The following is a 57,671-nucleotide window of genomic DNA, read 5'->3' as shown; positions in this document are numbered from 1 at the left end:
ACCAAAATACAGTTGAGCTGTCCGTGGGAGTGCTGATTTTCTTAGATTTCGTAGCGAACGAGCCGGATAATCCCCCCAAACGGCTGAAGGAAACAGTAAATAAGCCATAGCGAAATGGCTATAGCTGAATCACTCTGGCTTAGTCACAATCTTCATGCACTGAGCGATCGCCCAATCCACCGCTGAATTGGCTCCACCTATGCACAATCCCTACACGATGGTTATCCAATGGTCTGCTTTACAACAAAGCTACGTCGTCTTTTTGCCTGATTTTGCAGGCGTTGTTCACCAACCCTGTGCCACAGGTCGCACCTTTGCAGAGGCAGCCCACCAGGGACAACAAGCCCTCCACGTCTTGATTGAGCACCTCGAAGACTGTGGGTTAGCCTTGCCTATCCCCCAAAATTATTCCTATCCCCTGCAAGTTGCCTAAGCGATCGCCCACAAAATTGCCTAAAATAGGGGACTGACCTCTAACCAGGAAACCTCTTCAGCAATGGCGCGTCGTTATCACATCACCACCTTTGGTTGCCAAATGAACAAAGCCGACTCCGAACGCATGGCCGGCGTTCTGGAAACCATGGGCTTTGAAGCAGTCGAGGAACCCGATGAAGCCGATGTGATTCTCTACAACACCTGTACGATTCGCGATAACGCTGAACAGAAAGTCTATTCCTACCTTGGCAGGCAGGCCAAACGCAAACAGGAACAGCCCAATCTCACCCTGATTGTGGCGGGTTGCGTGGCCCAGCAGGAGGGCGAACAACTCCTACGACGAGTCCCAGAGTTGGATCTAGTCATGGGGCCGCAGTATGCCAACCAGCTCGACAGTCTGCTGGAGCAGGTGTTTAACGGTAGCCAGGTGGTGGCCACCGAGCCTGTGCACATTATGGAAGACATCACCAAGCCCCGACGGGATAGTGTGGTCACGGCTTGGGTGAATGTGATTTACGGCTGTAACGAGCGCTGTACCTACTGCGTTGTGCCCGGTGTGCGCGGGGTGGAACAATCCCGTACCCCCGAAGCCATCCGCGCTGAAATGGAAGAACTGGGGCGTCAAGGTTATAAAGAAGTGACCCTCCTGGGACAAAATATTGATGCCTACGGTCGCGATCTCCCCGGCAGCAAACCCGATGGGCAGCACCTGCACACCTTGACCGACTTGCTCTACTTCGTCCATGATGTGCCCGGCATCGATCGCATCCGCTTTGCCACTAGCCACCCCCGCTACTTCACGGAACGGTTGATTAAAGCCTGCGCTGAGTTACCCAAGGTCTGTGAACACTTCCACATTCCCTTCCAGTCGGGGGATAACGATGTGCTCAAAGCCATGTCCCGTGGCTACACCCAGGAAAAATATCGCCGCATTATTGATACCATCCGCAGCTACATGCCCGATGCCGCCATCAGTGCCGACGCGATCGTCGGGTTTCCCGGAGAAACGGAGGAGCAGTTCCAAAATACGCTGAAACTCGTGGATGACATCGGCTTTGACCTGTTGAACACCGCCGCCTATTCCCCCCGCCCCGGCACCCCCGCAGCCCTGTGGGACAACCAACTGAGCGAAGAGGTCAAGGCCGATCGCCTGCAACGGTTGAACCATCTTGTCTCTCAAAAGGCCGCCGAGCGATCGCAACGTTATTTCGATCGGGTGGAAGAAGTGCTCGTCGAGGATCAAAATCCTAAGGACCCAACCCAGGTCATGGGCCGCACCCGAGGTAACCGGCTTGCCTTCTTTAAGGGGGATATTCAAACCCTCAAGGGGCAAATCGTTCCGGTCAAAATTACAGAAGTGCGTCCTTTTAGTCTAACAGGAGAAATTTTGCAGCCGAGCTGTGTTTAACCTATTCGGGAATGCTGGATATACAATCGAGCCATCTGCAATTGCGTGATTGTTCAAGCAACTATTGTCAACTATGCGCTAATCTTTTTGAATGCGATCGCGATCACAACTATAGTGTGATCGCGATCGTTTTTCAGGTGGCTGATTCGCTCTACTCATGGCGATTTATCCCTGGTAAGATAGGCTAGACAATCGCATCTTCCCCAGTTATTGTTGTTATGATCTAATGGTAATAACACTAGGGTCATTGTTAGGGTCATTTTGTACCTATTCTGATCGAAAAATTTGATCGAAAAATAGGTCATTAACTGGAGAATAGAAATTGAAATAATTAACCGATTGCTGATTCCTTCCTGTTAGGCAGTAATTTTTAAAAAATTTCCCGTTTTTTCACCTTGTTTATCTAGCTAATTTGCTGATCTAAGTTACCGAGCTAAGTTGTTGAACCAATCCACCTAACGAATCCGCTGAACTCGAATCCGCTGAACTCAAAAGAGCGACGGTCATTGCTTACGGAAGTTTAATTTCTTGTTGTTCAATTGTTTATTTTAGAAATTTTTGTGGAACTCTATCCTTAAGTTAAGCATTTTAAGTCACTTTTAAGTAAATCCCTTTTTAAGTAGGTCACTGTCTAAGTAACTCGCTTTTTAAGTGTTGAATCCTGTTAGGGGATTGCTGAAACGACCTATGCGCTCAACCCATACAGCCTAAGTTCCAAGCGGGTACCCCAGTCATGGCAGTTACCCAATCATGGGGGTTTAAACCATGTTCTCCGATCGTTTCAGCTCATTTTAGTCGCTAGGGAAGTCAAATTGCCTATTTTCAGTGATGAGAGCGTGATTAGAGATTGCTTGACAAAATGATTTTATTACTGCTTTAAATTCAATAAGTCTTTTTTGGGAAGCATTCTGCCATCTTCAGAAGTTCAGGGATTGATTTTTCTCACGATCGGGTCATGTAACGCAATTCTTCTACTCTGCCTGATTCCCTTGTTGATCTTCCATCGTTGCTCACTCACTGCCGTAGATGAGGCTATATGTCAGAGGTTTTAGTTTCTGATTCCTGTGCAACACCATTGTTCTCAGTGGCCAAAGGAGGCCAAAATTGTTGTAATCAGGGAGAAATCAACCAATTATTGGCAACGCTGTTAGAAATGGTTACACCTGCGATCGTGATCAAGGATACGCACACCTTGAAATGTTTGGCTGTCAACCAAATAGCGGCAACCCTGTTTGGCGGCGATCGCAGCGATCGGGCAGACTTAGTCGGACAAAAAACCATTGATTGGCTTCCCGTTGAACAAGCAGAAATTTTGAATGAGTACGATCGCACAGCCCTAGGCCAAAACAAGGCCGTGGCGTTCACCCAGCTGGTTACACCTCAAGCGACGGGCCTTTCTCAGTTGCTCAACTGCACCACCATTCCAATTTGCAACGACTCCGGTACTCCGGTCTACTTGTTGACTACTTGCACAATTACCTCCTCCAGCGCCAACATTTTGCCCGAGCAGGTTTTGCCCGAGTACATTTTGCCTGAGCAGGTTTTGCCGGAGTACATTTTGCCCGAATACTTAGCCGCAGAAGAGAGTCAACCTTTGGACAGGCAGCTGAGCCCCGAAGTCCAACTCAAACATGCCACGATCGAGCTGGAACATCTGCGAGAACAGCTCAATCGCCTCCAAGTCCAAATGCTGCAAAGCGAAAAGATGGCCAGTTTAGGACAATTAGTGGCGGGGATTGCCCACGAAATCAATAATCCAGTCAACTTTATCTACGGCAACCTGAAGTACACCAGCGAATATGCCCAAGACTTGCTGCGGGTGATTCAGCACTATAGAGCCAGCTATCCCAACCCCACTCCAGAACTGGCCGCCTTCATGGAAGAAGTCGATCTGGCTTACTTAATGGAAGATTTACCCCAAATCCTGTCGTCTATGAAGGTGGGAGCCGATCGCATTCGAGAAATTGTTCTATCCCTCCGGAACTTCTCGCGATTAGATGATACGGAATTACAAGAAATTGATCTGCACCAGGGACTCGACAACACGCTGGTCATTCTACAAAACCGGCTCAAATCAAAGGCCGATCGCCCAGAAATTTTAGTCACGAAGCACTACGGTGTATTACCCTCCGTGCAGTGCTACGCAGGACAGCTGAATCAAGTCTTCATGAACATTCTCAGCAACGCGATCGATGCCCTGGAAGATGCCTATAACCATGGCAAATGTCCACAACCTGCCATTCAGCTCCACACCGAGTTAGCCAACGATCGCGCCATTATTCAATTCAGCGACAATGGCCTGGGCATTCCAGAACACATTCAAGCCCATTTATTCGATCCCTTCTTCACCACCAAGCCTGTGGGCCAAGGAACGGGCCTGGGACTTTCCATCAGTTATCAGATTGTGACTGAGAAACATCAGGGCACCCTAGACTGCATTTCCACCCTCGGTCAAGGGACAACATTCCGGATCACCATTCCCCTGGAACTGGCGCTCAACCCGCATTCCTCAACCCCCATTGATGACTGCCCCCAATAGATTCGTACAGCCATCACCCATAGAGTAAGGGTAATGCTATCCAATTGATCCATTTGATTCATGACTACGGCAGATCCGATCCCCCGAGTCTTCCTCCCCTAGGACAAGCAAAGCTACAGCAGGGGGAATTGAACTCAATTTTTTCAAACTCCTCCTTTATTTCGGCGTAGGCTCTCCCTAGGAGAGCGGGGGATTTCAGGGGATCGGATGGTTTGCAAGGCTTACAATCAACTGGCAATCAACTGGCAATCAACTGGCAATTAACCGGCAATTAACTAGCCATCAACTGGTAATCAACCGAATGCTCAAGCGCGATCGTGGCGATTTCAGTCGATCTAAGGTGATCTTAAGTTGATCTAAGGCGATCTAAGCCGTAGCACTCACTGCTTCCTGGGCTGCCCCTTGGGGACGTAACTGAATGAGTTCTACCTTGTACCCATCCGGATCCTCAACAAAGGCAATGACCGTTGAACCATGCTTCATAGGCCCCGGCTCCCGCGTCACCTTGCCCCCCCGAGAGCGAATTTCTTCACAGGTTTGATAGATATCATCCACCCCGATCGCAATGTGGCCGTAAGCATCACCCAGGTCATACTGTTCCCGTCCCCAGTTGTAGGTCAGCTCAATCACCGTGTGATCCGCTTCATCCCCGTAGCCGATAAACGCTAGGGTAAACTCGCCACCGGGATAATCTTTTTGTCGCAGTAGCTTCATCCCCAACACTTCGCAGTAGAACTTGAGCGATCGCTCTAGATTGCCGACCCGCAGCATTGTGTGCAATAACCGCATAGCTGTTTCCTACCATTCCAAATGACATCTGCTTTATTGTAACGAGCGGCCTCTGCTTCCACGTCCAGCAGCTTCTTGGGCTTCTCCTGGGATCACTGCCATCGGTTAACTGTCAACCACGAACAAACCCCCCTTGCCCCGCTCGCTATACTTGCACCCTGCGTCCCTTCACCCCCAAGAGCGAACCATCCCCCAACAGCACTCTTTTCCAACTGGCCATTAGGTCGTATCCTAAGCGATGGTTCATAGAGAATTCCCTAACCCACCGAAAAGCTGAGTTCAGAGGTTTACCAGACATGTTTGATGCGTCAGATACCGCGATCGAGATGATTTCTGCGCGTGAGATCCTTGACTCCCGAGGCCGTCCCACCATTGAAGCCGAAGTCCAACTCATCAACGGGGCAAAAGGGCTAGCGCAGGTACCCAGCGGCGCTTCCACCGGTACATTTGAAGCCCACGAGCTACGTGATGAAGACCCAAATCGTTATGGCGGCAAGGGGGTTCTCAAAGCCGTCGAAAACGTTAAAACTATCATTACTCCTGAATTAATTGGCGTTGATGCCCTGAATCAAGAACTCGTCGATCGCCTCATGATCGGCCTTGACTCAGACTCCAACAAGAAAAACGTTGGTGCCAACGCCATTCTTGCCGTTTCCCTAGCCACGGCCAAAGCCGCTGCGGAGGGTCTCGGACTGCCCCTCTACCGCTACCTCGGCGGCCCTTTGGCTAATCTGCTGCCCGTCCCCTTGATGAATGTTATCAACGGCGGTGCCCACGCAGATAACAACGTAGACTTCCAGGAATTCATGATTGTCCCCGTTGGAGCCGATAGCTTCCGGGAAGCACTGCGGTGGGGGGCTGAAGTGTTCCATGCCCTCAGCAAAGTGTTGAAAGATCAAGGCTCGCTGACCGGGGTGGGCGATGAAGGGGGATTTGCGCCCAACCTCGCCTCTAACCAAGCAGCCCTAGATCTGTTGATGATTGCGATCGAAAAGGCCGGTTACAAGCCCGGTGAGCAAGTGGCGATCGCCCTGGATGTAGCTTCCAGTGAGTTCTACAAAGATGGTCAATACCACTTCGATGGCAAAGCCCACACGCCGGGGGAAACCATCGATTACCTGGCTAAGCTGACTACGGAATATCCCATCGTCTCGATCGAAGATGGCTTGCAAGAAGAAGACTGGGAAAACTGGCAAGCACTGACCGAGAAAATTGGCAGTCGGGTGCAACTGGTGGGGGATGACCTGTTCGTAACCAACGTCGAGCGTTTGCAAAAAGGCATCGACCAAAAAGCGGGCAATTCCATTCTGATTAAGCTCAACCAAATCGGCTCGCTCACGGAAACCCTGCAAGCGATCGACCTAGGGGCACGCAATGGCTTCCGATCGATCATCAGTCACCGTTCTGGGGAAACCGAAGACACCACGATCGCGGATCTCGCAGTGGCTACCCGTGCGGGACAGATCAAAACTGGATCCCTGAGCCGGAGTGAGCGCGTTGCCAAGTACAACCGCCTGCTACGCATCGAAGATGAGTTAGGAGATCTGGCTGTTTATGCAGGAACCACAAACATGGTTCCCAAGTGGAGCAAGTAATCTCAGAACGCCAATTAATTTGGGTCTGAATGCATCACAGGGGAGTTTATCCTCCCTTGCCTTGCCTCAACCCACCTGCTGCGGTCAGAATTTGCACTGGCCGCTTTTTTATGCATTTCCGACCTTGTATTGTTTGTGCGATCGTTCGCTGCTGCTGGTTTTGTCTCAAAAATCGTTACGCACAAGAATCGTTACGCGCAAGAAAGAATCCTGATCTAGGTGGAAAATTGAGTACCATTGAAAAGCTGCAAGATAAGCACTTCGAAAATCTACCGATTCCTGTGACCCTATGGCTGTACTCAACGATCGACACATCAAAATTCTACGGGTCATTGATGCAGGCAACATCACGGGGGAGGACATTGCCGCTGCCGTTGGGTCATCCATGCAGTTGCTCAGCTACTACCTCAACACCCTGTCCGACGATGGTTACCTGAAAATCGCCAAAGTCTACGACAATTTCACCCGTGAATTTCAAATTGTTCGGGCTTACCTCACCTCTGAAGGCAAACAGGCCCTAGCCCAAGCGAATGCCAATTCTGCCGGCGCTTCAGGCATTGCCCCATCTACCCCATCCACGACAGAGGCGGCCCATCCCACCGTACATCCTACGGCGCATCCCACAGCGGCGACTCCTGCTCATACTGCGACGATCGCGCCCGATGCCCCATCCGGCAACGATCCCACCGTTCATTCCAGCGGTTTAGAGAGTGGCTTAAATTACAACACGCCTGACTACAACACCCCTGATTACAACACCCCTGATTACAACACCCTCGCGCAACACATCGTTGCCCTGACCCAGGTTTTGGAAGCATTGCCCCCCAACCGCCGAGACCTGGTCACCGTTTACTTGGAAGACCTCGCGATCGAAGTGAATCAGCCGGATAAACGCCGTAGCAATCGCTTGAAGGCTTACTTCCTGGCAATTTTGAACACGGTTGTCCCCATTCTGAAACATTTACCGGAGTCTGAGCAGTTTACCCACCTGACCCAGGCGATCGCCCAGCAATTACAATTGCCGATCAAATTTCCAGACTAGGTCGCCCAGCAATTCCCGGCAATTGGTTTTTAGAAATTAATCGATGGCTAGAAGTTCAGCAAAGTTCAGCAGGTAGGAATTACAGGGCTGACTTGAGTTCATCCAACTTCCGTCGCACTTCCTGAATATCCTGCCACATCAGCCATTTGGGACTTCCCTGGGCCCGTGATGGATTACGTAACAGATAGGAGGGGTGAAAAACGGGCATACAGGATCGCCCTTCCCAGTCCCGCCAAGTCCCACGAATCTGCGTGATTTTGACGTTTTTCTCGTTCAGCAGTCCTTCGATCGCGGAGGCTCCTGCCATCATAATAATTTTCGGATCCACAAGCCGAATTTGTTCCATCAAATAGGGGCGACAGGCGTTCATTTCATCCCGTGTAGGCTTACGATTGCCCGGTGGCCGACATTTCACAATGTTGCAGATAAAAACATCGTCCTCCGTCAGCCGCACCGATTCCAAAATCTTGTCGAGCAATTGCCCTGCTTTGCCAACAAAAGGCTGTCCCGTCAGATCTTCATTTTCCCCTGGTCCTTCGCCAATAATCATCAATAGGGCATTGGGATTGCCTCGGCTAATCACCGCATTCGTCCGAGTTGCGCCCAATTCGCAGCGATGGCACTCAGAACAATGGGCTTTGATTTCGGCCATGGAGCCATAGGTACCTACTGGAATCTGCACCCGCGCACTGGTCGGAATTTGGCTGGGATCAAACGATGGGGGAACCGAGGTCACCGGGAGAGAACTGGGGACGACCTGTGACGACTGGCTAGCTGATGGCTGAGCGGAGGATTCCGACGTTTCAGAACTTTCCGGCGCTGGGGTACCGCTCCAATCAAACAAGCTGAATTGTTGATCCGCCATGGACTCAGATTTAGGATCAGGCATAGGACACACAGGTTGAACCAACGTTGAACAAATTGGGGCTGCAAAATTAGCTGATCAATTCTAGCGGTTTTAGGAAATCCTCACTAGCCCAAACCGCAAATTTGCTGTGAACTAAAATTGATCAATGACCTAGGTTGGAAATCCGCTGTATACAGAAGTCGTCATACAGAAGTCATCACACAGAAGTCATCATACAGAAGTCGTCAGCAGGATTAAAGGTCGTTAGTTCGATTGTCGATCGCAATGATTGAAGCCCTAATATTACAAATCCGGTATCCCAATGCACCAGATTTCAATCCCCGCAATCAATCCTAGTTTAAAAATTGCATCTTTGAAAATTGCATCCAGGTTAAGCAACTGGTTGTGGATACCGGCGATCGCTGGATTTGTTCTTGTACTATTTCAATTTGGTCATCGGTCTCCACTCATTTGGGTCTTGGCTAATTTTCTACTATTTCAAGTCATGATTTTCTTGATGACCATCCCCCATGAGTTAGGCCATGCCATGACTGCGCATTTGGTAGGAATGCAGGTCAGTAAAATTGTGATTGGAACCGGCAAAACCCGCTGGACATTTCAGTTTCTAGGTTTTCCTTGGGAAATTAAAACGATCTTGACTGGGGGAATTACGCTTCTTTCTAACAAATCGATTCCCTTTTATCGATCGCGACTTTTTCTGGTCATTCTAGCAGGGCCGTTAGCCAATGCCGTAATGATTTTCAGCTTGATGCAATTTCCACAGACGATCGTGCTGAAAAATATTAGTAATACTCTACTCTTTCCAGGACTCATATTTTATATCGCTAACGCTGTGATTGTTGTTGGCAATTTATTTCCAACCTATTCCAATATTGACGGTGTTAAGGTTCCCACAGATGGCATGCAACTCCTCAGCATTCCATTTCTATCCCAGGCGGACGTGAAGAAGCAGGTCGCCTTAGCCCATGTCATGGATGGCCAAGCATGGGAACGCCGAGGGCAGTATAATCCAGCGATCGATTGCTTTACCCAAGCCCTGACCCATGATCCCCATTGCGTCCACGCTTACCAGAGCTTAGGGTTGGCTTATCACAACCAGGGTGATTATCCCACAGCAATTCAGCACTATAATCAAGCGATCGATCTTGACCCTCAAAATGCTATTTTTTATTTTCTCCGGGGGGTGACCTATACATTTTGGCGGAGAACTGAACCCCAATATTGCCATCACGCCCTGGAAGACTTTAACCAAGCCATTCGGATTAATTCGAATATCGATACTTTCTACTTCTTGCGGGCAGCTCTCAATAGCTATGTGGGCCAGATTGAGCAAGCGATCGACGATTTCACCCAGGTTATTCACCTCAATCCCAGCACCAATGCCTATTACAATCGTGGAGCTATATACTACCAATCCCAAAATTACTCCGCTGCCTTAGAAGATTTCGATCGTGCTATTAAGCTGGATCAGCAAAACTTATCGGCTTATTATGGAAGGGCTAATGCGAAATATGATCTCCACGATACTACTGGTGCATTGCGAGACTTTCAACAAACCAATTCTCTCAGCAGATCTGCTAGCATTAATCAACAGGATGAGCATGGTTTTTACTTCAAAGGTTTGGCCCTCAGTCGGCTGGGCGATCGGGCTAGTGCTCTGCAAGAGTTACAAACCTCAGAACGACTGTGTCTTGAGCAGGGCAATACCCAGCTATTGCAAGTCATCAAAGCATCCATAGACTTTTAGAAGCGGTAAAAACTTAGAAGCAGTAGAAACTTAGAAACGGTAGAAACATTGTCAAGTTGAGAACGAGCAAGCTAATACGTTCTAGGTCAGTTCTAGGTCAATTCTAGGTCAACAGAACTGTTGTAGCAGTCGAGCGATCGCGTACCCCCTAGCCTGCGGCACCAATGTAGGACTCTGCTCTAGGGCATCACTCGCCATGCGTTGGATGATGGTCGGAAAATCACGATCCGCCTGAAAAGCCAACAATGGTAGGACGATCGGAGTCAGCCATTTTTGTTTAGGTACCAATTCCCACCACACCCTCACCTGAGAGCCATGCCGGGTTGGAAAGACTTCCCATCCCCCCTGCATCGTTTTTGCTGGAAAGGGAAAATCTGGTTCTTCTGATAAAAACCGAACCTTAAAGCCACGACCATCATTAAACTCAGTACATTGCTCCGACCACCTTTTGCCTGTGTGATCTTCACACATCCGCACTGCCCCAATTCCAGGCGATCGCCCATCTAAAATCACAGAATTCTTTAGAGAAGGCATATAGTTTTTGATGGCTCCAAGCCTACTCACAACTTGCCACATTACATCGGCTGGAGCATTGGTTTCAACCAGGATGCAATGTCGATATTGCGCCTTGCCCTGAACTTGGTGTGCCTTGGCGATCGCCCAAACCTGCCAAAGGCCCAACATCAAAACAACCCCAGCCACGGCCATGACCCAGATCTGTCCTGATCGAGAAAGAACATCCGGAAACAGGCCCAGAAGCATCACACTACCCAACACCCAGAGGAAATCCGCCCCACTGGCATAGAGAGCCCGCCAAGTTGCCATCCGACGGCCAGTAGATTGGTGTAGCAAATCAACCGCAAAAACCGTTAATCCAACACCAACTGCGAGGAACATAGGCGAAACTTGCACCCCGAGCCAATAACTGACCCACGACGGACATAAAAATATGAGTGCAGCACAACTCAGGGAAAAAAGAGCATTTGCTGCAAGCGCAAACCGTAAAAATACTGTGGTAGTCATGTAGATTTCCTTCTGCTGCTAAGCTGTGAACCCAAGATTGGACTGTGATTGCCAACCAATCTCAAGCAGATAACATCTTCTGAACGGCATCTGCGTAGACCTTTTTCGGCTTTAACCCTACAATTCGTTCAACTACGATGGATTGTTTAAAGACCACCACTGTAGGTGCACTCCGTACACCCAATTCCATGGCAAATTCAGGATCCTCTGTCATATCAATCGTGACCAAATGCAGCTTGCCAGCATAATCAGTAACAAGCTTTTCTAACACTGGGGCTAAGGTTTCGCAAGAAGGACAATGGGGAGCCACAAATTTCACCAAAATCGGATTTTCGGATACCTGTTGCAATTGGGTCAGGTCGTTGAGTCCTTTACCCAAAATTGTGCTGGTTGACAAAGCTTCTGACATAATGACTTCTCGTGAAAGAATTGAGTGAATGGATAGCAAGTCAATGGATGGAATGGGAAACGATGCCGCAGATAAAGCCGCAAGAGGGTCGTGTTCAGCGATCCTCTAACCTCCCATAAACCAGCGAGTGCCCGTGAACAGGTAATAGGCTCCTGTCATCATCAACGCCACACTGCCAAAGCGAATAATGGCCTCGGAATGCTTGAGTAACTGATTACTTTGTTTTGCCAGCCCGGTAAACAGACTTGCCAGGAAAATCAGCATGGTGTAACCCAGGGCATAACTTACCATGGTCAACGTTCCTAAAATCTGAGAACCCGTTGCAGCCGCAGCAGCGAGCACTGCAAATAAGACTGGACTAGCGCAGGGAGAACTCACTAAAGCAAAGGTCAAACCTACCCCATAGGGCCCCGCATGGGGCAGACTTATATTCATTGCGGGTAAAGGCAGCGTGACAACCCCCATCAGCCAAAGCCCCATCACAGCCATAATCAGCCCGACAACAACGTTGATATAGCCTCGATACTCCACCATAACGGCTCCGGCAAAGGAGGAGACTAAACCAAACAAACTCAAAATTGTGACGGCTCCTAAAACAAACAAACCCGCTTTGATGAAGGCATCCCAACGGGACTTGATTTTCAGGGTGCCGATATAGCTGAGATTGACGGGAAGGAGTGCCAGAATGCAAGGAGAGACGCTGGCAAGTACGCCTCCTACAAAGGCTAATGGCAAGAGTACCATAGGATTCGCTGTGTCCTGTTGTACAAACCATTGTTGGTAACGGTTTTCGACGATCGAAATCACTCGCTCGATCGGATGACTAAGGACGGGGCCTAGCGTCAGCACCAGAATTAACGCCAGGACGCCCAACCCGCCATAAATGAACCATTTGTTAGGTGCTTTAGAACGTCGTGGCGCAATCGGATCGTTCGATGACTGAGGAATGGGTGCCATAAGAGTTTCGGTGTCCTTAGATCGTTCTTAGAGGTTCTTTAATTTGGAGTACTGAGGTTGCGATCAAAAAAGCCGATTGGGTAAGCGAGATCGAACCACCTCGATCGAGCAACCTCGGCTACACCCGTCTATTGCTTCAGAGCCGCATCGAGAACTGAGGTATAGTCTGCAAGATTGGCATTATTACGATGTTGGGCCAAAATCTCGCCAGTCGCTGGATTGACAATGGTTAATGAACCCGTCTGAGCCTTATTCATTTCCAAAAATTGACTCAAACCCAGCTTCTTCGCCGTTGCTTCAGCTTCGCTGGTGGTTGATTTATCGCTCACATCGAGTACAACAAAATGTACCTTCCCGTCATAGTCTTTTTTCAGTTGAGACAAGGTAGGGGCAATATTTTTGCAAGCAGGACACCAGGTTGCGAATACATCAACAACAACCGGTTTGCCCTGAAGTTCTTGCGCGAGAGGTGCGCCCACAGATTTTGCTTTAGCTGCGCAGGGATTCGGCTTGGCTGCACAGGGATTCGACTTGGCTGCACAGGGATTCGACTTGGCTGCACAGGGATTCGACTTGGCTGCGCAGGGATTCGGCTTGGCTGCACAGGGATTCGACTTGGCTGCACAGGGGTTGCTTGCCACTTCAGCGGTTGGGCTAGAGGGGGCTTGAGAGGTTGTGGAACCGGAACAACCCGCGATCGCGCCAAAACTCAATAGTGATACAACGGCAAGTAGAGCAAAATAATGAATCTTCATGTTTAATCTCCCTTGAATCAATTTAAATCTGGGTAGGATTAGCCCATTACTCAAATTTGGACAGAGTCGGCTCGCTATAGCAATCCTACGAATGATCAACAGACAGACAAGCAGGGCGCTTGATCCAGCTTTCAGCCTCGACTAAGCTGCCTATAAGATTGCCATCGATCCATTACCTTTGAGAAATTGCAGCATTCAGTACAGCAGTGTAAACAGACTTGTTAGGATTATTGCGATGCTGCGCTAGAATATTTCCTGTTGCCGGATCAATGATCGTAACCGTTCCCGTTTGTGACTTATTTGCATTGAAAAACTGACCCAGACCGAGTTGTTTAGCTTGCGCTTCCGCTTGTCTCGTTTTGGATTTGTCGCTAACATCTAAGACCACAAAATGCACCTTGCCAGCATATTCTTTTTTCAGTTGAGACAAGGTAGGAGCAATATTTGAACAGGCAGGACACCAGCTTGCGTAAATATCAACAACCACTGGCTTGCCGTGTAGTTGCTTGGCGAGAGAACCACCAACATTCCCTTGCTTGGCAGAACGGAGAGTTTGGGCGATCGCGGGACTTGGTAATGCCGTGGTTACAGCGACAAGTGAAACTGTCACAACCAAACTACTGAGACCTAGACTAAGCCATAAACCTGAATTCTGACGCATGGATTACCTCAAATTGCTAGAGTAAACGCGAACAACAAACAGCCAAGCTTAAGGATTCAGCGGGGCTTCCACCCACTCAAGCTGCTGACATTGACATTGAATCCTGGCAAAATGAGTGACAGATGAAGATTAGATGGATACGGAATAAAATCTGAAAATTGGCTGAGTTGGAGAAGGCGGCAAGATGCTGCTCGAATCAGAGTTGCATTTTCAGCAAAAATTCATCTGGACATCAGCCAACAATCATCTCAATGCCGGAGCTTGTGCATAGGACAACCTCCAAGGTTATGCATCCAACTGCTGATGCAGGCCCTCAATTCCCGAATATCTGCTAGCCATACTATCGTTGAAATAATCTACTTTGAAATAATCCACGTTAAAGTAATCCATGCAGCCTTTATGACAGAACAGGACTGGTTTGTGACCAATGAAGGGCAATGTGAGGCTTGGGACGTCATCAGCCAGTCTGAGACTTTGCCCCAACCTTACCGACTCTATCGATTTTTGACTGATTTGGAAGACATTCTCGCCACGGTTTCTGATGATCGATTACGCCTCCAGGCCATCTGTCCTCTCGTTCGCACGCTGTTGAACAGTTCTTCTTGGCTCACATTCACTGCCCTTCAGCCCGATCCTAAAACTGGTTGGAACGTATTGATGTTGTATGACGAACCATTGTTTCCCCTGACCGTGCAATTGGTGAGTTGGGCACCGGGCATCACTTCACCGATTCATAATCATGCCACTTGGGGCTTAGTCGCCTTACTGAGCGGCCAAGAGAATAATACTGTTTGGCAGCGTTCTCCCACCCCAGAATTGCCCGATCGCATCCAACCCGTCACAAATCGCGTGTTGGCACCCGGTGACATTCTGTGCTTTATGCCCGAAGCTATCCATCAGGTAGAGGCGATCGGCGACCAGCCCACAATCAGCTTCAATCTATATGGCGAAACAAACTATAACCAGCGCTTCGAGTTTGATCCGCTTCAGGGAACTGCCACGACCTTTTAGCGGCGACTGCCCCCTCAACCATCATCTAACCCAACCATCTAACCCAACCATTTAACCCAACCATCTAAGTACTATGCCTCGTTTCCTGAGATCGATCATGCTTCAGTTCAGGAGTCCGCACATTACACCCTCTTCCTTACAATTTCGTTTAACGCTAGAACTGATTGGACTTTCGATTTTGGGTTTGGGTGGCATCGCACTGGGGGCTGGCTGGCAAATGGAACAAAATTTAGTGGCAGCCCATAAGCAGACGCTGGAATATATTGCCATGCGCTTTCCTGATCAAATTCAGCTTTACAGTGAAATGGGACAGCTGGAAATGGGACTGGAACGCACGGTTGATAAAGTCTCGACACCAGGGTTAGCCGTTTGGGTAAAAAGTGATGATGGTAAATTACTCGTACGATCGCCAAATTTAGACGCAACTTCCCCAGAGATTCACCGGGTAGATGCCCTGGCTGCCGTACCGGAAACGCCACAAGTTGTCCGGTTTGGGCATCGGGATATTGTGTTGTGCGGTAGTCCCCTCCTGTTAAACGGAAAGTCTCTGGGTAAGTTATATCTCTCCCAAGATATCACAGAGGATTACCAAAAACTGAATGTAGGATTATGGCGATTGTTCTTCGTCAGTATGTTAACAATCGTGCTGTTAATTGTTGCAATTTCACTCCGAATTCGCAAGGCAATGCATCCCCTAGAACAAATGAGTCAGGTTGCTAGTGCGGTTTCTGCGGATGATTTAAATGGCGCAAAACTCCAATTAAACCAAGCCCCCGACGAAGTTCTAGGATTGGCACGGGCGTTTAATGAAATGTTATTTCGCCTATCAGAATCCTGGGAACACCAACGGCAGTTTGTCGGTAATGTTTCCCATGAGTTACGCACACCCCTGACTGTTGTCGCGGGTTATCTACAAAGTTTGCTGCGTCGGGGCGATAACTTGAGCAGCTATCAGCAACAAGCTTTGGCAACGGCAGCGGCAGAAACTGAACGGATGATTCGGATGTTACAAGATTTACTCGATCTCGCTCGTGCCGATAGCGGCAATCTACATTTTCGGTTGAATCCTATCATCTTGAATACATTAGTCGCCGAGATCGCAGACATGAGCCAGAAGGTCAGCAATCGCCCCATTAATCTGCTGATTAGCGAAGAAGACATCGTAATCTGTGGTGACCAGGATCGATTACAGCAAATATTGATCAATCTAGTCGATAATGCTATCAAGTATTCGGCACCGGATCAGCCTGTAGATCTTGTGCTGGAGAAAACCGATCGCCATGCTTTAGTGCATATTCGAGATCGGGGGATTGGCATTCCCTTACCCCATCAGCAGCGAATTTTTGAGCGATTCTACCGAGTGGATGAGTCTATGACTCGTTCTCGGGATGGCACAGGATTGGGGTTGGCGATCGCGAAAAGCCTGATTGAAGGGATGAACGGTCGCATCACCCTTCGCTCTAAACCCGGAGAAGGCAGCACATTTACCCTGATCCTACCGCTATGGTCTTATCCCGTTGAACACCAACCTAGCCTTTGACATCCTCCCTACCCCGCTTGCGCTGAGGGTAGGGATTCCAAGAATCACTTCTTAGACCTTTCTGCTTCATAGCAACCGCCATCAGACTTATGCCTTTCCGGTCTTACGTTCGCTCCACAGACTTTCACCGCAAGCCCTGCGGCAAGAATGTTATTTGCAGCGTTAATGTCCCGGTCATGGTGCGTTCCACAGTTGGGGCAATCCCATTCCCGAATGTTCAACGGCAATGTCTCAACGATATGTCCACAATTGCCACACCGCTTAGAACTCGGAAACCATCGGTCAATCTTGACCAGCGTGCGACCATACCAATCACACTTGTATTCAAGCTGCCTGACCAACTCTCCCCAGCTTGCATCGCTGATCGAAAGTGCGAGTTTCCGGTTCTTAATCATGTTCTTCACCGCCAAATCCTCGACCGCAATCGTTTGGTTTTCGCGTACCAATCGAGTTGTCAGCTTGTGAAGGAAGTCCTTTCGTGCATCGCTAATTTCTTGATGCACTTTAGCGACTTTCAGACGTGCCTTATGGCGATTGCGCGACCCTTTTTGCTTCCGTGCCAACGCTTTCTGGGCTTTTTTAAGCTTTCGACGTTTCGCATTGAAGCCTTTGGGATTGGCAATCTTCTCTCCATTGCTCAGAGCAACCAAACTAGTTACTCCCAAATCAATCCCGATTTGATTCGAGGATTGGGGCAATGGTTCGATTTCAACATCCACCAACAGAGCAACTGTCCATCGTCCGGCAGGCGAAAGCTTCACCGTAATCGTCGATGGAATTGCGCCTTCAGGGAGTTCTCGACTCCAACGGATAGCCAAGGGTTCAGAACACTTAGCAAGGTAAACTTGCCCGTCTTTCCACTTGAACGCAGACTTCGTAAACTCTGCACTCCCACCGTTTCGTTTCTTTTTAAAGGTGGGGTATTTTGCCCGTCCTTCAAAGAAGTTGCTAAACGCTTTCTGAAGATGTCTCAATCCCTGTTGCAACGGGACACAGCTAACCTCATTCAAAAACTGGAGGTCATCTTGTTTTTTCCACTCGGTCAACATTGCCGAAGTATCGCTGTAACCGACTCGTTTCTTTTCGCTATACCAAGCCTCAGTCCTGATTGCCAAAGCGCGGTTATAGACCAAACGAGTACAGCCCATCGTGCGTCTCAGCAAGGTTTCTTGCTCAGGCGTGGGATAAAAGCGATACTTGAAGGCTTTCTGTGTCATGCCTCACATTATAGCGCTTATTCTGTGAGACGTCTAAGAGATTGGCGCTACTGCGCCGCTCCTATCCCTCCCTACACCGCTTCGCTGAGTGTAGGGTCTCTCGGAGGTTCCCGATGAATGAACACATTCTCGTCGTTGAAGATGATCCAAAATTAGCCGAATTCATCCAAATTGAATTGGGTCTAGAAGGCTATCAGGTAACCGTTGCTACCAACGGAATAGAGGGATTGGCGATCGCCCGAGAGGCCAAACCCGACTTAGTCATTCTCGACTGGATGTTGCCGGGAATTTCCGGTTTAGATGTCTGCTTACGACTCCGAAACACTGGAATCCAGGTACCGATCGTGATGTTGACCGCGAAGGATGAAATCCCCGATCGAGTGATGGGTCTCAATGCAGGAGCTGATGATTATGTCACTAAACCCTTTAGCATTGAGGAATTGCTAGCCAGGGTCAAAGCGCGCCTACGCCGCAACCATCCAGCAGAAACAGAAATGTTAGTCTTTGAAGACTTGACACTCAATCGACTCACCCGCGAAGTTTATCGCAACCGTCAGCTCATTGAATTAACCGCCAAGGAATTTGATTTATTGGAATTTATGCTTCGCCATTCTCGGCAGGTCATCACTCGCGATCAAATTCTTGAGACAGTGTGGGGCTATGACTTTATGGGAGAATCTAATATTATTGATGTTTATATTCGAGCCTTGCGGATTAAGTTAGAAGCTAACAATCCCAAACGTTTATTACATACCGTTCGAGGAGTTGGTTATGTATTACGCGAATATGCTTAAATCATTGAATCTTTAGAGCCTTATTTCCGGGATGCACTCACAAATTGTCCATGAACATTCACCATATAGGGAACACAGTAGGTCAAAATTGCCGAAAGCCAACGATCTCGAGTCATCTGTCCTTTAATTAGGGCATTCCCATGGTTGATTAACAATAGCATCGTCCCAACAATCAAAGCCACTCTGAAGGCAGTGGGTGCAAGTTTTCGATTGAACAAACCACTTAAAAAAATCTTCAGCATGCTAGCAACCACTCTAATTTCTGTGCTAAAACCATGCCGTGTATTGTACCCTAGGGTTCTATCAATCAACTGCTACTAGTTAACTAAAAAGTTGACTAAAAAGGTTTAAAAATCAAATGGTTTTGCGCATGAAACAATACCCCGAACAGCTAGATTCAACCACCCCGGCCCCCCAAGCCTTGCTGATGGCACTGTGTCAGCATCACTCGCATTGCTAAATTTCCCCTTAACTAAAGCATTACCGCATCCTCCTATGAATCCCCTCGATCGTTATAATCAACACTTAATCCAACAAGTTCATCCACCGGATTGGGTGAATCCCACACCCAAAACAGAATACGATCTCGTGGTCATTGGGGCGGGAACAGCCGGATTAGTGATTTCGGCTGGCAGTGCGGGCTTAGGCATTGGCTTAAAAATTGCGCTGATTGAGCGGGAATACATGGGCGGGGATTGCCTGAATGTGGGTTGTGTCCCCTCGAAGTGTTTGATTAGATCGGCCCGTGCCGCCTATGAAGCCCAAGCATCTTCTCAGTTGGGTGTGACCGCTGAAGCAACGCAGATTGACTTTGGAAGAGTGATGGAGCGGATGCGGCAAGTGCGATCGGGCATTAGCCATCACGATTCCGCCCAGCGATTTCAGGATTTAGGGGTTGACGTATTTTTCGGTGAAGCAAAATTTGTCGATCGCCATAGCATTGCCGTTAACGATCAAAGCCTCACCTTCAAAAAAGCGGCGATCGCGTCCGGTGCCCGTGCGGTGCGACCCGATATACCGGGGTTAGACGCAGCAGGCTATCTAACCAATGAAACCGTTTTTTCCTTAACCGAATGTCCCAAACGGCTGGCGGTGATTGGGGGCGGACCGATCGGGTGTGAATTGGCCCAGGCATTCCATCGTCTCGGGTCTGAGGTCACACTGATCCATAAAAACGATCATCTCCTGGATAAAGAAGACCCCGATGCCGCCGCGATCGTCCAAAATCAATTCCAAGTCGAAAATTTAGCGTTCCATCTCAATGCCGAGCTGCAAAGCGTGGAAACCACAGCCGATGGGAAAACACTGACAATCAAAACACCCCAAGGGAATCAAACCCTCATCGTAGATGAAATTTTGATTGGCACGGGGCGGCAACCCAATGTAGACAGTTTGAATTTAGACGCGATCGGCATTGACTACCATCCTCGCAAAGGCATTACCGTCAACGACTATTTGCAAACCAGCCAGCCCCATATTTACGCAGCGGGGGACTGTTGCATGGACTGGAAATTTACCCATGCCGCTGATTTTGCTGCCCGCATTGTGATTAAAAATGCCTTCTTTTCACCCTTTGGACTGAGTAAATCCAAACTCAGCGATCTCACCATGCCTTGGGTGACCTACACCAGCCCAGAAATTGCCCATGTCGGACTGTACGAACAGGAGACTCAACAACCCACAACCACCATTATGATTCCCATGGATAGCGTCGATCGGGCGCTGACGGATGGCGAAACCGAAGGATTTGTGAAAATCCTCCTGCGTCAAGGAAGTGATGAAATTTTAGGAGCGACGATCGTGTCCAGCCATGCCGGTGAAATGATTAGTGAAATTACTACGGCAATGGTAGGGAAAATCGGTTTAGGAAAACTAGCGAGTGTCATTCACCCCTATCCCACCCAAGCCGATGCGATTCGGAAGGCAGCAGATGCCTATCGTCGGACATTGTTGACCGATCGTGCACGATCGCTTCTGAAGGTTCTGACAAAATTCAGCTAGAACCTATGCCTTGCTACCATTCCTATTGTGACTAACAGGACTAGGAATGGGTCTGGATGCCCCTTTGAGATTCTGCATATTCTACCGTTACGCTTGACGGTAAGATATTTCAACGATCTCTTTGGAACACGGCACTTGGTTAGGTAGAATTTGCATGGCTCAGAGCACCTCAAAACAATTGGCCTTCCCCCTCACCCAACACCCTAGATTGGTTGCCCTTCGCCCCTACCTACTGCTGCTGCTCTGGGTTCTCCCCCTCCTCCTCCTCCAAAGTGGCCAACAAAGCCTCATGGCCCATGATGAAGGGATTTACGCCGCCCAAGCTAAGCACATTTTAGAGACTGGAAATTGGCTCCTGCCTAAATGGGGCAATGACCTGAGCTTCGATCGCACGATCGGGATTCAATGGCTCATCGCTGGCTGTTATCGCCTCTTGGGGATGACGGAAACGGCGGTTCGATTGCCCAGCACGATCGCCTTTATTGGAACCACCTTACTTCTCTATCGCATTGGGACTCGGTTACTAACACCATTCATGGCCAGCTTAGGGGCGGCCATTTTTGTCGTGACACCGCTTGCATTGCAATATGCCAAACTAGGTACTCAAGACAGCGTTTTAGTTTTTATTGAAGTGCTGGCAATCTGGGCCATGTTGGAAGCTGAGCCTGCAATTACACCAACTAGTGAGACTACACCATCCGTCGATCGATCGGTAGAAATCTCCACAAACCTCTCCTCCACAAATCTCTCAACTGTTACAGAACCGTCCCAATCCTCCTCGCCCCAAACTTCGGGAAACTCACCCTGGTTGTTACTGACCGGAGCTGCGTTTGGATGGGGCTTTCTGATTAAGGGCTTTATGATTATTCCCGCCACGATCTCGCTGTTACCTTACCTGATCGGAGCCAATCGCAACCATCGTCATTTATCCAATCCTTGGCTTTATGGGGGCTTTATTCTAGGGTTAATCCCCGTTGTCAGTTGGCTGGGTATAACCTATGCGAATTATGGTGGTTGGATTTTTGAGCAACTGTTTGGCAAGCTTTTCCATCTAAAACAGCAAACTTACCAAGGTGCAGGCCCCCTTTATTATTTTTGGAATATTCCTGCTAATGGCTTTCCCTGGGTCTTTTTTGGACTCATCGGCATTGCCCTAAGTGTTGTCAATAATACTTATAAAACCTTACTGAACCATCGCTGGCTGTTACTCGTAGGATTTCCTGTAACGCTCTTTGTAGAACTCAATCTCTTTGGGACTAAAACCCAATACTATCCCCTACAACTCTTTCCTTGGATTGCAATATTTGCCGCGATCGCTCTCAATCACTTTGTCGCCCACTATTTACACGATCGCCGATCGCAACTTCTCGGCTACCTCAGTCGTGCCTTCTGGGGATTGGGCCTTATTCTGCTGCTGCTCAGTGTAACGGTTTTAGCAGGGGTGATCAGGCTAGAAGTTGACCATATTCAAACGATCGCCACGGCTACCGCCATCCTGGGGCTAGGGTGGCTGTTTCCCTGGCTCGTCTGGCAGCGCCGATCGATCACCCAGCAGGCTACCTTGGTCAAACATTGGCTGGCTAGTGTTCTCCTGGCTCCTTGGCTAGCCCTGTCTTTCATCTTTGCAACAGGACTCTGGGGCAACTATGAAGCTAGTCTGAAATCTTTTTTGGAGCAACCTAATGTCGCACAAATTCTCCAGCAGCAAACCATTAATTTTGTCGCTAATGAGGAGCCGCTGAGTCGGCGCGATCGGAAACGCTATCTCCTGCTCAGTGTCTACACCCCCCAAGTCGGCCAACACAGCCCAGAAATTGCAGCCCTTGGGCCAACGGCATTTGCATGGCTCGATCCCAACCAACCCCTTCCTAACGGCACCCAAGTGCTAGCCACCTATGAAGGCTGGAAACTGGTCCAGAGATCGGACAATCTGTAATAACACGCTCTCTATTGAAAAGATATACATCCACCCCATCATTCGCTCATTTGGTTAATTTCAATACAATTCTCCCTGAGAACTTGATCGATGATTAACCCACTACGAATTTATACGGAAGTAGCTTGGTTAAATTTTGACTGCAATCTTTTCAAAGTTCAACCCGCTAGTTTTCTGTCTACAAATTCGCTGGATCTATCAAAGACAATGTTTACAAAGACAGTGTTTAGTCCCCGCCGATTGCAACAAGCCGATGTTAGGGTTGCTCAGTGAGTCGTGACTGCGCTTCAGTGAGTAATCTATGGATTGTTGTCATCAGCAAACTAAACTGGCACGGAAGACAATTCATAGCCTCTAGGGTTCCGGCAGAGATCGTTCAACGCCCACTCGTTCAACGGGAGATCGTTTAACGGTCACTGTGACTGGTCCAAGAGAGGCAAACCAGCATCGGGACTGGATGCAGCCCAAACTGGTCACACGGCGGGAAAAAAGCCCGGGAGAAGAAAGTTCTAGGTTGTCACTGAAGATGGCACTTAGAGCCTCATATTCCGGGCTTTTCCAGTCTAATTCTCGTTTGGGTACCAATATGAGCGACAATCCACTCTTTCAAACCCCGGGTCAGCCTCCTAGGCAGAATGGTCGAGAAGCCAGTCACGGGTTAGAACGAGAAGCCCAACTGCCATTAACGGGTTGGCAGCAGGAAGTCTCCCAAGGGCTGGAATACGGCCTCGAAGCCGCCGATAGCATTCGCGATCGCACCATTTCCACCTTTTCGCGCGGAGAACTGCCCCACTTCGCGGGAATTAACACCTTCCTCAAAGCGCCCTATTTAGAAGATGTGCGCAAGGTGGGCGAGTACGATGTGGCGATCGTTGGCGTTCCCCACGACTCCGGTACCACCTACCGTCCCGGCACCCGCTTCGGCCCCCAAGGGATTCGCCGCATTTCCGCTCTTTACACCCCCTATAACTTTGAATTCGGGGTTGATTTACGGGAACAGATCACCCTCTGCGACGTGGGCGACATTTTTACCATTCCCGCTAACAACGAAAAATCCTTCGATCAAATTTCCAAAGGCATTGCCCATATCTTTAGTTCCGGTGCTTTCCCAATCATTCTCGGCGGTGATCACTCGATCGGGTTTCCCACCGTGCGGGGGGTGTGCCGTCACCTCGGCGATAAGAAAGTCGGCATCATCCACTTCGATCGCCACGTAGACACCCAGGAAACGGATTTGGATGAACGGATGCACACCTGTCCCTGGTTCCACGCCACGAACATGGCCAATGCTCCGGCGAAAAATCTAGTGCAACTGGGCATTGGTGGTTGGCAGGTTCCCCGCCAGGGTGTGAAGGTGTGCCGCGAGCGATCGACCAACATCCTAACGGTAACGGACATTACCGAAATCGGGATTGATGCGGCGGCAGAATTTGCCCTAGAGCGCGCCTTAGATGGAACCGATTGTGTCTACATCAGCTTTGACATTGACTGCATTGATGCTGGATTTGTCCCCGGAACCGGCTGGCCGGAACCCGGTGGGCTGCTCCCCCGCGAAGCCCTGGCGCTGCTGGGCAAAATCATCCAGCGAGCCCCCGTTTGTGGCTTGGAAATTGTGGAAGTTTCTCCCCCCTACGACATCAGCGACATGACTTCTTTGATGGCGACTCGCGTGATCTGCGATGCCATGGCTCACTTAGTGCTCTCTGGTCAACTGCCCCGCAAGGAAAAACCCGCCTACATCCACCCCGAAGCCAACATGGCGGTTGATCAAGCTTGGAGCTAAAACTGGCAGCTAAAACTGGGAGTTAAACCATGCACGAAACTGACATGACACGGGCACTGCTCAATACGATCAGCGACTGGTGGGACGCCCAACCCGATCGCCCGGTGATTGAAAAAATCCACCTCATCGTGGGGCAGTTTACCTGTGTCGAGCCGGTCAGTTTGCAGTTTGCCTTCGAGGTACAAACCCGCGATACCTTTCTGCAAGGAGCCGAACTGGTGATCCAGGAGACGCCCCTGATTGCCTACTGCCATGCCTGTCAGCAGGAATATCGTCCGGAGTACGGTCTTCAGTACGCCTGCCCCACCTGCCACGCCCCCATGGAAGACATCCGTTCTGGCCGAGAACTGAAGATCGATCGAATTGAATACAGCCCCCAACCTGCAACACGTTGAGTTGACTAACCTACCATGCACCAAACCTTTGACGCCGCCTTGGGAATTAACCTGCTCCACGCCAACCAAGCGGGAGCCAACCACAACCGTGAACATTTTGATGAATGGGGGATTACTTGCCTCAACATCATGAGCAGTCCCGGTGCAGGTAAAACCGCATTACTAGAAAAAACCCTGGCTACGCTGTCGGAAGAACTCAAAATCGCGGTGATTGAAGGCGATATGACGACGGAGTTAGACGCCGATCGCCTGCGCCAGTACAACGTTCCCGTGATTGCCATTAACACGGGGCGTTCCTGCCATCTGGATTCCAAAATGGTGGCTGGCGGCCTGCACCAATTCGTCCATAATTACAATCCGGAAGAATTTGATTTAGTGCTGGTGGAAAATGTTGGCAACTTGGTTTGTCCCGCTGAGTTTGAAGTGGGGGAACATGGCAAGGTTGCCCTGCTCAGCGTCACCGAGGGCGAGGATAAGCCGCTGAAATATCCAGTGATGTTCCAGGAAGCGGATTGCTTACTGATCACCAAACTGGATCTCGCCCCCTATGTCGATGTCAATATTGACCAAATCATTGCCAATGTCCGGCAAATGAATCCAACTGTAACGATTATTCCCGTCTCTGCGAAAACGGGGGAAGGGCTAGATCAGTGGTTTGATTGGGTGCGCCAATGCCAGCGATCGCACGCTCAGTCATTATCCCAGTCGTTACCCTCACAACCATCCCATGCTCATTCCGATTCGCACTCCCATTCCCATGTCCATGCCCACGCTCATTCAGCCGTTTTAGAGCAGGTGTAATTCCGGTTGCAGGCAGGTTACGCTAACAACTGTTTTGGGTCTCCTCCATGATGACAGAATATGCTCCGCCGATTTCCCGCAATGACACGATCGCGAAACTCTCCGTGCAACAGGTCTGCAAACACTACAAGAGCCGGGGCAAAGCGGCGGATAATGCCGTCACCGTTTTGGATGACATTAACTTCTCCATTCAACCCCGTGAATTAATTTGCCTTGTAGGTTCCTCCGGTTGTGGAAAATCCACGCTCCTGAATATCATTGCAGGGCTGACCCCGCCCTCCTCCGGCGAAGTATATGTCGATGGCCAAGTGGTTACAGGACGACCGGGGTCCGATCGGGGTATGGTTTTTCAAGGGTATACCCTCTATCCTTGGTTAACCGTGGCGCAAAATGTGGCCTTTGGGTTGAAACTGCGCAAAATCCCCAAGGCTGAGCAGCGGGAACGGGTGCAGTATTTTCTAGAGGTTGTCGGACTGAGTGATTACACCCATGCCTATCCGAAGCAACTGTCGGGTGGGATGAAACAGCGCGTCGCGATCGCCCGTGCCCTCGCCAATGAACCAGCCTTGCTGTTAATGGATGAACCCTTTGGTGCGTTGGATGCCCAAACCAAGGAACAAATGCAGCAGTTTTTGCTAGAGCTGTGGGAGAAAACCCATGTGACGATTTTGATGATTACCCATGATGTGGAGGAAGCGATTTACCTAGCGCAACGGGTCTACGTCATGCGAGCCCGTCCCGGCAGAATTCACGCGGAAATTCCAGTGCCTTTTCCGGAACATCGTGAATTAGACATCAAACTTTCCAGCGATTTTGTTCGCATTAAACGGCAAGTCCTCCAGGCTTTACGGGATGATTAAGCACGCAGCCCAGCGATCGACGGCGTTAATTCCGTACATCCGTAACCTAGCCTGTCATTTTTTACACCTGTCCTATTGATTAAGCACCTCTTGGATCAGTAGCCATGATTAAATTTTTGCCATCTCCGCTTTCCAAAGCTTGGTCACTTTCCAAAGCTTGGTCAATGGTGGGCCTAGCGTTGGCTTCTCTCTTTCTCACCGTTGCCTGTGCAGGGCAAAACGCCAACCAACCGGCTCCCCTGGTTTCCGGAACGAACAACTGGGTCGGCTATACCGGGCACCACATTGCCGTGGGCAAAGGCTTTTTTAAGGAACAAAAGGTCAATGTCCAAGACGTTTTCTTCACCAGTGAAAGCGATCAGCAGACGGCTTTTCTCGCTAAAAAGCTCGACATTGCTTGGTTTACCTCCGGGACGGCTGTTCAAGTTGCCGCTAAGGATCCCAGTGCAAAGATCGTCTATCTGATTGATTATTCCAATGGGGGCGATGGCATTATTGGTCGCGGCATTAAATCGCCCCAGGATGCCAAAGGCAAAACGATCGCGCGGGAAGATATCCTGTTTGAAAAGGTGTTGCTGCGAGCCTACTTAAACAAAGGGGGCTTGACGGAAAATGATGTCAGCATTAAAAGTATGCCCGCTGCCGATGCTGCCACTGCCTTTGCTGGGAAACAAGTGGATATCGCTGTGAGCTATGAACCCTACCTGCGCAAGGCGGCCCAACAGGGCGGAGGGGAAGTGATTTTCTCAACGGAGAACACAAACTTGATCGCTGACGTGGTGATGGTGCATGGCAATATTTTGCAGGAGCGTAAAGCCGATCTACAAGCCTATTTCAAAGCCGTTGACCAAGCCGTGAAACTGGCGGTAGCAGCCGATCCCGAAGCCATGAAGATCACTGGGGAAAAGCTGGGAATTTCTGGGGATGAAGTGAAGGAGCAATTGAAACTGCTCAAGTTATTTGATGTGGAGGGCAATAAGACGGTGGGTTTCAATCCAGCCAATCCGCAAAACATTAAAGGTAATTTAGAACTCAACGCCAAGGCGGCCTACGATTTCAAAATGATTCCCAGTCCGTTGCAAGCGGATCAACTCTACGACGATTCGATCGTGAAATCACTGTGAAATCATTTGTAAAATCATTTCTGAAGTTATTTCTGAATGATTCTGCAAATCTCTTAGAGAATCTCCTTACCAATTTGCTAGAAAACCTTTCGGTCAATTCATTTGTGTTTCCTTGGACTCGGAGTGATCATCACCATGGCTGAAACCCTTACTCCAGAACTGCAAACCCTGAAATCCTCCCTAGAAGCAAAGGGCGTCAAGTATGCCCTAGCCAGTTTTGTCGATCTCCATGGTATGTGCAAAGCCAAAGCGGTGCCCCTGTCTCACCTGGGACAAATGATGGCGGGGTCGGAACTGTTCACGGGTGCAGCCTTGGATGGGGTGCCCCAGGATGTGAGTGATGAGGAAGTTTCTGCCCGACCCGATCCCCAATCTGCGACCATTCTGCCGTGGAATCCGGAGGTCGCTTGGTTCGCGAGTGATCTCTATCTGAAAGGCCAACCCTTTGCTGCTTGCTGTCGAGGTATTCTGAAATCCGTGCTGGATGATGCGGCTCGCATGGGATTTACGTTTAATTTGGGAATTGAAACGGAGTTTTTTATTCTCAAGGAAACCCCTGAGGGTGAGGTGATTCCCGTCAGCGATCGCGATACCTTGGCCAAACCCTGTTATGACCTGCAAGGCTTGCTGGATAACTACACCTGGGTGACGGAAATCGTGGAGGCGATGAATCAACTGGGCTGGGATGTCTATTCCTTTGACCATGAGGATGCCAACGGTCAGTTTGAAACGGATTTTGCCTACTGCGATGCGTTGCAAATGAGCGATCGCATTACGTTTTTTCGCTTGATGGTTAAGGAGATTGCCCGCAAGCATGGCTACTTTGCCACGTTTATGCCCAAACCCTTTGGCAATCGTTCTGGCAGCGGTGCCCACTACAATATGTCCCTCGCAGACATCAACACGGGGGAGAATCTTTTTTACAACGCAGACGATCCACGGGGTTGTCAGCTATCGCCATTGGGCTATCAATTCATTGCGGGCATCCTGCGCCACGCCCCTGCCATCTGTGCGGTGATTGCGCCGACGGTCAATAGTTACAAACGACTGGTGGCGCGGGGCAGTATGTCGGGCTTTACCTGGGCTCCGGTCTACATGTGCTATGGCAATAACAACCGTACCAATATGCTGCGCATTCCCCTAGCAGGCGGGCGGGTGGAATGCCGAGCGGCGGATATTTCCAGCAATCTTTACCTAGGGGCGGCCATGCTGTTGGCGGCGGGTTTGGAGGGGATTCGGGAGCAACTTGATCCCGGTGAACCCCATACGGAAAACATGTATACCCATTCGTTGGAAACCCTGGCCCAGATGGGGATTCATTGTCTACCGCGCACCTTGGGCGAGGCGATCGCGGCTTTTGCTCAGGATCCCCTCAGCCAAAAAGTTATGGGGGATTTGATGTACCAATCCTATGTGGACTACAAAACCCAGGAATGGCAAGAGTATCACAATCACATTTCTGATTGGGAACGGCAACGCTATTTAAAGTTTTTCTAACTGGAGACTCTCACCATGGTTACCCTCACCCCGATCGCGCAAAATAGCACGCCCCGAGAACATACCTATTTACAGCCCTCCGTGTTCTGGAGCATTCGTCAGGGCTTTCCCAAACGATTGTCGCTGCTAATTGTGACGCTGGCGCTGGCTGTGCCGTTGCTGGCTTGGGCGATCGTCAGTTATGCCGGATTGGTGCCGCCGATGTTTCTGCCGACACCAACGGCAGTGCTGCAAGCGGGGATGACCATGTTTGCAGAAAATAATTTACTTGTGGATGTGTTGGCGAGTAGTGGTCGGGTTTTGGCGGGGTTTCTGGTGGCGGCGCTGATTGGGGTGCCGATGGGCATTGCCATGGGGACGTTCTACAGCATGGATAGCTTGTTTGCCCCGATCGTGGGTACGGTGCGTTACATGCCCGTGACGGCGTTTGTTCCTCTGATTATTATCTGGCTGGGGTTGGGGGAGGCTTCTAAGGTATTAATCATTATGTTGGGGGTGGTGTTGTACAACGCCATCATGATTGCGGATGCGGTTAAGTTTATTCCCAATGACATGATCAATGTGGCCTATACGTTAGGTGGCAGTCGTCGAGATGTTTTATTGCAGGTGATTATTCCAGCGGCGTTTCCCAGTGTGTTGGATACTTTGCGGGTGAATATTTCGGGGGCTTGGAATTTCCTGGTGATTGCGGAGTTGGTGGCGGCGCAGAGTGGCCTTGGGTTCAAGATTATTCAGGCACAACGGTTTCTGCAAACGGATAAGGTGTTGTTTTGCATTATTTTGATTGGTTTGATTGGTTTGGTGATTGACTACGGGTTGAAGTCTCTCTCGCAGAAGCTCACGCCTTGGGCTGATCAAACGCGACATTAAGCATTTCAGCGATCGCGTTCAGCAAAAACTCAACGCTCCCAAAACACCATAAACCCCATCTCGATCGCCCTTCCTGCAATCTGTTGGGCCAACGCGCGATCGGGGTACGTTCGATCGGGCACCTTCTACAATGATAGAACTGAGATAGGCCGCCAACGAGATTCCCCCATGGTCAACCTCCTGCCCACTCCACCCCATCCCATTCCAGACACCTGGGTCACCACAACCTGGGAAGCTTTTCTCACCGCTTCAGAAAACGCAGAACAGAACAAAACCCGCTGCTACTACGATTCCGGCTGGATGAGGATCGAAACCATAGGCGTTGGATCGGGCCACAGTCAAGACAACACCCTCCTGTCCCAAGTCGTCAGCTTCTACGGTCTCGTCAAAAATCTCCCCGTCAAAAGCTTCACCAACGGCAGCTTTCGTCGCACCGGAGAACAGGAATGTCAGCCAGATCTCGCCTTCTACCTCGGAACCGCCATTCCCAACCCCTTTCCCCCAAAAAACACCGAAGTCATTGAAGTCGATCGTTATGGTGCCCCCACCCTGGTGATCGAAATTGCATCCACCAGCTTGAACGACGATCTAGGACGTAAGCGATTACTGTATGAACGATTAGGCGTTGCTGAATATTGGATCGTTGACGTTTTAGGTAGAATCATTTTTGCATTCACGATCGCCGATCGGGGTAGTCGGCAAATCCAAGTCTCACAGGTGCTACCCGGCTTATCCTTCAGCACGATCGAATCGGCCCTCCAGCGCAACCAAACTGAAGACGACACTGAAGTGAGTCGTTGGCTCATGCAGGAATTCACCGCGATCTAGCCCAAAAACCGGGATTTTCAAAAAATCCCGGTTTTTAAATCGACTTACTCGGTCACCCGATCGCGTTCCATCATGCTGATGTATTTCCAATCGGAGCCGAGAACTGGAATCGGTGGACTCCAACGAATCCGCTCACAAAACCGTACCACTTGCAGTTGGTTGATCGTGGTTTGGATCTCTTCGCGGGTGCCGAGCAGGTAGATTTGGAAGGGTCTGCGGGAATCGTCGATCGAAGTTTCTGGGCGATCGCTGCCGCCAAAGCCAGTAAACATGGGATTTCTCCTAACTGAGGTGATGGGAGGAAATCCCAAAAATTAAGACCACCCTTTTGCGCAGGACAAGTAGGGTGGCCCGATCGAATGTTAAAATCCGTGTCAGACCGCCTAGCTGCCGAGTACAGCTTCGGGGTTTAGCTGCCTTACGTTGTTGGAAGCAACTGGGGCAGCGCCTTAATTTTTGGGGTCTTAGCTGATGCGATGCCCTTACGGGCGGTCTGCAACCGGTCTGCAACCAACGGGACTTAACACACACGGTTGCACTTCAGCTATGAAAAACAAGACTACGAAGAAACCCCAACTCTGTCAACTGTACAGAGATAGTTTGTAATATCGATTCAGAAAACTCCACAACTGGAACCCCAAAAGCTCTGAATCCAATCAGCCCTGAATCCAATGCAAAACATCGATCGACCCTGTAACCGCAATCGATCGACTCTTTCTCGACTTGCAATGGCTCAAACGCCCCATCCCAACAACAAGGCTACAGCCCGAACCTTAAGCAGTCCTGAATTCTGCCATCTGTTCTGCCATCTATCTTGAGCCTCATCTGTGGTGGTGTGCTTTTGCAGGTTGGATAATATCTGACAGTGGTGAGTTAGGCCGATCGATGGTTTTTCCGATCGCCTAATGGCCATGATGACCAACCTCTCCGTAAGGGATTCCACCCCATGCCCAAACTCCTGCCTGTCAACCGCTGGATCGCGCCCCTACGACCATTCCTGACGCCCCTGGGCATAACCCCGATTCTGCTGTGCCTGTTGATCCTGTGCCTGTGGATAGGCATTGCAACGCCCGCCCTCGCGATCGATCTTGACCAAGGCCAACAGGTCTTTTCCCTACACTGTGCTGGCTGCCACGAGGGGGGCGGCAACATTGTTCGGCGGGGCAAGACGCTGAAACTGAAAGCACTGGAGAAGAATCAAGTCGCCACCCTTGACGCTGTTATTGCCTTGGTGACGAATGGAAAGGCTAACATGTCCGCCTACGCCGATCGCCTGACTCCAGAGGAAATTGAGAATGTGGCAGCCTATGTCTTAGATCAGGCTCAAAAAAACTGGAAGTGATTACAATAAATACTCCTGCCAACTAAATTCTTCATCTTTGCCGCCCATCCAATGTCCCAAGAAATTGTCCAGTGGCTGAACGAAATTAAAGATCTCAAACAACAAATCGCCGACCTCCAGCAAACGCTGGCGGAGGTCACCGCTAGTGCTGACAAGTGGCGACAGTTGTACGAAACCGAAGCCCAACAGCGGCGACAGGATGTCACAGCGATGCAGGCACGAATCACCCACTTGCAAACGGAAATCGCTCAATTTCAGGCGGGGGCTGCGATCGGTTTGCCATCAGGAAATCTCCCCGGCTCAGAGACCCTAGCCCCGCTCTCCCCCGACCAAAGCGATGGCTTTGTCAGTATGGAAGACCTCAAAATCAAACTGGCTAAAGTCTGGTCAGAGCGTGAACAACTGACCCAAGCCCTCAAAGAAGAACAGGCTGCCCACGATCGCACCCGCAAGGACATGACCCTCGCCCTCGCCGATGCCATGGATACGCTGCGGAAAATGAGAGGTGCCGACTGAATGGTCGGCTGAAGTGCCGACTCCCATCAACTCGCTGGGCTCATGGGGGCGCACGATCGTAGGCAAGTTAAATCTGGCCCTCAAACAAACCTGGCCCTCAAACAAACAGGGATTGAACCCTTGCTCTGGCGTTCAATCCCCATAACTTGCTTCAGCAGACTAATCCGCTGGAATGATTCAATTTGCCTGACCTAGAAGCCCATGACCTTCGCCACGTCCTGCAAGTTCGGCGCAATGCCTTGGTGGAAATTATTTTCGCTGAACTTAATTGCAGAGTCGGGATCCTTCAGGCCATTACCAGTCAGAACGCAGACCACCGTCGCCCCCGCAGGCACTTGGTCTTTACACTTCAGCAAGCCTGCCACGGAAGCCGCACTGGCGGGTTCACAGAAAATCCCTTCATCGCCCCCCAGCTTGCGGTAGGCGGCGATAATTTCATCGTCGGTGACGGCATTGAACCCACCGCCACTGGCCTGCTGTACCCCGATCGCCTTATCCCAGTTGGCCGGGTTGCCAATGCGAATCGCCGTTGCCAAGGTTTCCGGGTGTTTCACCACTTCACCAGTGACTAACGGTGCGGATCCGGCTGCTTGGAAGCCCATCATTTTCGGCAGTTTGGAGCAGCGTCCTTCAGCCTGGTACTCATTGAAGCCCATCCAGTAGGCCGTAATATTGCCCGCATTGCCCACGGGAATGCAGAGCCAATCGGGGGCATCCCCCAGGACATCCACCACTTCAAAGGCCGCTGTTTTTTGGCCTTGTAGGCGGTAGGGGTTGACGGAGTTCACCAGGGTGACGGGATAGGTTTCCGACATTTCCCGCACGATTTCCAAGGCCCGATCGAAGTTGCCTTGGATGGCAAGAACTTCTGCACCGTAGAGCAGGGCTTGGGCTAGCTTACCCAGCGCAACATAGCCATCGGGAATCAAGACAAAGGCTCGCAGTCCGCCCCGACGGGCATAGGCGGCAGCCGCAGCGGAGGTATTCCCTGTACTGGCACAGATGACAGCTTTGGCTCCAGCTTCCTTGGCCTTGGTAATCGCCATGGTCATCCCCCGATCCTTGAAACTTCCGGTGGGGTTGAGACCGTCATATTTGACATAGACCTGAACCCCGCGGCCAATTTCTGCGGCGATCGTGGGCACTGGGATCAAGGGAGTATTTCCCTCGCACAAGCTGACGATCGGCGTCGAATCTGTCACAGGAAGATAGCGCCGATAGGCATCAATCAACCCATTCCAGGTTTGGGCGACAGGTTGACGCAAACTGGATTCATTGGCAGACAGGCTTAGGGTCACGGTCTTAAATGCTTGAATTCAACTAGAGGGTCTACGGTAGGAGATCGTAGGAGATCTTAGTCTACCCCGATCGGGCCTCTAGCCTCGTGATCTCCGGTGAAGATTGCAGGGAGGGCATGACAAAATGTAAAGAACTGTAAAGAACCTCGAAAATCGATATGGACAAAACTCCATATTCGTGGGAAAAATGCAACATAAAGATACAATTTGCTCTGACGCTTGAGCTAAGATAAAAACGCGGTGTGAGTAAGCAACATGACTAAAACGATGATGACATCTGCCCCCTTAACCGAATCTTCTAGTCGCGATCGTGTGGTTGAACGGATGCGCGCCCTCTACAACGAAGATCAGCAAGTCAAGTTCCTGCATCTTCAGGCCGAAGCTGACTCCCTCCTCCAGCAGCTTCAATCCATCAAGGCGCAACGCTCTTCCGAAGACGCGCTCCATAACAATTAAATAGATGCTCTGGAATTGGATCCTGATGTACCTTCGGATCTAATTTCAATTCAAGCCTGAATGGTTACGATGGTTCAATTCGAAGCGAATTCTTTTGTTTTGCAACACAAGAATCAATTAAGTTAGCTGGATCCTGCAAATCGTAAAGTGGGATCCATTTTTTATAGGTTATACCAGCACTGTATGATGACTGTAGCCAGGTCATGGCTGTAGCCAACGTCATTAGGAGATGGACTGGGCAGGAGTCTCGGCCCCCTGCTTGATCATGGCACAGCCCTATAGTGAAGATTTGCGGCGGAACGTGTCGAATTCACTACCCTCAACCTAGGAACATCTGGCTCATCAATGGCCCTTTCTCCGACCTCACTTCCACCTCTCAGTCAGTGCAGTTGTAACTTCAGTTCCGGGAGGCGATCGAGGGCTCAGGATGGTCGATCGCCTCCCAGCAAAACGCTAACCGCCAATCAAGCAATCATCTGGAACGCCATCGCCATTATTATCAATGCGTTGATCATTGCTTTTCCCATCGCCATCACAGTCCGTTGCCGGACCGATCGGACTTCCTGCATTAGAGGACGCTGGCGGTTCCGGCTCAGACACTTCCGGCTCAGCGGGTTCCGGCTCTGGCTCAGGTTCGGGTTCAGAGCGGCGAGGTACCTCGGCGGGAGGCTTGGACTGCGGTCTGGGTGCCGGGGCTGGCGGTTCCGCCGATCGCGGGGCTTTTTCTACGGTTTTCGTGGTATTCGCTGGCTCCGTCCGAGTCGGTGCGCCTTCCTCCTCCCGCTCCACTGATTCTGCATTGGGAGAATCCTCGTTTGCATCCTCCTCAGCTTCCGTTGACTTTGTCTTGGAATCACTCGCCTTGGGGGATGCAGAGGGCGTTGCAGAGGCGCTGGGAGATGTGGTGGGCACACTGGGCGAAGCACTGGGCGACGCTTCCTCCGGCGGCTTACTGGGGCCACAGGCAGCTAGCAGACTAGCGATCGCGATCGCACCAACAGAAAACGGTAGAAAATTTTTCATAACACGGCTCAAACATCAACTGGCAGCAGACTCAACTGGCATTGGACAGAGAAGGCAAGAAATGGACAAGTTGTGGAAATACAATAATTAACACCAAAACCAACAACTGCAACAAAATAAATGGAATCACACCTTTGTAAATATCCGTAGTTAAAACTTCAGGAGGAACAACGCCTCTTAAATAAAATAGCGCAAATCCAAAGGGAGGAGAGAGAAAGGAAGTCTGTAGATTGGCCCCCAACACCACGCCATACCAAATCCGAATTTGGGTTAAGGAAGCGTCGATCGCACTCGGTTCCAAGCCCATCCGCTCAAACTTTTGGCGATAGAGCGTGTTCAACACGGGGACGAACAACGGCACAACAATAAAGGCAATTTCAAAAAAGTCAATAAAAAAGCCGAGGATAAACACCACAGCCATACTGACGAATAAAAAGCCAACCTCGGCACCCGGTAGATTGGACAGAACATGGTGCATGAACTGATCGCCTTCCAATCCCCGAAAAACCAAGCTGAACAGGGTTGACCCAAACAGAATAAACACCACCATTGCCGTCGTCCGGAGGGTGATATCGCAAACTTGTTTGATGGCGGTTAGGGTCAGTTGGCGATTAAAAAACGCCAGAATCATTGCGCCAAAGGACCCGACTGCACCGGCTTCCGTCGGGGTGGCAACGCCAAAGAAAATACTGCCAAGAACCAATAGGATCAGAACCAGGGGCGGCACCATTGCCTGCATCACCTGTTTTCCCAGGGCTTTTTTCCCGATCGATCGCACTTCCTCCGGCAATGCAGGAGCCATGTCCGGTCGGAAAAATCCCACGAGCAACACATGCATTGCAAAGGCTCCGGCCATCATGAGGCCAGGAATCACCGAGCCGACAAATAAATCACCAACGGAAACCCCGAGCTGATCGCCCAACACGACTAAGACAACACTGGGGGGAATGATTTGTCCCAGCGTTCCCGATGCCGCAATGACCCCCGTGGCCAACTGCTTATTGTAGCCATACCGCAGCATGATCGGCAGTGAAATCATTCCCATTGCCACAACCGTTGCCGCTACAACTCCTGTAGTCGCGGCGAGCAATGCCCCGACAATCACAACGGCCAGGGCTAACCCACCCCGCAACCGCCCTAGCAAAATGCCCACGGTTTCCAATAACCGCTCGGCCATGCCCGTTTTCTCTAGCATGGCTCCCATGAAAATAAAGTAGGGAATCGCTAGCAGCGTATAGTTGGACATGGTGCCAAAAATCCGTTGGGGCATGGCCGTAAAGAGGCTCCAGTCAAAGACCCCTAAACTGATGCCCACCCAGCCAAACAGGATAGCTACGGCCCCCAGGGAAAATGCTACCGGATATCCCAAGGACAACATGACTAGTGCACCCGCAAACATGCCAGGGCCAAGCCATTCAGTATCAATTTCAATAATCCAATCACCCATTGCAATTCCCCACCATAATCACCTGAAAATGCTAAATTTCCGATTCATGGGATTCTGGCTGGGCCCCCCGATCGCCCGTCAGAATGGCCCAATTTTTAATGGCTTCGGAAATGCCTTGGAGAAATAACAGCAAACAACTGACTAAAATCAGCGCTTTGATCGGGTAGCGGGGTAATCCACCGGGATCGGGCGATCCTTCCCAGATGGCCCAGGATTCCACCACGGATCCCCAGGAAAACCAAGCGACCAAACCGCAGAAGGGCAGGAGATAAACGAGGGAACCGATGAGATTGGCGATCGCCTTTTTGCGCGGGCTCCAATGGGTGTAGAAAATATCCACCCGCACATGTTCATCATGGAGCAGCGCATAGGCCGAACCCAGGAGAAACAGAATATCAAAGGTATACCACTGGCTTTCAATGAAGGCATTGGAGGTCAGGTTTTGCCCGATCGCCCGCCCAAGATAGCGTCCAATGACATTCCAAACCCCTAACCCCACCATCACCAGAACTAACCATAGAACACCTTGCCCGATTTGCTGATTCAGGCGATCGATAGCACGGGAAAGGGGCAGTAACTTGGGCGGGGCTGTCCGCCACCATCGTTGGAGTGATCTCAAGGCATTGTCCTCCAGAGCGATCAGAACCAGAAGTTGAATAGGCTGTTGAATAGATTGTCCCACGGGCGATTGCACGGGAGTCGCAGCCCCCATGAAGTCGCTGTGATGTCGTATTTTACCGCTTCGGCGCGCTAGAATCGGAAGTCTCTATGGCTAGCTTCACACTCTCGTTTTGCAGGTTTGAGTTATGGCGCGATCGCGGCTACAACAACTGGGTACCTACCTCCAGCCCCACTGGAAACAAGCAGCAGGCGGTATTTTCGCCCTCTTTATTGTCAATGCCCTCAGTATTTACATTCCCCTGCAAATTCGTGATGCTATTCGTGAACTGCGCATCACCTTCCAGTTCGATCGGGTGTTGTTCTATGCCGCGATCGTTTTGGTCTTAGCGTCTGTCATGTGGGCGATTCGGATGACGTCGCGGATGCTGCTGTTTGGGGTGGGTCGCCAGGTGGAGTTTGACCTAAAACAGCGCATTTTCAATCACTTGCTACGCATGGAACCGGCGTATTTTTCCACCAATACGATCGGGGATCTGATCAACCGGGCTACGAGTGATGTAGATAACGTACGGCGCTTGCTGGGCTTTGCCATTTTAAGCTTGGCCAATACCATCTTTGCCTACAGCATGACCTTGCCTGCGATGCTACAAATCAACGTCAAATTGAGTTTACTGGCGTTGGCGATCTATCCCGTCATGTTGTTTGTGGTGAATCTATTCAGCAACAAACTCCGTGCCCAGCAAGGGGAGGTGCAAGAACGGCTCTCGGATCTGAGTGAACTGATCCAAGAGGACATGAGTGGCATTTCCCTCATCAAAATTTATGCCCAGGAGGAAAATGAGCGTAAAGCCTTTGAATCCTTGAACGATCGCCTCTTTGGGGCCAACCTCAACTTAGCGAAAACCCGCACGACCCTGTTTCCCATCTTGTCGGGCTTGGCCTACGGGAGCAGTCTGATTTTGCTCTGGTTTGGGGGGCCTGCCATTCAGCGGGGCGAGTTAAACATTGAAGATCTGATTGCCCTATTTATCTTTGTGGAAAAGCTAGTCTTTCCCACGGCGCTCATGGGCTTCACCATTACGGCCTACCAGCGGGGGGAAGTCAGTATCGATCGCATTGAAGCGATTCTGTCCGTGGAACCCAACATTAAAGATGCACCGGAGGCCAAGGCGATTCCCCTGGAGCAGATTCGAGGCCACTTGCAGGCCCGCAATTTGAGCTACAACTACGCTACGGCGGAGGGCCCCTCGATCGCGGCTCTGAAGCACATCACCTTTGAAATCCAACCGGGGGAAACCGTGGCGATCGTAGGGGCGATCGGATCCGGAAAATCCACCCTCGCCAATGCCATTCCCCGGCTACTGAATATTGCCCCCGGCCAATTATTTCTGGATGGGATGGACATTACCCAGATGCGCCTTCAGGATTTGCGCGGGGCCATTTCCTACGTGCCGCAAGACAGCTTCCTGTTTAGCACCTCCATTCGCAATAACATTGCCTACGGGGTCCCTACTGCCACGGATTTAGAAATTGAACAGGCGGCCAAGGAGGCGCAAATTCATCCAGAAATCCTGAATTTCCCCCAGCATTACGATACCTTGGTGGGAGAACGGGGGATTACGCTGTCCGGCGGTCAACGGCAACGCACAGCCTTAGCGAGAGCCTTACTGGTGGACTCGCCTATTCTGATTTTGGATGATGCCCTGTCCAGCGTAGACAACCAAACAGCGACGCAAATTTTGACCAATCTCTCGGAAGGCACCCGCCGCAAAACGGTAATTTTTATTTCCCATCAGTTATCCGCCGCCGCCATGGCCGATCGGATTTTTGTGATGGATCAGGGGGAAATTCAACAGATGGGCAACCACGAAACCTTGCTGGCCACGCCGGGGTTGTATCAAACCCTGTGGAATCAGCAGCAACTGGTGGCGGTTGTAGAAGCCTAAGCCTTTCAACGACTCCGGGCCAACTACTCTGGCTGAATCCCCACCCATTGCCACCAACGGTTCAGCGGGAAATAGATGACCGGAGCCCACAAACTGCTGAGAATGGCGGAACTGAGGGCAATCAACTGATGGTGTTTCCAGATTTCTAGAAGCGATCGGGTCCCCAAGAGGCTGAACTGAATCGCAGTGACCGTTTCAGCGACTACCGCCATGCCAAAGACGATCAGCGCCACAGAAATAAAATCTTCTTGGAGATAGCGCTGTTTTTGTAATCGAGCCGTTAATAGACCGACGACGACTAAACTTACGGCATGGCTGGGGTGTAATTCGGTCATGGCATCCTGCAAAAAACCGAGGGCCATCCCCGCCGAGATCGCCGACCAGACATTTCGTTTCAGGCTCCAAGCCACCACCCAAATCAGCAACCAATTGGGGCCAATTCCCGCTAAGGTCATACCAGGCCAACGGGTGGGCGACAGCATCAAGCAGACAAAGACGGAGAAGGCTGTCCCGGCGCAAATGACGCCCCACCGTGCTAAGGAACTTTGTTCCATCCATTGTGAACACTGCCGGGATAGCTGACCGAAAGTGAACAAATGCATCATGGTTGGACAGAGGGTGAAGGGCTCGGCGAAAAACTGGAAGTGGGTGAAGGTTCTGGCGTGGGGAGGGTATCTGCTGGGTTGATGGCGTTGGGGGGAGAGACCACGACCCATTCTAAGGAACTGATTGGTGCAGTCAGTTGGATGATGGCCTCGGGGGCTGGACTTTTGCTGAGGTCGATCGACTCGATCCGCCCCACGGGCAAGCCCTCAGGAAATTTGCTACTAAAGGCCGAAGTCACCACAGTGTCGCCCTTGCGGACATCGGGAACCTTATCAAAAAACTGCATAATGACTTGGGTGCCTGCATTTTGGCCCGTTTGCCCCTTCATGTAGCCCGTTGCACGGCTGCGACTGACGGTAACGCCCACCTGGTTGGCCGCATTGCTCAAGAGGACAACTCGGCTGGCATGGTCACTGACTTGACTGACTCGCCCGACCACTCCCCCAGGGGCCATCACCACACTATTGAGTTGCACCCCATCCTTAAGGCCGCGCCCTAGGATCAACTGCTCCCACCAATGGTCTGCACTACGGCCAATCACAGGTGCAGCTAAGGCTTCCTTTTTTTTGTCCTGGACTAAACCCAGTAATTCTTCTAGGCGCTGGTTGCGGTTTTGTAACTCGATCAGGCGTTGTTGGAGTTCTAGAACTTGGGCATTCTCCAGCTGGAGGGCGGCTTGGTTGGGATCCCCTTGAAAGGGCCGAGAAAACCATTGATAGGTTTCCATGAGCCATGCTCCCTGGGTTTGACGCACGATCGCCGCTGTCCCGATCGCAAGGCCGATCAAGAGCGTTTGTGTTCCGAACCGTTCCCACCAGCGGCGTACTGTAAACATGCGAAGACTTGTTCGAGGTTGGACGACTTTAGGTCGGGTGAAAGGCACCATGTCAGTTCCTTGGCAAGACTCAGTAGATGACTGAATTACCTTCCACCCAAAAATTGTCTGGATCAGGAGACCTTAGCAGGCAATTCGTTCTACCGTGGACGGCTGCTGAACACCCGTCCAAGCTGATTAAAGTTTTCCAGCACACGCCCGGTGCCCAATACGACACAACTGAGTGGATCAGCGGCCACATGGACAACGATGCCGGTTTCATGGCTGATCAAGGTATCGAGGCCCTTGAGGAGAGCACCGCCCCCTGCCAACATAATGCCCCGATCGATGATGTCAGACGCTAACTCCGGCGGAGTGCGTTCTAGGGTGCGCTTGACTGCATCGACGATGACGGCCAATGGTTCAGCCATGCTTTCCCGAATTTCCGGGGCTTTGATCGTGACGGTTTGGGGCAGACCCGACAGCAGGTGCAACCCGCGCACTTCCATGGTTTCTTCGTCAGCATCGCGGCTGGGGTAAGCGGATCCGATCGCAATCTTGATTTCCTCGGCGGTGCGTTCCCCAATCACGAGGTTATGGACTTTTTTCATGTATTGGACGATCGCGTCACTCAGTTCATCGCCCGCCACCCGAACCGATTCACTCAGTACCGTGCCCTGCAAGCTGAGAACGGCCACCTCGGTGGTGCCGCCGCCGATGTCAATAATCATGTTGCCCGTTGGTTCCGCTACGGGGAGACCGGCTCCGATCGCCGCTGCCACAGGCTCATCGATCAGAAACACTTCCCGTGCCCCGGCCTGGGTGGCCGCATCCATGACCGCCCGCCGTTCCACCCCCGTGACCCCACTGGGAATGCCAATCACCACACGCGGCGAAACTAGTTGCTTCCCTTCATGGACGCGGGTGATAAAGTGCTTCAGCATCAGTTCTGCGGTATCAAAATCCGCGATCACCCCATCTCGCAGCGGACGCAGTGCCACAATATTTCCCGGTGTCCGCCCCAACATGCGCTTGGCATCTTCTCCAACGGCCAAAGGAACGCGCTCATTTTGATCGATCGCCACTACGGACGGTTCTTGTAGGACAATGCCTTTCCCTGAAACGTAAACCAACGTATTAGCGGTACCCAGATCAATCCCCATATCACGGGACAGGGAAAAGCGACTGAAAAGACCCACGACTTACTCTGCCTTCTGTACTAACGACAACGTTCCTGAAGCCCAGCCACCCTTGCAATGGGAAGTCCAACTTGAAAGTCAACTGAAAAGTCTAACTTTACTGGTGCCAGACTGTTTTGGTCAAACATCGGCGTTTGTGGACGGTGGAAACAAAGGTGGATTCTAGTATGTTTTCTGACCATCGTCTAGACGACCGATCGCTAAACCAAGGATGAACTGGTGGTCTCCTATGAGCAGTAAACACACGGTTCAAGGGCAACCCGGTTAAATTGGCAATAATTTACCATTCCAAGATTCATTTATTACATTCAGCGATGATTTTTTCTGTAGAAACTACGAATAAAGATAAGAAGGTTTGGGCAAAATTTCCTCGCTCAGCAATGAATGACTGCGACAACCTGGCTTAGAAAAAACACCTGCTTATAAAAACACCCAGAGAAAATAGGAGAAAATGATGAGTCTGGATAAAGGCAGTAATTAGTAAAAGCAATGAATCAGGCGGAAAAAATGCAATTTTAAAGATGATTTAAGGCTGAGTTGCTTTGGGCTGTGAGTTGTTTTTGAGCTGCCTGAGGTATCTGAAATGTCTAGCAATGCCCCTGAAATGACCATTAATGACAATTGTTTTATGCAATACAATTGTTTTGTGCAATAGATGTATTGTACAGACCTCGGTTGTGCAAACCTTGTGGTTGTGCAAACCTTGTGGTTGTGCAAACCTTGTGGTTGTGCATCCCTTGGCTGGGCATGGCTGGCATGGAACGATTTACTCTCGCGCAACGCCCTACTGTCATTTGCGCTGATCCTGCTGGATCAAAAATCCAGCTAACTGGAAAATAGCAGCAGAGGTGAAAGCGCTACCCGATCGTATCCATCTATATAACCACATAAATCTCAAAGATCTCGTAAAAGGTTGCGGGAACAGGTGCAACGATCGGCTGAACTGAGTGGGGCACGGCGAGCTGGATCGTCCTGGGAGGAGGTGCCCGATCCCTGCCACAAAGCGGCCATAGAAAGCGGTGAAAACCTGAAAGATTCTGCGCTAGCGGGGAATCTTCTAGTTAGGATAGGGAAGCTAACCTATCCACCAGTACCTTAGCACTGAAACTAAAGGTCATGAGCTTAAACGTCATTACTCTTGTGGGCCGCGTCGGCGGAGATCCGGATGTCAAGTATTTTGAATCGGGGAGCGTTAAATGTCGCTTAACCTTGGCGGTCAATCGGAACAGTCGCAACAACGATCAGCCGGATTGGTTCAATCTGGAGTTGTGGGGACGTCAGGCGGAGGTGGCTGAGCAATACGTGCGGAAAGGGAGCTTAGTGGGAATTAAGGGATCCCTCAAGTTTGATACCTGGGTCGATCGCAATACGGGTGCCAATCGTTCATCCCCGGTCATTTTGGTCGATCGTTTGGAGCTATTGGGTTCCCGCCGAGATAACGAAAGCTCGATGAATAGTGGTGGCGGTGGCTACGAAGACGATTTCTAGGACGATTTCTAGAAGGATTTGACCGGGGGCTCAGGACTGGGCCGGGGGCTGTTGCGTTCCTCGCCGCTCCTCAAAGATGACTTTTCCGGCAAAATCTGATTAGATAACGAGTCTGTCATCTAATTCATCACCTTTTTTCTACCCCTCACCCACTCTACATCTCTCCCATTATGTCTATCGTAGTTGCTGCCTTCTATCAGTTTGTGGCTTTGCCAGATTGCCATGAGCTGCGGGATCAGTTCTTCGATCGCTGCCTTGCCCATCAAATTAAAGGGACGATCTTGCTGGCCCAGGAAGGCATCAACGGGACAATTAGTGGCTCGCGGGAGGCGATCGATGGGATTTTTGGGGAATTGCGATCGGATCCTCGGTTAGCTAATCTGCAAGTCAAGGAATCCTATACCGATCAGCAGCCCTTCTATCGGCTAAAGGTCAAAGTGAAACCGGAAATTGTTACCTTGGGTCGCCCGGAGGTCAATCCAGCCCAGGGGGTGGGTACCTATGTTGATCCCCAGGATTGGAATCGGGTGATTCAGGATCCAGAGGTGATTGTGATTGATACCCGCAATGACTTCGAGGTCAGAACTGGGAGCTTCCAAGGGGCGATTAATCCCCAAACGGAATCCTTCCGCCAGTTCCCGGACTACGTTCAGCAGAATCTGGATCCTACCCAGCATCGGAAAGTTGCGATGTTCTGCACGGGAGGGATTCGCTGCGAAAAGGCTTCGGCCTATATGCTGTCCCAGGGGTTTGAAACGGTCTATCACCTCAAGGGCGGAATTCTGAAGTATCTGGAAGAAGTGGCCCCGGAAGAGAGTCTGTGGGATGGGGAATGTTTTGTGTTTGATCAACGGGTGGCGGTGACCCATGGCGTTGAGGAAGGTTCCTACGAGTTGTGTCTCGCCTGTGGCCATCCGGTGTCGATCGCGGAACGGCAGTCTGATCAGTACCAGGAGGGGATTCATTGCCCCCACTGTGTTGATCTCCAAACGGAAGAACGGCTCCGGCGGAACCAAGAGCGTCAGAAACAGCGTGTGTTGCAACGATCGCGCTAAAGCATCCCTCTCCCCCTTGCTTTAGGGACAAGACATTGCCTTTAATACAGTCAGGCGTTTTTCACATCCTGACTTTAATCTATGCCCTATTTTTGGTTTAAAGCCTTTCACATCGTTGGCTTTGTCTCCTGGTTTGCGGGTCTGTTCTACCTGCCCCGCCTGTTTGTCTACCATGCCGAAGCCCAGGAACAGCAGACTGAACCCGTGCGCAGCATCCTGCGGGAACAGTACACCCTGATGGAAAAACGCCTCTACGGCATTATTATGATGCCGGCGATGATTGTGACGATCGCGATGGCGATCGGGATGCTGGTTGTGCAACCGGACTTTCTACACCAAACCTGGCTGCATGTGAAGATTGCCTTGGTTGGGGTGCTCGTGGTGTTTCATTTTTTCTGTCGGCGGGTGATTGCCCAGTTGGAAGCGGGGGAAACGCCACTGACCTCAAAGCAATTTCGCTGGATGAATGAATTTCCCACCTTCTTTCTAGTGGTGGTGGTGATGTTGGCGGTGTTTAAGAATGACATTCCCACCAATGCAACGGGCTATGTCATTCTCTTGATGGTGGTGGCTTTTGCTGCGAGTATTCAACTCTATGCTCGCAAGCGTCGTCTGGATGCCGAAAAGAAAAAACAAGCATTGGAACAACAGGTGACGACTGAAAGTACCCCTGAACCGACGGCTTAATTTGCTCTTTCAGAATCTAAAACTTTGTTCTGGTGAATGTTGCTTTTTAAGGTGGGTAGGTGAACGGCCTACCCTATCTTTTTGGCGTACAATCTTCAGGCTGGATAGCGCGATCGTTAGAGCTGACTCGATCGTTGATGATGCGCTGACCGTTAACCCCGGATGCTTGTCCCCTTGCGCTGAACCCCTTGCGCTTTGATCCACTGCGCTTTGATCCACTGCGCTTGACCTCTTGCTCTTAATACCTTGCCTTTGCCCATTGCTTTATGGAAACCAGTGCTCCTGATTTGGTGATGAATGCATCTGTTGTGCCAGCGTTGGTGCAAACTTTGGTGCTGCTGCTAGCAGGCTTTGTGCCAGCGGCGGTGTCGGGTTTGGTATTGGGGACGTTGCTAGGGTTGAATCGGTGGACGGCAGGTGCTGCCAAGTATCTGTTACAGATTCCGGCCTCTCTGCCTGCAGTGTTATTAATCCCCATTCTCCTCATTCTGCTGAAACAGACTGAGCCGATCGGTTCGCTACTGGTGGCGTTCAGTACATTCTGGGTTGTGGCGATTTACACTGCGATTGGGATTCAACGGGCAAGACGGCACCAAAACCAGATGTTTTTTGCGATTCCCAGCATTTTCCAAGGCTTGCGCTTTGGGCTGATGTTGGCTTGGTCGGTCATGATCACGGCGGATATTCTTCTGTCGAGTAATCAGACCTTGGGAGGCTACATTTGGGATCTCTATAACCAAGGAACGCAGAGTTTAAAGCCTGTGGTGAATGCAGCGATCGCGGTTATGGTTACGGCGTTTCTGATGGATCAGATTTTAAATTTTGTCGGTTTCCTGATTCAAAAACGCCTCAAACCGAAGGTATCGGAACCTGCTCAGATTGCAGAGTGAGTCACCTGAAAAAGGGGGGGAATTGTTCCTGTGGTTTTGCTGACGATCGAGCAAATGCGAAGTATTATGCGACAGTTCGATCGGGATGCTGTGTGTTATGAAGCCCCAAAAGTTAACTCTCTCCAAGCTGGAAAGCGAGCTATTTAAGGCTTGTGACATTCTGCGAGGCAATATGGATGCCTCGGAGTATAAGGAATATATTTTTGGGATTCTGTTTTTGAAGCGGCTGAGTGACCAGTTCGATGCCGATCGGGAGGCGTTGCGGCAGGGCTATGAGGCGAAGGGGATGAAGCCTGCGCTGATTGAGCAGCAGTTGGCGAATCGAAATAAATACGACTTCTTTGTGCCGGAGGAGGCGCATTGGAGTCAGCTTCAGCATTTGAAGCAGTCGGTGGGTTCAGGGCTGAATAAGGCATTGGCGGCGATCGAAGATGCGAATGCCGATGCGTTGCAGGATGTGCTGAAGGGGATTAATTTCAATCGGAAGGTGGGCCAGAAGCCGATGTCGGATGCGACGTTGGTGCAGTTTATCCAGCACTTTAGTAAGATTCCGTTGAGCAATGGGGATTTTGAGTTTCCGGATTTGCTGGGGGCGGCTTACGAGTATTTGATTAAGTATTTTGCGGATACGGCGGGGAAGAAAGGGGGCGAGTTTTATACGCCGGCGGAGGTGGTGCGGACGTTGGTGCAGATTATTGAGCCGGGGGAGGGGATGTCGATCTATGACCCCTGTGCGGGTTCGGGCGGTATGTTGATTCAGTCGCAGCAGTATGTGGCGGAGACGGGGGGCAATGCGCGAAATTTGGCTTTGGCGGGGCAGGAGCTAAATGGGGGCACTTGGGCGATTTGCAAGATGAATATGATTTTGCATGGGATTACGAGCGCGAAGATTGAGCAGGGGGATACGCTGCAAGACCCGCTGCATGTGGAGAATGGGGAGGTTGTGAGGTTCGATCGGGTGATTGCCAATCCGCCGTTTTCGCAGAATTACACGCGGGATGGGCTGAAGTTTCCGGAGCGGTTTCATACTTGGTTGCCGGAGTCGGGGAAGAAGGCGGATTTGATGTTTGTGCAGCATATGGTGTCGTCGCTGAAGGCGGATGGCCGGATGGCGGTGGTGATGCCCCATGGGGTGCTGTTTCGGGGGGGTGAGGAGAAGGCTTGCCGGGAGCGATTTATCAAGGATGGGATTTTGGAGGCGGTGATTGGGTTGCCTGCGGGGTTGTTTTATGGGACGGGGATTCCGGCTTGTGTGTTGGTGATGAACCGATCGGGGGCGAGGGAGCGCGATCGAGTGTTGTTTATTAATGCCGATCGGGAGTATCGGGAAGGGAAGAATCAGAATTCGTTGCGGGCGGAGGATATTGAGAAGATTACGAATGTGTATCGTAATCGGTTGGAGGTAGGGAGTTATTCGCGGTTGGTGAGTCGGGAGGAGTTGCAGGCGGAGGAGTTTAATTTAAATATTCGGCGGTATGTGGATAATAGTCCGCCACCGGAGCCGCAGGATGTGCGGGCGCATTTGAATGGGGGTGTCCCGAATCGGGAGATTGAGGCGTTGGGGCGGTATTTTGCCCATTATGCGGGGGTGCGGGCGTTGTTGTTTAAGGCCCGGAAGCAAGGGGATTATAGCGATTTTGCGATCGGGATTGGGGCGAAGGATGAGATTCGGCGGTTGATTGAGGGGTCAGATGGGGTGTTGGCGAAGCAGGCAACGTTTCGATCGGCGTTGCAAATGTGGTGGAAGCAGCAGCGGTTGTTGATTGAGGGGTTGCCGGAGTCGGGGAATGCGTTTGCGGTGCGGCGGAAGTTTTTGGCGTCGATCGTTCCTGCTTTGGAGCCGCAGGGGATTTTGGATGAGCATCAGGTGCGGGGGGCGATCGCGGCTTATTTGCAAGAGGTGGGGGCGGATCTGAAGTCGATCGCGGCGAGTGGTTGGGGGCCGGAGTTGATTCCGGATGAGGATATTTTGCGATCGCAGTTTCCGGAGGTGTTGGCGCAGTTGGAACGGGATCAGGGGCGGATTGCGGAGTTGGAGGGGTTGTTTGCGGCGGTGGATACGGGGGATGAGGATGAGGAGCCGGAGGAGTCGGAGGAGGGGGTGTTGCCGAAGGGATTGGTGAAGTCGCTGAAGGAGGAGCGGAAGGATTTGGAGGGGCAGCGGAAAAATGGGCTGAAGTTGGTGAAGGTGATGCGGCAGGATGTGAAGCGGATGGAGCAGGCGGGGTTTGCAGCGGCAGAGCGGCAGGGGAAGCAGCGGGAGATTGCGGAGATGGAGGGTCTGATCGCAGGGTTGGAGAGTCGGCTTGGGGAGATCGATGGGCGGTTGGCGCGGCATTCGGGGTTGGAGGCGGAGTTGAAGGAATTGAAGGCGAATGTGCGGGAGGTGGAGAAGCGGCGGGATGAGTTGGTGGAGCAGGCGCGGGAGCGGATTTCGCCGGAGGAGGCGCAGCCGTTGATTATGGCGCGGTTTGAGCGGTTGGTGATGGGGCAGTTTGAGGGGTATTTGCGGCAGGATGTGCGGGCGTTTGTGGCGGCGGTGGAGCGGCTTTGGGAGAAGTATGCGGTGACGCTGAAGGAGATTTTGGCGGAGCGGGATGCTGAGGCGGAGAAGTTGAATCGGTTTTTGGTGGAGTTGGGCTATGAGTAAGAAAAGCCATTGGGAAAAAAAGACAATTTTTGAGTTAGGCCATCAAAGTAAACTTACTGTCCAAACTGGGCCTTTTGGGAGTCAACTGCATTCGGATGACTATCTTGAAGAAGGTATACCATTTCTATTAATTCGCAATATTGGCCCTAATGGTTTACTTACAAATGACTTACCAAGAATTTCTGAACAAGATGCACAACGTTTAGCTCGATATTCCTTGCAGGTTGGAGATATTGTATTTAGTCGTGTGGGTCGTGTGGGTAGCTGCTTTCTTGTGACGGATGAGCAAGCTGGTTGGATTATTTCTGGCCAAACGCTCCGCATCAGAGTTCCCTATGATAATTTAGAGCCTCGATATTTTTTGTATGCGCTGCTAGATCAAAAGTCTCAAGAATTTATTTCAGGAGCTTCAGTTGGAACGACTCGAACTTCAATTAATACCTCTATTCTTGAGTCGCTACCAATCCAACTTCCACCGTTGCTAGAGCAGAGAAAAATCGCTAATATCTTAACCACGATCGATAATCTCATCGAAAAAACCGAAGCCCTAATCGCCAAATATCAGACCATCAAACAGGGCATGATGCATGATTTATTTACCCGTGGGGTGGATGCTGCGGGTAAGCTGCGGCCTACGTTTGAGGATGCGCCAGAACTGTATAAGGAAAGCGCGATCGGTTGGATTCCGAAAGAGTGGGAAGAGTCAGTAGTTGCGAATCAGCTAGTATGTATTGAACAAGGTAAAAGTCCTGAATGTGATAGTGAACCCGCAGCACCTGGGGAATGGGGAATTCTAAAGACAACTGCTGTTGTTTGGGACGGATATAACTCTTTAGAGAATAAGCGTTTACCTTCTAAACTAAAGCCTAATTTTCAATATGAGGTCAAAGTTGGTGATGTCTTTATAACTAGAGGTGGCCCTAATTCGCGTGTTGGTGTGGTAGCTTATGTTTATTCGACTCAAGAGAAACTAATGATGTCGGATAAACTATACAGGCTAGTTCCAAAAAGCTCTATAGATGCAGAATTCTTATCTTTAGCATTATCATCTGAGTCCACGCAAACGTATCTATCAACTTTGAAGACAGGACTAGCGGAGTCTCAAACCAATATCTCTCAAACAATTGTCAGGAAACTGATAATTCCTGTACCTGAGAAATTAGAACAGCGAAAAATAATCGATCGTGTTGCATCTGTCAGAGGACTGATTGATAAGGAAAAAAACAATCTAAGAAAACTGCGAAGTCAAAAATCCGGCCTGATGCAAGATCTCCTCACCGGAAAAGTCCGCGTCACCGTTGACACAGCCGCAGCCTCCCCCTAGCCAAGCCCCCAAGCTATAATTTCCCTATCACCACCCGCAAACCATGGCCATAAAGATTTTCGTAACGATTTCAAATCACTAATATGATTAATTTTCATCCGGTGGATGTAACCCCGCCATAATCAACAACTTCCGAAGATTCACCACCCCGGCCCGATTCAGCTTCAGCGCATTCACCGTCGCTCTTCCCGTCGCCGTAATTCCAATCACCCGCAACGTATCAAGACTCCAAGTAAAATGCTCACGCCAAACCTGCTGACGAGGATGAAACAGCGGCACAATAGCTTGACTAATTGGATCGATCGCCTGGGTTTTCGTATGCTTATGCCCATTGCAGCCCCCACAGGATAACGCCAGATTCTCCAGATCCGTTTCACCACCCTCCGCAATTGGAAGAATATGCTCACAGGCAAAAGACTGCGGCGTATGGTCGATCGTGCTCTTGCAGTACTCACAACGCCTGCCTGCCCTAGCAATAATCTGCTGCTGCTCCGCAACCGTAATGTAGCGTCTAGGCATAAACTGGCGGATGATGAATGTCCAATTGATTCATTAACCCATCCAACGAAATTTGACGCAGTTGCGCTAACTCAATCAGAGCCTGTAAACGATCGACACTCGCCTGCTCCACGGTATCAATCAACCCCAGCAATTCCTGATGCTCCTCCGGCAAAATCGATTCTTCATGCAGCTTAATTTGTAGCGCATCATAGCGTTGCTGAATCTGCTCCGGCAAACCCCGATTAATCTGCTCCAACAACTCCGTTTCCCGCTGGGGCAAATTCGGCCCTCTCCGTTGCGCCAACAGCAAATTCACCTGCCCCACAAACTGCTCCAACTCAGCCGTCTCCAACTGAGCCACACCACTCAGCAACTGATCCAAGTCAATATTCACTTGAGACGTGATTTGAACCGAGGTCATTGAGTGACACTCCTTGAGTTATATCCTTAGGCGCAAAAATTCCCGCGATCTGCCTGCATTATAGCGTCACCCCTCGATCGGGATTTCCCCCCAGCCTTCGCTAAACCCGCCAATCTTGGGATAAATTTCTGGAAATTCTACGCCTAGCCGAAAAAATACGCCAAACTATTATTAAAACTTCCCGCTTCTCAACTTACCCCGCCCGATCGTCATGTCAGAATACCAACTCGTCGAAAAACCCTTTCTCGACCAACTCGCCGCCCTCGGCTGGCACATCATCGATCACGGCCCCGGCATTCCCCAAGACCCCACCATTAGCCTCCGCACCGACTTCCGCCAAGTCATCCTCCCCACCATCTTCCGCCAGCAAGTGCGCCAGCTCAACCGCACCGACGACGGCCAACCCTGGCTCACCGATCGGCAACTCCAAGACCTCTACGACCAACTCAACCAACCCTCAACCGCGCCCCTGCTCGAAACCAACGAAGAACGCCTAAATCTGCTCTACAAGCACCAAGTAGACACCAACGAAGTCACTGGCGAAGCCGACCCAGAAGTACACCTGATCGACTTCCAAAACCCTGAAAACAACCACTTCATCGCCATCAATCAATTTCGCCTCGACACCCCCGGCGGCACCAAAGCATTTATCATTCCCGACCTCGTACTCTTCGTAAACGGCATCCCCCTCGTCGTCGTGGAATGCAAAGTCCCCGACAACACCGCCGCTGACCCCATGCACGAAGCCTTCCAGCAGCTCATGCGCTACAGCGACCAACGCCCTGACACCCAAGCCGCTGGCCTGCGCGAAGGCGAACCCCGCCTCTTCTACACCAACCAACTCCTCATCCGCACCTGCGGCACCCAAACCGAAGTCGGCAGCATCAGCGCCACCGCCGAAGAATACTTCTTCCCCTGGAAATCCATCTACCCCGACCAATACGCCACCTATACCGCACCCCTCGGCGAAGCCCGCCCCCAAGAACAACTCATCCAAGGGATGCTACCCAAAGCCACCCTGCTCGATATTGTCCGCAACTTCATCATCTTCATGGAAGTTGGCAAAACCCGCGTCAAAGTTGTCTGCCGCTACCAGCAATACCGCGCCGCCAACAAAATCATCGATCGCCTCCGCGCTGGCAATAGCCCAGAAGAACGCTCAGGCGTGATCTGGCATACCCAAGGCTCCGGCAAAAGCCTCACCATGGTCTTCACCATCCGCAAACTGCGCCATACCGAAGACCTCAAAGACTTCAAAGTTTGCCTGGTCTGCGATCGTACCGACCTTGAAAAGCAACTGGGTGAAACCGCCGCCCTCACTGGTGAAGCCGTCAACAAAATCAGCAGCAGCACCGCCCTCAAAACCGAACTAGCAACCAGCACCTCCGACCTCAACATGGTGATGGTGCATAAATTCCAAGAAGCCCGATCGGAACTTCCCGACTACCTCCAAACCGCCCTCACCCCCTCATCGAAAAACGATATTCCCGAATACGAGAGCTTTGGCCTCGTCAATGCATCCGATCGGATTCTGCTCATGATCGATGAAGCCCACCGTACCCAAGCTGGAGACCTGAGCGATAACCTATTTGAAGCCTTTCCCAATGCCACCCGCCTTGCCTTTACCGGAACCCCCTTAATTGTCACCAAAGACAAGCAAAAGACCGTCGATCGCTTCGGCCAATACATCGACAAATATCGCCTCCAGGATGCCGTCAAAGATGGGGTCACCGTCCAGATCCTCTATGAAGGTAAAGTTGCCACGACTAGCATCGAAGCCAAAGCCGAATTCGATCGCAAAGTCCAAGAAGCCGCAGGCCAATACGTTACCTCCCAACTGCGCAAAAGTGTTAATCAAGAAATCCTTAAGCAAGAAGCTCGCCAGAAAGGGAAACTATTTGACGATTTAATCCAAGACCGCACCGCCGCCGAAATCCTCAAACTCAAACAAAAATGGGGCACCAACGGCGACCTCCTCGAAGCCAAAAATCGCATCGCCGCGATCGCACAAGACCTTGTTAATCACTACATCGACCAAATCCTGCCCAACGGCTTCAAAGCCCAAGTCGTCTGTAGTTCCAAGCTCGCCGCCGTCCGCTACAAGACAGCGATCGACAAAGCCATCGCCGATCGGTTGGCCTTGGAACAAGCTAAACCGATCTGGGACAAAACGCAATGGGAAAGCAATCAACCCATGCCCGAAGACATCGCCGCAGAATACCAAAACCCCGACTTGTGCCAAAAAATCGCTTTTCTTCAGTCTGCTGTGATTCTCTCCACTGACGGCACCAATGAAAAAGCCGAAATTACCAACGCGCGTAAACATGCCAAATCGGTCAACGCGGTTGACAATTTCAAACGCAAGTTTGATTATGATGACCCCGATAAAGTCAATACAGGCGTGGCCTTTCTCATTGTCTGTGACATGCTCTTGACGGGCTTTGATGCCCCGATCGAACAAGTCATGTACATCGACAAGAAAATTCGTGAGCATAACCTGCTCCAAACGATCGCCCGCGTCAATCGCATTGCAACAGGTAAAAATCGCGGTTATATCGTGGATTACATTGGTCTAACCGAGCACCTCCAAGAAGCTCTATCGATTTATGCTGCGGAAGACCAGGAAGACATTCAACAAACCCTCAAAAATATCAACCATGAACTCCCAATCCTAGAAACCCGTTATTTGCGTCTGATCGAACTCTTTGAAGCAGGCGGTGTTGAGCAAATTGAAGCCTTTGTCAACCAGCAAATTCCCGACCTCCCTGAGAAAATTGCCATCCTTGAGCAAGCGATCGAACTGATGGAAGACCTCAATCAGCGATCGAGCTTTGAGGTATATCTCAAACAATTTCTCCAAAGCATGGATATCATTTTGCCTAATGCTGTCGCTAATATTTATAAAATTCCAGCAAAACGGTTTGGTTACATCATGAACCAAGTCAAAGAACGCTACAAAGACACCTCCCTAAATTTCTCTGATTCCGGCGACAAAATCCGTGAATTGATTGACCAGCACTTGATTAGCCAAGGCATTAACCCCCAGATTCCTCCGATCGAATTATTCTCACCCGCCTTTATCCAATCGATCGAACGTAAGCCCAGTGCCAAGGCCAAAGCCAGCGAGATGGAACATGCCCTCCGCAAACATTGCAAAGTTAATCTCGAAAAAGACCCTGCTTTCTACCAAAGTCTCAGCGAAAAGCTGGAAGCCTTAATCCAGAAGCACCAAGACGACTGGGAAGCGCTTAGTCTAGCACTTTTAGGCTTGCGTAATGAAGCGGAAACAGGTCGTCAAGACAATCCCGATGGCGTGAGTCGAGCTGCTGCCCCATTCTACGATCGGATTGGCCAAATTGCTTTTGGTGGAAGCATTCCTAGCACTCATCAAGAGACCATCAAACAGCTTGTCGAGCAAATCATTGAGTACCTGCAAGACACGATTAACATTGTTAATTTCTGGAGCAATAATGCCGAAGTAAAAAAACTCCGAGGAAATCTATCTGACCTGATTCTAGAAAGTAATATTGATGAGATGATCGAACACAGTGCTGAACTTGAGACAGCCATTATCGATCTCACCAGGGCGCGTCATCAGGAATTGGTTCAATGAAGCAAAAGTATAAAGATATTGAATATAATCTTCAGCGCAGCAATCGAAAGACTGCCAGCATCTATATTGAGCGCGATGGCCAAGTTTCTGTCCGCGTACCGAACCAGCTTTCTGATGATGACCTCGCAGCGCTGATTGAAAGCAAGCGACGCTGGATTTATAAAAATAAAGCTGAGTGGGAAACCCTCAACGCTTCACGGGTTCAACGGGAATACGTCAACGGCGAAGGATTTCTTTACCTGGGTCGCTCCTACCGCCTCAAATTAGTTGATGCTCAAACCCCAGCCCTTCAGCTCCAAGAGGGTTACTTCTGTCTGAGCCGCGATCGGCAATCCCGCCCTCACGCTGATGCTGCCTTCAAAGCCTTCTACCGTAAGAAAGGCCAAGCCTGGATCCGTGAGCGGATTGCCTACTTTCAGTCACAGATGGGAGTTCAAGTCGTTTCAGTCCGCGTCATGGAACTCCAACACCGCTGGGCCTCTTGCTCGCCCCAGGGCAACCTCTGTTTTCATTGGAAATGTATGATGGCTCCCCTGAATGTCTTGGATTACATCGTTGTCCATGAGCTAGCCCATCTGATTCACCCCAACCATTCCGCCGCCTTCTGGTATGAAGTCGATAGGATTTTACCAGAGTACCGCGATCGGGTGGCTTGGCTCCGTGAGCATGGTGCTGGAATGGATCTGTAGATGCAGATGCCACTGATAGAATCGCATCTCAGGTCTAAGTTACTTTCCTAACAGCTTCACTAAACCAATACCGCTGAGATATAAGGCAAGGACCGCACCACCCAATAAACTTTGAGTCAGTGGATCCGTCGAAGGAGTGAGGACTGCCCCCAAGACGGCTGCGCCTACTAGGACATAGCGCCAACCGGCCAACATCTGCCGCGAGGAGAGAATCCCTAAAAAGCCCAAAAGTGCCTGAACGATCGGAATTTGGAAGGCCAAGCCCGTGCTGAACATCAGCAGTAGGACAAATTCAAAATAGCGATCGATCGACCAAGCTTGCTCCACAACTTCCGCGCCGTAGGAAATAAAGAAATTCAACGCAGCGGGAATCAGGGCCACATAGGCGAAAACGAGTCCGCCCACAAATAACACGCTGGAGCCTAACACCACCGGAGCCAAAAAGCGCTTTTCCCGACGGGTTAGGCCAGGGGTGACAAAGGCAATAATTTGGTACAGCACAAACGGAGCCGTCAAGAGAATGCCAGCATAGCCCGCTGTTTTGATCGAAACAAAGAAAAACTCCCCTGGGGATAGTTGCAAAAACTTTACCCCATTGGCCGGAGCCTCCAACAGTTGCACGATCGGGCGCACCTGCGTAAAACAGATAACGATACCAACCCCTGCTGCGATCAATGAGTAGAAGATGCGCTGCCGTAATTCTTCTAGATGGTCAAAGATTGACATTTCGACATCATCTGTTAGCTCATCATCCGTCAGCTCGTCATCTTGGATCTCAACTTGAGCTGACTTAGACAGGTTGATGTCTTCCCCAGAGGTTGAGGCATCTCCAGACAATGCATTCACTGGAGTCAGATCCGAAGTTGTTGTCTCAAGTTCCGAAGGAACAGTCATGTCTAGCGTCCGTCCGAAGGTTTGCTGGCCAAGGTTTACTGCCCAAGGTTTACTGTCCAAGGGCTGCTTTCTATTGTAGCGATCGGCGCGATCGGGGCATAGTCTTAGCGGCTCGCATCCTCACTCGTGCCGCAACAATCAGCGTTCCTAGCGTCTCAGGTGCACGATCGACGAAGGGGGAATTACGAAGGGGGAATTACGTTTAATTGTTGTCTAGAGAGTACTCATCTTGGATTGATGACTTTCACCCGAATAATAAGGAAATCCAAAAAATTGGTTCCTCTGGTCAAAGATAAGGCAGAATATCACAAAGACTTTTTTGGCCTATTTTTTGGCCGATAGGCTTAAGGCAAGCTGGGCCTAGAGTCGGTTCCTGTTGTTAAAGTAGTTCCTGAGCTGTTCTTACGAAGTCAAGTGCTTACGCCGTAAAACTGTTTTCGTAAGATGATTTCCCCCATTGTTCCCGTTAAAAATGTCGTCCTAATTTCTCAAATCCCTAACGTTCAGGAGGGTGCAATTCATGGAACCCACGAATCATCCCTTAGTGCAGTTCCTTCGAGACGAGCTATTACTTCCAGCGGACTCGATCGCCCTAGCGCTCAATAATTCTCAACACGCGCCCAGTCAGTTACCCATGATTCTCTGGCAGTATGGGTTGATCACGTTGCGGCAACTGGATCAGATTTTTGATTGGTTAGAACGGCAAAACAGCAATGCTGCCTAAAAGAGTGAGTCGTTAAATCAAGCCTGACTCAATCGCAACTCTCAACTTCAAGCCTGACTTGATTTCAAACCTGACTTAATTTCAAACCTGACTTAGTTTCAAGCCTGACTTAGTTTCAAGCTTGAAATCAAGCTTGCCCAAATAACGTTTCTAGATAGACCCTGGCTGCGGCTTGGTCTTGGGAATTTTGCATTAAGAAAAGGGATAAAGCCGCGACGATCGTACGGTCTTGATCCCAATTGGGATGGGTTTCAACATATTGCGCTAAAGCTTTGTGGAGGGGTTCGGGCAGCTCAGCAAACAGCGAAATAGTAGAGTTCATAGCCGTGTTTATTAAATCTGGTTAATGAACTTGTGGAAAACCGCAAGGCACTTTCCACAGGTTGATAAAAGCTTGCGCGATTGTCTCACAAGTTCTTGGAATTGTAGAGCGTGTTTTTACGAGTTGCAATTGATATAGCTGTAGCCAGTTTAGTTAGGACGCTGCCTGATGGAGGACAGCTTCTATGGCCTCGCGCAAAGTTGGGTACTGATCTAACTGGCGACGAATCCGACTTTTCAACCAAGCCCAACACTTTTCAA

Annotated in this window: 53 protein-coding genes; 32 read left to right on the top strand and 21 right to left on the bottom strand. The window is 50.5% G+C overall.

Annotated features, from left to right (window positions below; genetic code table 11):
* Positions 1-199 precede the first annotated feature (199 nt).
* The 3 genes from H6G21_RS20930 to H6G21_RS20920 all read left to right on the top strand — a co-directional run bounded on the left by H6G21_RS20930 (position 200) and on the right by H6G21_RS20920 (position 4,382).
* Complete coding sequence (locus H6G21_RS20930) at positions 200-433, top strand: type II toxin-antitoxin system HicB family antitoxin (protein ID WP_190575566.1); 234 nt, start codon at positions 200-202, stop codon at positions 431-433.
* 63 nt (positions 434-496) lie between these two features.
* Positions 497-1,843 carry a tRNA (N6-isopentenyl adenosine(37)-C2)-methylthiotransferase MiaB gene (gene miaB, locus H6G21_RS20925; protein WP_190575564.1) on the top strand — a complete coding sequence of 449 codons (1,347 nt, stop codon included), beginning with the start codon at positions 497-499 and terminating at the stop codon, positions 1,841-1,843.
* A gap of 1,036 nt (positions 1,844-2,879) precedes the next feature.
* Entirely contained in the window at positions 2,880-4,382 is a 1,503-nt protein-coding gene (locus H6G21_RS20920) for an ATP-binding protein (RefSeq protein ID WP_190575562.1), read from the top strand.
* A gap of 366 nt (positions 4,383-4,748) precedes the next feature.
* Here H6G21_RS20920 and gloA read toward each other — a convergent pair whose 3' ends face one another.
* On the bottom strand, positions 4,749-5,171 hold the full coding sequence (gene gloA, locus H6G21_RS20915) for a lactoylglutathione lyase (RefSeq protein WP_190575560.1): 423 nt from the start codon (positions 5,169-5,171) through the stop codon (positions 4,749-4,751).
* Positions 5,172-5,467: 296 nt separating this feature from the next.
* Here gloA and eno point away from each other — a divergent pair, with 296 nt between their 5' ends.
* Together eno and H6G21_RS20905 are read left to right on the top strand one after the other, a co-directional pair.
* Complete coding sequence (eno, locus tag H6G21_RS20910) at positions 5,468-6,766, top strand: phosphopyruvate hydratase (RefSeq protein WP_190575558.1); 1,299 nt, start codon at positions 5,468-5,470, stop codon at positions 6,764-6,766.
* A gap of 289 nt (positions 6,767-7,055) precedes the next feature.
* On the top strand, positions 7,056-7,808 hold the full coding sequence (locus H6G21_RS20905; protein ID WP_190575555.1) for a hypothetical protein: 753 nt from the start codon (positions 7,056-7,058) through the stop codon (positions 7,806-7,808).
* A 79-nt stretch (positions 7,809-7,887) separates the two neighbouring features.
* On the opposite strand, the gene H6G21_RS20900 is transcribed toward H6G21_RS20905, so the two are convergent.
* Positions 7,888-8,697: a uracil-DNA glycosylase gene (locus H6G21_RS20900; RefSeq protein WP_242041982.1), complete on the bottom strand. Its 810-nt coding sequence runs from the start codon at positions 8,695-8,697 to the stop codon at positions 7,888-7,890.
* Positions 8,698-8,977: 280 nt separating this feature from the next.
* On the opposite strand from H6G21_RS20900, the gene H6G21_RS20895 reads away from it, so the two are divergent.
* Positions 8,978-10,423, top strand: a complete 1,446-nt coding sequence (locus H6G21_RS20895; RefSeq protein WP_277875321.1) for a M50 family metallopeptidase — start codon at positions 8,978-8,980, stop codon at positions 10,421-10,423.
* Between the two features lie 108 nt (positions 10,424-10,531).
* Here H6G21_RS20895 and H6G21_RS20890 read toward each other — a convergent pair whose 3' ends face one another.
* The 5 genes from H6G21_RS20890 to H6G21_RS20870 all read right to left on the bottom strand — a co-directional run bounded on the left by H6G21_RS20890 (position 10,532) and on the right by H6G21_RS20870 (position 14,228).
* The gene (locus H6G21_RS20890; protein WP_190575551.1) at positions 10,532-11,320 is read right to left on the bottom strand and encodes an SRPBCC family protein; all 789 of its coding nucleotides are present in this window, start codon (positions 11,318-11,320) and stop codon (positions 10,532-10,534) included.
* A 187-nt stretch (positions 11,321-11,507) separates the two neighbouring features.
* Positions 11,508-11,855: a thioredoxin domain-containing protein gene (locus H6G21_RS20885; RefSeq protein ID WP_190575549.1), complete on the bottom strand. Its 348-nt coding sequence runs from the start codon at positions 11,853-11,855 to the stop codon at positions 11,508-11,510.
* Positions 11,856-11,960: 105 nt separating this feature from the next.
* Positions 11,961-12,812 (bottom strand): cytochrome c biogenesis CcdA family protein, encoded by an 852-nt coding sequence (locus tag H6G21_RS20880; protein ID WP_190575546.1) that lies wholly within the window; start codon positions 12,810-12,812, stop codon positions 11,961-11,963.
* A gap of 128 nt (positions 12,813-12,940) precedes the next feature.
* Entirely contained in the window at positions 12,941-13,567 is a 627-nt protein-coding gene (locus H6G21_RS20875; protein ID WP_190575544.1) for a thioredoxin family protein, read from the bottom strand.
* Between the two features lie 172 nt (positions 13,568-13,739).
* Positions 13,740-14,228 carry a thioredoxin family protein gene (locus H6G21_RS20870; RefSeq protein ID WP_190575542.1) on the bottom strand — a complete coding sequence of 163 codons (489 nt, stop codon included), beginning with the start codon at positions 14,226-14,228 and terminating at the stop codon, positions 13,740-13,742.
* A 399-nt stretch (positions 14,229-14,627) separates the two neighbouring features.
* Here H6G21_RS20870 and H6G21_RS20865 point away from each other — a divergent pair, with 399 nt between their 5' ends.
* Positions 14,628-15,239, top strand: a complete 612-nt coding sequence (locus H6G21_RS20865; protein WP_190575540.1) for a cupin — start codon at positions 14,628-14,630, stop codon at positions 15,237-15,239.
* Positions 15,240-15,336: 97 nt separating this feature from the next.
* On the top strand, positions 15,337-16,779 hold the full coding sequence (locus H6G21_RS20860; RefSeq protein WP_242041980.1) for a HAMP domain-containing sensor histidine kinase: 1,443 nt from the start codon (positions 15,337-15,339) through the stop codon (positions 16,777-16,779).
* A gap of 44 nt (positions 16,780-16,823) precedes the next feature.
* Here the strand turns inward: H6G21_RS20860 and H6G21_RS20855 are convergent, their stop codons facing one another.
* The gene (locus H6G21_RS20855; protein WP_190575536.1) at positions 16,824-17,996 is read right to left on the bottom strand and encodes an RNA-guided endonuclease TnpB family protein; all 1,173 of its coding nucleotides are present in this window, start codon (positions 17,994-17,996) and stop codon (positions 16,824-16,826) included.
* 113 nt (positions 17,997-18,109) lie between these two features.
* Between H6G21_RS20855 and H6G21_RS20850 the strand changes: the two genes are divergently transcribed.
* On the top strand, positions 18,110-18,790 hold the full coding sequence (locus H6G21_RS20850) for a response regulator transcription factor (RefSeq protein WP_190575535.1): 681 nt from the start codon (positions 18,110-18,112) through the stop codon (positions 18,788-18,790).
* Between the two features lie 20 nt (positions 18,791-18,810).
* Here the strand turns inward: H6G21_RS20850 and nrtS are convergent, their stop codons facing one another.
* Positions 18,811-19,032: a nitrate/nitrite transporter NrtS gene (gene nrtS, locus H6G21_RS20845; RefSeq protein WP_190575533.1), complete on the bottom strand. Its 222-nt coding sequence runs from the start codon at positions 19,030-19,032 to the stop codon at positions 18,811-18,813.
* Between the two features lie 253 nt (positions 19,033-19,285).
* Between nrtS and H6G21_RS20840 the strand changes: the two genes are divergently transcribed.
* The 10 genes from H6G21_RS20840 to H6G21_RS20795 all read left to right on the top strand — a co-directional run bounded on the left by H6G21_RS20840 (position 19,286) and on the right by H6G21_RS20795 (position 30,885).
* The gene (locus H6G21_RS20840) at positions 19,286-20,791 is read left to right on the top strand and encodes a mercuric reductase (RefSeq protein ID WP_190575531.1); all 1,506 of its coding nucleotides are present in this window, start codon (positions 19,286-19,288) and stop codon (positions 20,789-20,791) included.
* 154 nt (positions 20,792-20,945) lie between these two features.
* Positions 20,946-22,727, top strand: coding sequence for a glycosyltransferase family 39 protein (locus tag H6G21_RS20835; RefSeq protein WP_190575529.1), 1,782 nt, complete (start codon positions 20,946-20,948; stop codon positions 22,725-22,727).
* A gap of 586 nt (positions 22,728-23,313) precedes the next feature.
* The gene (locus H6G21_RS20830; protein WP_190575527.1) at positions 23,314-24,510 is read left to right on the top strand and encodes an agmatinase family protein; all 1,197 of its coding nucleotides are present in this window, start codon (positions 23,314-23,316) and stop codon (positions 24,508-24,510) included.
* Between the two features lie 29 nt (positions 24,511-24,539).
* The gene (gene hypA, locus H6G21_RS20825; protein WP_190575525.1) at positions 24,540-24,905 is read left to right on the top strand and encodes a hydrogenase maturation nickel metallochaperone HypA; all 366 of its coding nucleotides are present in this window, start codon (positions 24,540-24,542) and stop codon (positions 24,903-24,905) included.
* A 15-nt stretch (positions 24,906-24,920) separates the two neighbouring features.
* Complete coding sequence (hypB, locus tag H6G21_RS20820; protein ID WP_190575523.1) at positions 24,921-25,706, top strand: hydrogenase nickel incorporation protein HypB; 786 nt, start codon at positions 24,921-24,923, stop codon at positions 25,704-25,706.
* A 47-nt stretch (positions 25,707-25,753) separates the two neighbouring features.
* A complete protein-coding gene (locus H6G21_RS20815) occupies positions 25,754-26,566 on the top strand; it encodes an ABC transporter ATP-binding protein (RefSeq protein WP_190575521.1) in 813 nt (270 codons plus the stop codon).
* Positions 26,567-26,670: 104 nt separating this feature from the next.
* Positions 26,671-27,690 carry an ABC transporter substrate-binding protein gene (locus H6G21_RS20810; RefSeq protein ID WP_242041979.1) on the top strand — a complete coding sequence of 340 codons (1,020 nt, stop codon included), beginning with the start codon at positions 26,671-26,673 and terminating at the stop codon, positions 27,688-27,690.
* Positions 27,691-27,825: 135 nt separating this feature from the next.
* Positions 27,826-29,187: a type III glutamate--ammonia ligase gene (gene glnT / locus H6G21_RS20805; protein WP_190575519.1), complete on the top strand. Its 1,362-nt coding sequence runs from the start codon at positions 27,826-27,828 to the stop codon at positions 29,185-29,187.
* Positions 29,188-29,202: 15 nt separating this feature from the next.
* The gene (locus H6G21_RS20800) at positions 29,203-30,057 is read left to right on the top strand and encodes an ABC transporter permease (protein WP_190575517.1); all 855 of its coding nucleotides are present in this window, start codon (positions 29,203-29,205) and stop codon (positions 30,055-30,057) included.
* Positions 30,058-30,225: 168 nt separating this feature from the next.
* Positions 30,226-30,885, top strand: coding sequence for a Uma2 family endonuclease (locus H6G21_RS20795; protein WP_190575514.1), 660 nt, complete (start codon positions 30,226-30,228; stop codon positions 30,883-30,885).
* A gap of 44 nt (positions 30,886-30,929) precedes the next feature.
* Here H6G21_RS20795 and H6G21_RS20790 read toward each other — a convergent pair whose 3' ends face one another.
* Positions 30,930-31,157: a hypothetical protein gene (locus H6G21_RS20790; protein ID WP_190575512.1), complete on the bottom strand. Its 228-nt coding sequence runs from the start codon at positions 31,155-31,157 to the stop codon at positions 30,930-30,932.
* Positions 31,158-31,831: 674 nt separating this feature from the next.
* On the opposite strand from H6G21_RS20790, the gene petJ reads away from it, so the two are divergent.
* On the top strand, positions 31,832-32,227 hold the full coding sequence (gene petJ / locus H6G21_RS20785) for a cytochrome c6 PetJ (protein ID WP_190575510.1): 396 nt from the start codon (positions 31,832-31,834) through the stop codon (positions 32,225-32,227).
* 51 nt (positions 32,228-32,278) lie between these two features.
* Complete coding sequence (locus H6G21_RS20780) at positions 32,279-32,743, top strand: hypothetical protein (RefSeq protein WP_190575508.1); 465 nt, start codon at positions 32,279-32,281, stop codon at positions 32,741-32,743.
* 191 nt (positions 32,744-32,934) lie between these two features.
* On the opposite strand, the gene thrC is transcribed toward H6G21_RS20780, so the two are convergent.
* Positions 32,935-34,041: a threonine synthase gene (gene thrC / locus H6G21_RS20775; RefSeq protein ID WP_190575506.1), complete on the bottom strand. Its 1,107-nt coding sequence runs from the start codon at positions 34,039-34,041 to the stop codon at positions 32,935-32,937.
* Between the two features lie 255 nt (positions 34,042-34,296).
* Here thrC and H6G21_RS20770 point away from each other — a divergent pair, with 255 nt between their 5' ends.
* A complete protein-coding gene (locus H6G21_RS20770) occupies positions 34,297-34,497 on the top strand; it encodes a hypothetical protein (protein WP_199307355.1) in 201 nt (66 codons plus the stop codon).
* 453 nt (positions 34,498-34,950) lie between these two features.
* On the opposite strand, the gene H6G21_RS20765 is transcribed toward H6G21_RS20770, so the two are convergent.
* Genes H6G21_RS20765 through H6G21_RS20755 form a run of 3 tightly spaced genes read right to left on the bottom strand, consistent with a single transcriptional unit; the run spans position 34,951 to position 37,586 of the window.
* Positions 34,951-35,520: a hypothetical protein gene (locus H6G21_RS20765; protein ID WP_190575504.1), complete on the bottom strand. Its 570-nt coding sequence runs from the start codon at positions 35,518-35,520 to the stop codon at positions 34,951-34,953.
* A gap of 31 nt (positions 35,521-35,551) precedes the next feature.
* Entirely contained in the window at positions 35,552-36,952 is a 1,401-nt protein-coding gene (locus H6G21_RS20760; RefSeq protein ID WP_190575582.1) for a TRAP transporter large permease subunit, read from the bottom strand.
* A gap of 46 nt (positions 36,953-36,998) precedes the next feature.
* Positions 36,999-37,586 (bottom strand): TRAP transporter small permease subunit, encoded by a 588-nt coding sequence (locus H6G21_RS20755; RefSeq protein WP_242041983.1) that lies wholly within the window; start codon positions 37,584-37,586, stop codon positions 36,999-37,001.
* A 187-nt stretch (positions 37,587-37,773) separates the two neighbouring features.
* Between H6G21_RS20755 and H6G21_RS20750 the strand changes: the two genes are divergently transcribed.
* Positions 37,774-39,534, top strand: a complete 1,761-nt coding sequence (locus tag H6G21_RS20750; RefSeq protein WP_190575500.1) for an ABC transporter ATP-binding protein — start codon at positions 37,774-37,776, stop codon at positions 39,532-39,534.
* A 23-nt stretch (positions 39,535-39,557) separates the two neighbouring features.
* Here H6G21_RS20750 and mreD read toward each other — a convergent pair whose 3' ends face one another.
* The 3 genes from mreD to H6G21_RS20735 form a co-directional block, all read right to left on the bottom strand.
* A complete protein-coding gene (gene mreD, locus H6G21_RS20745; RefSeq protein WP_190575498.1) occupies positions 39,558-40,088 on the bottom strand; it encodes a rod shape-determining protein MreD in 531 nt (176 codons plus the stop codon).
* 47 nt (positions 40,089-40,135) lie between these two features.
* Positions 40,136-41,026, bottom strand: coding sequence for a rod shape-determining protein MreC (mreC, locus tag H6G21_RS20740; RefSeq protein ID WP_242041977.1), 891 nt, complete (start codon positions 41,024-41,026; stop codon positions 40,136-40,138).
* 89 nt (positions 41,027-41,115) lie between these two features.
* Positions 41,116-42,117, bottom strand: coding sequence for a rod shape-determining protein (locus H6G21_RS20735; protein ID WP_190575578.1), 1,002 nt, complete (start codon positions 42,115-42,117; stop codon positions 41,116-41,118).
* A 1,152-nt stretch (positions 42,118-43,269) separates the two neighbouring features.
* On the opposite strand from H6G21_RS20735, the gene H6G21_RS20730 reads away from it, so the two are divergent.
* The 6 genes from H6G21_RS20730 (at position 43,270) to H6G21_RS20705 (ending at position 50,247) form a co-directional block, all read left to right on the top strand.
* The gene (locus tag H6G21_RS20730; protein ID WP_190575496.1) at positions 43,270-43,641 is read left to right on the top strand and encodes a single-stranded DNA-binding protein; all 372 of its coding nucleotides are present in this window, start codon (positions 43,270-43,272) and stop codon (positions 43,639-43,641) included.
* 170 nt (positions 43,642-43,811) lie between these two features.
* Complete coding sequence (locus tag H6G21_RS20725) at positions 43,812-44,696, top strand: rhodanese-related sulfurtransferase (RefSeq protein WP_190575495.1); 885 nt, start codon at positions 43,812-43,814, stop codon at positions 44,694-44,696.
* A gap of 81 nt (positions 44,697-44,777) precedes the next feature.
* Complete coding sequence (gene hemJ, locus H6G21_RS20720; RefSeq protein ID WP_190575493.1) at positions 44,778-45,383, top strand: protoporphyrinogen oxidase HemJ; 606 nt, start codon at positions 44,778-44,780, stop codon at positions 45,381-45,383.
* 266 nt (positions 45,384-45,649) lie between these two features.
* Positions 45,650-46,273 carry a hypothetical protein gene (locus H6G21_RS20715; RefSeq protein WP_190575491.1) on the top strand — a complete coding sequence of 208 codons (624 nt, stop codon included), beginning with the start codon at positions 45,650-45,652 and terminating at the stop codon, positions 46,271-46,273.
* A gap of 97 nt (positions 46,274-46,370) precedes the next feature.
* A complete protein-coding gene (locus H6G21_RS20710; RefSeq protein WP_190575489.1) occupies positions 46,371-48,923 on the top strand; it encodes a class I SAM-dependent DNA methyltransferase in 2,553 nt (850 codons plus the stop codon).
* Positions 48,916-50,247: a restriction endonuclease subunit S gene (locus tag H6G21_RS20705; RefSeq protein ID WP_190575487.1), complete on the top strand. Its 1,332-nt coding sequence runs from the start codon at positions 48,916-48,918 to the stop codon at positions 50,245-50,247. Before H6G21_RS20710 ends, H6G21_RS20705 begins: the two co-directional genes overlap by 8 nt.
* An 87-nt stretch (positions 50,248-50,334) precedes the next feature.
* On the opposite strand, the gene H6G21_RS20700 is transcribed toward H6G21_RS20705, so the two are convergent.
* Both H6G21_RS20700 and H6G21_RS20695 read right to left on the bottom strand, forming a co-directional pair.
* Positions 50,335-50,766 (bottom strand): HNH endonuclease signature motif containing protein, encoded by a 432-nt coding sequence (locus H6G21_RS20700; protein ID WP_190575485.1) that lies wholly within the window; start codon positions 50,764-50,766, stop codon positions 50,335-50,337.
* A complete protein-coding gene (locus H6G21_RS20695) occupies positions 50,759-51,169 on the bottom strand; it encodes a hypothetical protein (protein WP_190575483.1) in 411 nt (136 codons plus the stop codon). Before H6G21_RS20695 ends, H6G21_RS20700 begins: the two co-directional genes overlap by 8 nt.
* A 211-nt stretch (positions 51,170-51,380) precedes the next feature.
* Between H6G21_RS20695 and H6G21_RS20690 the strand changes: the two genes are divergently transcribed.
* On the top strand, positions 51,381-54,782 hold the full coding sequence (locus tag H6G21_RS20690) for an HsdR family type I site-specific deoxyribonuclease (protein ID WP_190575481.1): 3,402 nt from the start codon (positions 51,381-51,383) through the stop codon (positions 54,780-54,782).
* On the top strand, positions 54,779-55,471 hold the full coding sequence (locus tag H6G21_RS20685) for a SprT family zinc-dependent metalloprotease (RefSeq protein ID WP_190575479.1): 693 nt from the start codon (positions 54,779-54,781) through the stop codon (positions 55,469-55,471). Before H6G21_RS20690 ends, H6G21_RS20685 begins: the two co-directional genes overlap by 4 nt.
* 39 nt (positions 55,472-55,510) lie before the next feature.
* On the opposite strand, the gene tatC is transcribed toward H6G21_RS20685, so the two are convergent.
* Positions 55,511-56,365, bottom strand: a complete 855-nt coding sequence (gene tatC, locus H6G21_RS20680; protein ID WP_190575477.1) for a twin-arginine translocase subunit TatC — start codon at positions 56,363-56,365, stop codon at positions 55,511-55,513.
* Positions 56,366-56,885: 520 nt separating this feature from the next.
* On the opposite strand from tatC, the gene H6G21_RS20675 reads away from it, so the two are divergent.
* Positions 56,886-57,089: a DUF2949 domain-containing protein gene (locus H6G21_RS20675; RefSeq protein WP_190575475.1), complete on the top strand. Its 204-nt coding sequence runs from the start codon at positions 56,886-56,888 to the stop codon at positions 57,087-57,089.
* Positions 57,090-57,216: 127 nt separating this feature from the next.
* Here the strand turns inward: H6G21_RS20675 and H6G21_RS20670 are convergent, their stop codons facing one another.
* Positions 57,217-57,411, bottom strand: a complete 195-nt coding sequence (locus tag H6G21_RS20670; protein ID WP_190575472.1) for a DUF2811 domain-containing protein — start codon at positions 57,409-57,411, stop codon at positions 57,217-57,219.
* Between the last annotated feature and the right edge of the window lie 260 nt (positions 57,412-57,671).

The organism is Alkalinema sp. FACHB-956, from assembly GCF_014697025.1.
Taxonomy (GTDB): Bacteria; Cyanobacteriota; Cyanobacteriia; order Leptolyngbyales; family Leptolyngbyaceae; genus Alkalinema.
The sequence above is the reverse complement of the archived record's forward strand: the minus strand, read 5'-3'. Positions and strand labels throughout refer to the sequence as shown.

Coding starts and splice junctions, on each gene's coding strand:
- H6G21_RS20675 (WP_190575475.1), top strand. CDS start 56,886: ATGGAACCCACGAATCATCCCTTAGTGCAGTTCCTTCGAGACGAGCTA.
- H6G21_RS20880 (WP_190575546.1), bottom strand. CDS start 12,812: ATGGCACCCATTCCTCAGTCATCGAACGATCCGATTGCGCCACGACGT.
- H6G21_RS20695 (WP_190575483.1), bottom strand. CDS start 51,169: ATGACCTCGGTTCAAATCACGTCTCAAGTGAATATTGACTTGGATCAG.
- H6G21_RS20865 (WP_190575540.1), top strand. CDS start 14,628: ATGACAGAACAGGACTGGTTTGTGACCAATGAAGGGCAATGTGAGGCT.
- H6G21_RS20725 (WP_190575495.1), top strand. CDS start 43,812: ATGTCTATCGTAGTTGCTGCCTTCTATCAGTTTGTGGCTTTGCCAGAT.
- H6G21_RS20815 (WP_190575521.1), top strand. CDS start 25,754: ATGATGACAGAATATGCTCCGCCGATTTCCCGCAATGACACGATCGCG.
- H6G21_RS20930 (WP_190575566.1), top strand. CDS start 200: ATGCACAATCCCTACACGATGGTTATCCAATGGTCTGCTTTACAACAA.
- H6G21_RS20840 (WP_190575531.1), top strand. CDS start 19,286: ATGAATCCCCTCGATCGTTATAATCAACACTTAATCCAACAAGTTCAT.
- tatC (WP_190575477.1), bottom strand. CDS start 56,365: ATGACTGTTCCTTCGGAACTTGAGACAACAACTTCGGATCTGACTCCA.
- H6G21_RS20810 (WP_242041979.1), top strand. CDS start 26,671: ATGATTAAATTTTTGCCATCTCCGCTTTCCAAAGCTTGGTCACTTTCC.
- H6G21_RS20920 (WP_190575562.1), top strand. CDS start 2,880: ATGTCAGAGGTTTTAGTTTCTGATTCCTGTGCAACACCATTGTTCTCA.
- petJ (WP_190575510.1), top strand. CDS start 31,832: ATGCCCAAACTCCTGCCTGTCAACCGCTGGATCGCGCCCCTACGACCA.
- H6G21_RS20795 (WP_190575514.1), top strand. CDS start 30,226: ATGGTCAACCTCCTGCCCACTCCACCCCATCCCATTCCAGACACCTGG.
- H6G21_RS20765 (WP_190575504.1), bottom strand. CDS start 35,520: ATGAAAAATTTTCTACCGTTTTCTGTTGGTGCGATCGCGATCGCTAGT.
- H6G21_RS20830 (WP_190575527.1), top strand. CDS start 23,314: ATGAGCGACAATCCACTCTTTCAAACCCCGGGTCAGCCTCCTAGGCAG.
- H6G21_RS20835 (WP_190575529.1), top strand. CDS start 20,946: ATGGCTCAGAGCACCTCAAAACAATTGGCCTTCCCCCTCACCCAACAC.
- H6G21_RS20735 (WP_190575578.1), bottom strand. CDS start 42,117: ATGGGGATTGATCTGGGTACCGCTAATACGTTGGTTTACGTTTCAGGG.
- H6G21_RS20780 (WP_190575508.1), top strand. CDS start 32,279: ATGTCCCAAGAAATTGTCCAGTGGCTGAACGAAATTAAAGATCTCAAA.
- glnT (WP_190575519.1), top strand. CDS start 27,826: ATGGCTGAAACCCTTACTCCAGAACTGCAAACCCTGAAATCCTCCCTA.
- mreD (WP_190575498.1), bottom strand. CDS start 40,088: ATGGAACAAAGTTCCTTAGCACGGTGGGGCGTCATTTGCGCCGGGACA.
- H6G21_RS20800 (WP_190575517.1), top strand. CDS start 29,203: ATGGTTACCCTCACCCCGATCGCGCAAAATAGCACGCCCCGAGAACAT.
- H6G21_RS20885 (WP_190575549.1), bottom strand. CDS start 11,855: ATGTCAGAAGCTTTGTCAACCAGCACAATTTTGGGTAAAGGACTCAAC.
- H6G21_RS20685 (WP_190575479.1), top strand. CDS start 54,779: ATGAAGCAAAAGTATAAAGATATTGAATATAATCTTCAGCGCAGCAAT.
- hypA (WP_190575525.1), top strand. CDS start 24,540: ATGCACGAAACTGACATGACACGGGCACTGCTCAATACGATCAGCGAC.
- H6G21_RS20705 (WP_190575487.1), top strand. CDS start 48,916: ATGAGTAAGAAAAGCCATTGGGAAAAAAAGACAATTTTTGAGTTAGGC.
- H6G21_RS20855 (WP_190575536.1), bottom strand. CDS start 17,996: ATGACACAGAAAGCCTTCAAGTATCGCTTTTATCCCACGCCTGAGCAA.
- nrtS (WP_190575533.1), bottom strand. CDS start 19,032: ATGCTGAAGATTTTTTTAAGTGGTTTGTTCAATCGAAAACTTGCACCC.
- H6G21_RS20700 (WP_190575485.1), bottom strand. CDS start 50,766: ATGCCTAGACGCTACATTACGGTTGCGGAGCAGCAGCAGATTATTGCT.
- H6G21_RS20895 (WP_277875321.1), top strand. CDS start 8,978: ATGCACCAGATTTCAATCCCCGCAATCAATCCTAGTTTAAAAATTGCA.
- hemJ (WP_190575493.1), top strand. CDS start 44,778: ATGCCCTATTTTTGGTTTAAAGCCTTTCACATCGTTGGCTTTGTCTCC.
- H6G21_RS20790 (WP_190575512.1), bottom strand. CDS start 31,157: ATGTTTACTGGCTTTGGCGGCAGCGATCGCCCAGAAACTTCGATCGAC.
- H6G21_RS20850 (WP_190575535.1), top strand. CDS start 18,110: ATGAATGAACACATTCTCGTCGTTGAAGATGATCCAAAATTAGCCGAA.
- H6G21_RS20770 (WP_199307355.1), top strand. CDS start 34,297: ATGACTAAAACGATGATGACATCTGCCCCCTTAACCGAATCTTCTAGT.
- H6G21_RS20715 (WP_190575491.1), top strand. CDS start 45,650: ATGGAAACCAGTGCTCCTGATTTGGTGATGAATGCATCTGTTGTGCCA.
- hypB (WP_190575523.1), top strand. CDS start 24,921: ATGCACCAAACCTTTGACGCCGCCTTGGGAATTAACCTGCTCCACGCC.
- H6G21_RS20900 (WP_242041982.1), bottom strand. CDS start 8,697: ATGCCTGATCCTAAATCTGAGTCCATGGCGGATCAACAATTCAGCTTG.
- gloA (WP_190575560.1), bottom strand. CDS start 5,171: ATGCGGTTATTGCACACAATGCTGCGGGTCGGCAATCTAGAGCGATCG.
- H6G21_RS20670 (WP_190575472.1), bottom strand. CDS start 57,411: ATGAACTCTACTATTTCGCTGTTTGCTGAGCTGCCCGAACCCCTCCAC.
- H6G21_RS20870 (WP_190575542.1), bottom strand. CDS start 14,228: ATGCGTCAGAATTCAGGTTTATGGCTTAGTCTAGGTCTCAGTAGTTTG.
- H6G21_RS20860 (WP_242041980.1), top strand. CDS start 15,337: ATGCTTCAGTTCAGGAGTCCGCACATTACACCCTCTTCCTTACAATTT.
- mreC (WP_242041977.1), bottom strand. CDS start 41,026: ATGGTGCCTTTCACCCGACCTAAAGTCGTCCAACCTCGAACAAGTCTT.
- H6G21_RS20875 (WP_190575544.1), bottom strand. CDS start 13,567: ATGAAGATTCATTATTTTGCTCTACTTGCCGTTGTATCACTATTGAGT.
- H6G21_RS20690 (WP_190575481.1), top strand. CDS start 51,381: ATGTCAGAATACCAACTCGTCGAAAAACCCTTTCTCGACCAACTCGCC.
- H6G21_RS20730 (WP_190575496.1), top strand. CDS start 43,270: ATGAGCTTAAACGTCATTACTCTTGTGGGCCGCGTCGGCGGAGATCCG.
- H6G21_RS20905 (WP_190575555.1), top strand. CDS start 7,056: ATGGCTGTACTCAACGATCGACACATCAAAATTCTACGGGTCATTGAT.
- eno (WP_190575558.1), top strand. CDS start 5,468: ATGTTTGATGCGTCAGATACCGCGATCGAGATGATTTCTGCGCGTGAG.
- miaB (WP_190575564.1), top strand. CDS start 497: ATGGCGCGTCGTTATCACATCACCACCTTTGGTTGCCAAATGAACAAA.
- H6G21_RS20710 (WP_190575489.1), top strand. CDS start 46,371: ATGAAGCCCCAAAAGTTAACTCTCTCCAAGCTGGAAAGCGAGCTATTT.
- H6G21_RS20750 (WP_190575500.1), top strand. CDS start 37,774: ATGGCGCGATCGCGGCTACAACAACTGGGTACCTACCTCCAGCCCCAC.
- H6G21_RS20890 (WP_190575551.1), bottom strand. CDS start 11,320: ATGTTCCTCGCAGTTGGTGTTGGATTAACGGTTTTTGCGGTTGATTTG.